Source organism: Pedobacter sp. GR22-10, from assembly GCF_026239715.1.
Classification (GTDB): Bacteria; Bacteroidota; Bacteroidia; order Sphingobacteriales; family Sphingobacteriaceae; genus Pedobacter.
Genome location: NZ_JAPIVR010000009.1, coordinates 1 through 54,177, shown reverse-complemented (window position 1 = coordinate 54,177; position 54,177 = coordinate 1). Strand labels below are relative to the sequence as shown.

Below are 54,177 nucleotides of genomic sequence, written 5' to 3'. Positions count from 1 at the left end.
GAACCCTTGCAGTAACAACTGCAGGGGTTTCTTGATTTATAAAGTTTAAAGACCAAGGAACAAAGACCAAAGAGCAAAGAACAAGGGGCAAAAGCTGAATTGTTTTTGAATATTCCACCCATTCTTTTTGCTGAATATGATTCGGGATCTTTTTAAGGGGACTAATCCATAACGATAGAAGAACAAGGAGATTAGAATCCATCTATAATTGTTTCCCGCAGATTTCAGGGATTTCGCGGATTTAGGGTGATGAAACGTTGTGTTGTTGAAATTCAGGAACTTTTAAGGGTACTAACCCATAACGATAGAAAAACAAGGAGATTAGGAATCCATCTATAATTGTTTCCCGCAGATTTCAGGGATTTCGCGGATTTAGGGATGAAATGTTGTGTAGCAGCATTTGGAGTCTAAAGAAAAGCAAGTTTAAAGTTATTCTCAATCAATGTTCTTCGAAACCCTTGTCTGGTTCTCCTGAATAGGATTCAGGATCTTAGAAAGAGTTGATTTAAAACGCCTCAGCAGGAGCAGGCTTTCAAAAAAAGGCACCAGGCCTGTCTTTAATAAACCTGATGGGAACGAAAATCCTTTTTGTTAACGATAACATACTATTTCCAGAAATATCTCAACAAAAAGATTGCAGTGTACAGCAGGACTGAAAGAGCCAATAGTTGCTGACTTTCGTTTGCTATCTATTATTTCTCTAAGAAATCTCAGGTGTAACGAAAGAGAGAAATCAAATCTCTTACTTATTAATGAATAGTAACTTATAATATGATTATGAAATTTCAAAGCAGAAATCATATTCCTGCTTTGAGATTAATTATAGTAGGAGGTATTCAGATTGCTATTTGCTTTTTCGGCCGTTTCAATGGGTAAGTAATCAGATAAGATGAGAGCCTGACCTTTCTTCACACATACATCATGTTCAAAATGTACTGATGGTTTGCCATCTACGGTTCTGATGGTCCAGCCATCTTCATCTAAAAAAACTTCTTTTTTACCCATATTAATCATCGGTTCAATGGCTAAAACCAGATTTTCACGAAGTAATGATCCTGATCCTTTCCGTCCGTAATTTGGAACCTGAGGATCTTCATGCATATCCCTTCCAAGGCCATGGCCTACCAAATCACGAACTACGCCATATCCCTTCTTTTCATTGTGTGACTGAATAGCATAACCAATATCACCCATTCGCTTTCCGGCAACCGCCTGCTCAATACCCAGGTATAATGAATCTTTTGTGGTTTTGACAAGTGTTAAGATTTCTGTGGAAACTTCGCCTATTATAAATGTATAAGCATGATCACCATGAAAGCCATTTTTTATTGTACCAACGTCAACAGAAATAATATCACCATCTCTTAACTCCTCTTTAGTTGGGAAGCCATGAACCACTACATCATTTACCGAAGTGATAATATGAAAAGGGAAACCGTTATAATTATAAAAAGAAGGAACCGCACCATGATCCAGAATAAAAGTATTTGCCAAATGATTAATTTCCAGTGTAGTCATGCCTGGTTTAAGTACTTTTGCTATTTCCGCCAAAGTATTACTGACCAGTAGCGCACTGATTTTCATTAATTCTACCTCTTCATTGGTTTTGTAAATAATCATGCTGCAAATATAAGCAATCTACATTTAAAGGGCTATTTCAAACCTATCTGTTTATTCATTTGTTGCATGGTTAGAGCTGAATGTATCATTTGAATGTGCTGGTAAGCAGGATACCTGATGAAATTAAATTAATTACATCTTTGCTTTTTTAGATTTTAACACTATTTTTATTTAATCAATTAAAATAACAATCTACAACATGAAAAACGGTACAGTAAAATTTTTTAACACAGAAAAAGGATTTGGATTTATTAAAGAAGAAAATGGTTCAGAGATCTTCGTTCACGTAAGCGGACTGATTGACAAAATAAGTGAAAATGACAATGTGGAGTATGAAGTACAGGAGGGAAAAAAGGGATTAAATGCAGTTAAGGTAAGACTTGTTTAAAACATCACTTTTGCTGATTTAACAGGCCTCCGGCCTGTTTTTTTGTTTATAATGCTCTTGTTTTTTAAATATATTCTAGCTTTTCGATATTTACTGACCTTCATATGTGTTTATTTTCTGGGTGGTATTCACTATAAACTTCTTTATTGGAAAGTTTCAAACTTTAATCCTTTCAGCGTGTTGTTATACCATCTACCAATTATAAGATTATAATTTACTATGGAAAATCAAGAAAAAACAGCAGAGGTATTAAATGACCTTATTGAGATTAACAATGACAGAGCAGATGGTTTTGATAAAGCATCAAGTGATTTAAGTGATGAGAATATCGACCTTAAAGCTACTTTTGATAAACTTTCGTCTGATAGCAGACAAAATTCTATTGAACTTGCCGGATTAGTGGGCAGAAGTGGCGAAGAGCCTGATAGCGGCAATACCGTTTTAGGCACACTTCACCGCGCCTGGATTGATATTAAAGCAAGTTTTGGCGGTAATGATCGTCACAGTATTTTAGCAGAATGTGAACGTGGTGAAGATGCCATCAAAAAAGCATACAGAGATGCACTTCAGGAAAATGAACTGGGCGAAAATGTAAGATCTGTTCTGTTAAAACAACAGGAAGGTGTTAACATTAGTCATGATGCCATAAAAGCATTGAGAGATGCACATAAAGCAGTATAATTAAGCTGCAATAAAATTTAAGAGCCGCTGAAAAATATTCAGCGGCTTTTTTTATTATTAAAATATAAGCTTTCTCTTTAAAACAACTTAAAGGGTAATAGAAGCAAGACTGATCATCTCCAGACAGCCTTCACTAAAATGATATGTATTACATGCACTTTTCTTTTTTATACCTGGTTTTTAATCTGCTAAAGGTTTCTTCTCTCATTAACAGGTAACTGGCTAAAATTCGGGCGGGTAAGCTGTATCTGTCTGGTGTTTTACTGAAGACACTATAGCGATGAATAGCAGAAGGAAGGCGGCACAATCTTGATTCATGAACGATTTTCTGGTATTTCATAGAGAAAATCTTTCTTACCATTTTATCTACCTCCGGGAATTTATTATAAAGTGTTTCTACTAAATCTTTTGGTAGTAAAATAAGCTCTGAATCGCAAATCACTTCCAGGCCTTCATCTTCCAGATAATGTGATATTTCGGTATAACCGATTAATTCATTCTCTCCGTACAGCGATAGTGTGATCTGCTTTCCATCAATAAAAGTATATTTTCTTAATGTTCCGCTGACTATAAACAATGCATTTTCTCCTGCAATTCCATCAGGATACAATCTGATATTCTTGCTAACCGTGAGAGTGGAGGCATATTGCTTAACTTCTTCAATAAGCTCATCGGATACAGGTTCCAGGGCATTAAAAAAGTTAATTATTGAATTAAATTTCATCTCGCACTATAAATAATTTTAAATGAGCGCGCGATTGCAAAGTTAGCCATTTAATTCTTAAAAAATGCGATCAGTTGAAACCTTATCCATTTACTGTATATGCAATTTTTTTATGACGGTAGATTGAAAAGGTATATTCAATATAAAGCAGATTATTATTTTTGAAATCATAATAATGCTGCTCAAAAAATCATCAACCTATTGTAAGAACAACACTGATGGTTAAATTTTACTTAATGGCTTTTAACCATCAGCTCTTATTTTTTCTTTCGCTAATGCAAGGTCATCTGCCGAAACATCGAGCTGTTCATTTTGATTTTCTGCAGAAGGTAAATATTTCAAATCAACACACATAGGAAAATGATCCGAACCACAACTTGGTAATCTTTTAATGGAACTGAGTGCAAAATCTGTTGAACAGAAGATATGGTCTAATGGAAAGCGAAGCAGCCAGTATTTTGCATTGAAGCTGTTAAAAAAGCCTCTTCCGCGCCGCGGATCTAAAAGTCCGCTGACTTTTCCAAAAAGTTCAGTGGTATAACTCCAGGCGACGTCATTCAAATCACCCATTACCACCACCGGAATTTTGCTTTCTTTCGCTTTGTCTCCAACTATTAATATTTCCTTATCTCTCTCTGTGCTTTTTGGATTTTCCTGAGGAACTGGTGGTTCAGGATGTAAACAAAATAATTTTACTTTTTGACCAGATCTTAACTCCACTGTAGCTTCCATAGATGGGATGTCGGGCTTTACCAGGTAGTTTACTTTAGCATCAGTTAAAGAAAGTTTAGAATACAGTAACATGCCATACGTATTTTCTAATGGAGCCTTTAACTGGTAAGTATATCTTTCTTGAATAGAATCCATTTCTTTTTCCCACCACTTATTGGTTTCTACCATCAAAATGACATCAGGATCGCATGATGCAATAAGGTTATGGTAATCGGCTGATTGGCGGTTTTCCTGAAATACATTCGCAATTAAAATTTTAAGATTATCCCTGCCATTGGATCTTAAACTGGTAATGATTTGCTTCTTGCCAAAAACAGTAAAAGGAAATATGAGGTATAAAAGATAAAAAACATTGAGTAATAGGGCACTAAATAGTAACCAGTCTGCTGTTTTTACCGGAAACGAAAAACACAGTATGATCAGAATAAGTACAAGGTTGAGGGATAATTTTTGAAGCCTGGGATATTCAAAAACCCTGAAAATCCAGAAGTCATGACGAATAAAAGGAATAACCGTTGATAGGATAACAAGCAAACTCAGATAAAAAAGGATGTCGTGTGTCAAAGCGTTCTTAATGAATGTAAGTAGCTAAACAAGCAACATGCAAAAATGTTCTGTTCACCAAATTCGGGGATAAAAAAAGAAAATTCTATTAGCCAGCTATTGAAAACTGCCTGGTATCGGTTAATCCAATGGTAAAATCGTATCGCTTTAGCTCATAAGCTATGGCCAGGGCTTGCAATTTTCTCAATTCATCATAATTCAAGGCATTCTCCTGTGTTATGGAAGATAGTAATTTAATTTTGGAGATAATTTCACGGTAATTCTCGTGACTTGTAATTTCGTTCATTTGCATTTGTTTATGATGCGATAAATTCTGCATGATAACAGGCCATAAATAAAAAAGTTTTCAGTACTGGTTAATTTTTAGCAATAATGAAATTACAATCGGAATAAATACAAAAAAGAAGGGATTACATCAGCAATCCCTTCTTTTTAAAATTACGTTGAAGCAGGTAAGCGATCCAGCCAATCCGCCACATGCGCGGCTACCTCTTCCCAGCCTGGTTCACCACAAATATAATGGCTTCGGTTAGGGAATTCTTTGAAGGCTGTCTGGCTTGATTGATCTTTGTAAGCTTCGAAGTTTTTCTTCACCAGCGTATTCGGAATAATTTCATCTTGTTCTGCGGCAACCATCAGCAGGGGCGCATGTGGTAAATCCAAATCCATTTCTCCAGGAGTTCCCATGCAATCGCGCAGTACATTACGGCTATCATGCGTGGCAAATTCCTGGTATGCTATATTTGATTCCTGCTCACTTAGGGTATTGGCAAATGAGCCGTGAAAACTTTTTTCATCCATAAAAAAAGGTTCATTCCCTTTAAATGGATTTGCGATTAAGGCACTGTTTTTAAAAAATCCCCAGTCGAAATCCAGCATCGCATTGGGAGCCACCGGACTAATCGCCACGCCGGCACTTGCCACACCGCGGTTGAGGAGTAACTGAACGATTAAACCACCAACAGAATGACCAATTAAAATTGGTTTTTCCATTTGAAGTGCCAGTGTTTCTATAGGTACTATAATATCATCCAGATGCAAATCGCCAAGGCCGGCAGGCGGGTTTTGACGAAGGCTTAGCGGTTCACCCTCATGTAGTGGCCAATCCGGAACCATGCAATTATAGCCTCTTGCTGTAAAATATTCTTGCCATTTGTCCCAGCTTTTTGAATTCTGGAACATACCGTGTATAAAAATGATGTTTTTCATAATATTCTTTTCCTTTCCTGAACAGTATAAAATTTAAAGTGGTTTTAAAGCCAGACTGATTATTCCGCTAAGGAGAATCTTTAAGGGCGATATTGATTTTTTAAATTTTCATCAAAACTAATTGGGTATCCTATTGGTTTACAATGAGAGAGATATAAAGAGAATATGGAAAAGCGCATCTATGTGTTAGAGGATAATGACGATATAAGAGAGATTGTTTCTATGTTGTTGGAAGAAGAAAAATATGAGGTATTTGCTTATTCGAACATTGCTTCCTTCCGTTCAGGGATTGAAAAAGGTAAACCTGCAGATTTATTTTTGCTGGATGTGATGCTGCCTGATGGAAACGGCATAGATTACTGTTGTGAATTAAAATCATCACCTGGTACTGCCGATAGGCCTGTGGTGATGATGTCGGCTAACTTTTCTAAAGATGGCAAATATAAACGCTGCTTCGCACAAGATTACATTCATAAGCCATTTGAGATAGATGATTTTGTTAAACGGATTTCGGCACAGATTCATTAAAAATGGAATCAGTTATATTGCTTTATAAATTACAATTCCTTTTTATCAATTAGGGTATCATCTGAATAAACACTGAAACAGGTGTTATAATCAGAATAATTGTCGCTAAGTTTGCGGCAGAAACTGATGAAAAGAGAACAGCACAAAAACTTTATAACCCTGTATGCTCAAAAATTAAAGCATTTTGCGATCAGGATACGTTATAGCGAATACCTCAGCGATGCCTTAAGAAACACGCTGGCCATCATCATTCCACTCGTTTTATTTGCTTATTCCGGACAACTTGTAGCGGGGATCAGCATCAGTATTGGCACACTCTTTATGAGCATGTGCGACATTCCGGGCAACAGGAGAGACAAATTAAGTGCTTCAGTAATTGCAATGGTTTCATTGGCCGTTACCTCTTTTGCGATTGCGGCAAGTATGCCAAATCCATTTTATGTTGCGCTCAGTGTGGTAATGATCACCTTTATTTTTGCCATGTTATCAGTATTTGGCAACCGACTGTCGCTCATCGGGTTAATTGGTACCACGTTGATTGCTTTTACCCTCGGGCTGCACCCCAAAGAACCATTTATCTTCAGCTTTTATATTGTCCTAGGTGCCGCCTGGTATGCCATTATCAGTCTGACGCAGATTTATTTGTGGCCATACCGTTCCTTGCATCATGCTATTTTTGAAGCCATTCAGGGAACGGCTGCCCTTATGCGTTTACGGGCAAGTGCCTATAATGAGGGATTTGATCTACGTGATTTTAATGCAAGTAATATATCAATTCATTTGAAGTTAAATGCAAGACAGGAACTCATCAGAAGTTTATTGCTCCGCGATAGAATTGCCATGTCGCCGGATAACCAGTCTGGCAAAAAACTGCTGGCTGCAGCATTAGATATTATTGATCTTTATGAGCAAGTAACGGCGATTCACCATGATTATGGGGAAATCAGGGCTGCGTTAGCACCTACAGGTGCGCTGTGGAAAATTCATGATGTGATTTCACAGCTTACAGTACAACTGGAATATAGCGCTGCACAGTTTTCCATTACCAAAACCATGGATGCTGATCAATCACATCAGGAAGATATTGCAAAAAAGATTGATGAATTACTGCTCCTCTCCACCACCATATCTTCATCAGGAGGAAATCTACTTGCCGGAATCGCAGGGAATTTAAAAGATATTTCTGAAATTGTAGCACGCTTGTCCGCAAGCTATCGGATGCAATTGCCAGCTACTGATCTTATCGAAACAGAAGTTTACAAAGATTTTATTCCTGAAACCAGCGTAAGCCGGAAAAATTTACTGGCTCAGTTTTCACTTCATGCTCCGGTATTCCGTTTTGCACTTCGCCTGAGTTTACTTTGCCTGATTGCCATCACACCCACTTTATTTTTTCCCGGACAGCGTTATAGTTACTGGCTGCTACTTACGGTGGTTATTGTAAACCGGCCTGGTTTTGGTTTAACCAGGAAACGAAATACGGAACGTTTGTGGGGAACCTTGATGGGCTTACTAATTGGGCTTTTACTTGCTTTTGTTCCGGTTTCTGTACAATTAGGACTGGCAGCGCTTGGCCTGCTTGGCTTTTTTCTATTTAACCGAACGCATTACCTGTGGGGCGTTGCTTGTGTAACAGTCATGGTCGTGCTGGCATTGAATGTTTATCATGGGCATGTATCCCAAATTATCAGCGATCGCTTATTATTTACTCTGGCGGGTTGTGCATTATCTTATGTTTCTATATTTATCTTTCCCATTTGGGAGACACCACGCATTAGTGCCCTCATTTTAAATGCGCTCACTGCCAGTCGCCATTATTTGTTTTGCGTTGCTACAGAGCGAAAAGGGTTTATGAATTATTTTTACAGGACTAAACTGGCCAGAAAAGATGCTTACATCAGCTTTTCTTTTTTAAGTGAGGCATTGCAGTCCGTAAGAAAAGAACCCTTATCCAATCATATCGATCTGGCCGGACTGGAAGATGTTCAGGTTTTGATTTATCAATTAAATGGTGCCATTGCAGCACTTGCTCTGGCCAAAAATACAGATGTTGCCATGGGAGATGATGCGTTTGAAAGTTGTTTGAACGATCTGGATTTTTGCATTGCACATGCTCCATTAACTCCGCTAAGTGCCTTAAGTGGTGAGAAGCAAAAGGCTATGCCTGCTCAAAAATTGCTGCCCATGTTTACGCAACAATTAAAAACATATTTCAGTTAAACCATTCACGACTTATTTAACGCTGTTATCATCGGTGGAATAATATTTGCACCATCCCTGATAAAACATCATTATGGATAAGCAACAAATAAAGAATACAGCCAGGATACTATTAGGCGCGGGCCTGATTGTTGCCGGAATAGGTCACTTAACTTTTTCAAGAAAAGAATTTCAGGCACAGGTTCCGGACTGGGTACCATTAAAAAAAGATGATACAGTAGTTTACTCAGGTTTAGTAGAAATAGCATTGGGTACAGCTTTGGTGGTTGCCCCCAAAAAATACAGGTCAACAGTTGGTTTGCTGGCAGCATCACTTTTTGTTGGTGTTTTTCCCGGTAACGTATCGCAATATGTGAACAGGAGAGATGGTTTTGGCTTAGATACCGATCAGAAAAGATTAACGCGATTGTTTTTTCAGCCAGTATTGGTTTTCTGGGCCTGGAAGAGTACCAGGAAATAATTTTTTCCTGCGTTTTTAGAATTTCTAAAATCCAAATAATTTACGCATGGTTTTACAATTCATTATATTTGATAAACAAAACCATGTAACATGAAATCCTTTCAACTATTCAAATGTTTTATGCTGCTTGCCATATTTCCGGTAGCCGGGTGGGCAGCGAGTGTGGATACTATAATTACCTACAGCAAGGTAATGAAGAAAGAAATTAAAGCCGTCATCATAAAACCAAATGCCTATGCTGATTCTAAAAAATTCCCTACTTTATATTTATTGCATGGCGCAGGTGGTAATTATTCGGATTGGGTAAAGCAAACACCTGACCGGGAAACCGTTAAACGTTTAAGTGATCAGTTTGATATGGTGGTGGTTTGCCCTGATGGTGGGATAACCAGCTGGTATTTGAATAGTCCGGTAGATAAGACTTATCAATATGAAACCTACGTGTCATCAGAATTGGTGAATTATGTTGATCAGCATTATGCTACCATAAAAGATCGATCAGGCCGGGCCATAACAGGCTTAAGCATGGGCGGTCATGGTGCTTTATATCTTGCTTTTCGCCATCAGGATGTTTTTGGTGCCTGTGGAAGCATGAGCGGAGGTGTGGATCTTCGCCCTTTTCCTGAAAACTGGAACATTTCGAAAAGATTGGGTACCTATAGTGAAAATCCTGAACGCTGGGAGGCTAACAGTGTGGTAAATTTAACCCATCTTCTGGTTCCAAATAAACTGGCCATGATTATCGATTGTGGTGATGCCGATTTCTTTTATAAGATAAATATCGCACTGCATGATAAGTTGATGGATCGAAATATTCCGCATGATTTTATCATTCGTCCGGGCGTACATAACTGGGTTTACTGGGGAAATGCGATACAATATCAGATGCTCTTTTTCAGCCAGTATTTTGGTCGCCGTCAGCAATAAATAGCTTTTAAAAGAAGAACGGGCCAAAGGTAAAACTACCTCCGGCCCGTATCTAAATTAACGCTCTCGAAACGAAAGTAGAAGTTTTGATGTTACTTTCCAAACGAAATGTTAATTTTTAATATTTCTTCATATTTTCTTCATCTTTCAGAAGGGAAATCCAGATGAACAAATAACTGTGCCAGATAAAATATGATTTATGCTAAAGCCTTTAATTTCAATTGAATACTGTCCGCGTTGTGGCTGGTTACTTAGGTCAGCCTATATGGCCCAGGAACTACTCACAACATTTTCTGAACAACTTAAGGGGGTATCTTTATTGCCGAGTGAAGTGAGCGGAACATTTCAGATTAGGTTAAACAACGCGATCATCTTTGACCGGAGAGAAGCCGGACGTTTCCCCGAAATTAAAGAATTGAAAAAGTTAGTCAGAGATCAGATTGATCCGGAAATGAACCTCGGGCATACCGATCGGTAATTTACTGACCGTAAAATTTCCGTACATCAGCATGGGCTGAAATCTACGGACAGGATTTACCGCTCATTCCTAAAATGATTCGGTTTAGCAAAAACAATGAACTTATTTTAAAGTTATATCTGTGTCAGCTTGCTTCGCTTTGTAAAAGTAAGTTAACCGTTTACGCAAAACAAACAGATATGAAACATTACGATGCCATCATCATTGGTGCAGGACAGGCAGGCGTTCCGCTTGCAAAAAAAATGGCCGAAGCCGGAAAAAAAACAGCAATCATTGAAAAAAGAGAAGTAGGCGGTACCTGTATTAATGATGGTTGTACGCCTACTAAAGCCATGGTCGCTTCTGCCAAGGCAGCCTATCAGGCCAGAAAAGCTTCAGAATTGGGTATTATCATTAATGAAGTTAAAGTTGATTTAAAAAAGGTGAAAAAAAGAGCAGATGGCATTGTCAAAATGTTCAGGGAAGGTGCTGAAGAGGGAATTAAAGAAACGAAAGGCTTAAAATTATACCTTGGTGAGGCAAGTTTCAGTGGTGAGAAGGAAATTGTGGTTAAGGGTAAGGATGGAACTACAGAGACCTTAACAGCTGATTTAATTTTTATCAATACCGGTGCTAAAACCATCATCCCTGAAATTGAGGGAATTGAAGAAATAGACTATCTTACTTCAACTTCCATCCTCGATCTGGAAGAAGTTCCGGAACATCTGGTGATTATTGGCGGTAACTATATTGGATTGGAATTCGGGCAGATGTTCAGCCGTTTTGGTAGTCAGGTCACCATTCTGGAACAATCGCCCGTTATTTTATCCAGGGAGGATGATGATATATCGGCAGCAGTTACCGAGATCCTGAAAGCGGAGAAAATTGATGTATTAACTGACGTTAAGATCGGCCATATTGGATGGAAAGGTGATCAGATCGAAACCACCATCACTTCAGGTAAAAAAGATAAGAAGATTACCTCCAGCCATTTACTGGTTGCCGTTGGCAGGGCACCGCAAACCCGGCATCTAAATCTGGAAAATTGTGGCGTTGAAACAGATGAACACGGTCATATTATGGTGAATAATCAATTGGAAACGAATGTTAAAGGAATTTACGCTTTGGGTGATGTTAAAGGAGGGCCAGCCTTTACACATATTGCCTACAACGATTATACCATCGTTTACCGGAACCTGATTGAAAATGCACATTTATCTACTACAGACCGGCCGGTGCCTTATTGTATGTTTACTGATCCGCAACTGGCCAGAATCGGGCTTTCCGAAAAAGAAGCCAAGGCACAAAAGTTAGATTATCAGGTGGCTGTTCTGCCCATGAAAAATGTAGCCAGGGGCATTGAAACCAATGAAACATCCGGACTCATGAAAGCAGTTGTGGATGCAAAAACAAATCAGATTTTAGGTGCAGCCATCCTTGCTTCAGAAGGTGGAGAAATTATGTCGGTATTGCAGATGGCGATGGAGGGAGGAATCACTTCCGAACAAATCAGGTACGGGGTTTTTGCACATCCCACCTATACCGAATCACTAAATAACCTGTTTATGAAAATGCATGCTTAATGATGATCAGACTGGAAAAGGTAAGTAAATCTTTCAATGATACTATCGCTGTGAAAGCAGTTTCATTTGAAGTAAAAGAAGGTGAAAACCTGATCCTTTTAGGAACCAGTGGCTGTGGTAAAACCACCACACTAAAAATGATCAACAGACTGATCGAACCTGATGAGGGGCAGGTTGTGATTAATGGAAAAAACATTGCAATTGAAAATCCTGAATTACTAAGAAGGGGAATAGGTTATGTCATGCAAAATAATGGCTTATTTCCACATTACACTGTAAGAGAAAATATTGCGATTATTCCGCAATTATTGAAGTGGGATCGAAAGAAAACCTTAGACAGAACAGAAGTGCTTATGGCCAAACTTCATCTCCCGGATGAATATATCAACATGTTTCCACATGAACTTAGCGGCGGGCAGCAACAGCGCGTAGGATTAGCCAGGGCTTTGGCGGCTGATCCGGCCATCTTGCTGATGGACGAGCCTTTTGGTGCATTGGATAATGTAACCCGGGCCAGTATCCAAAAAGAATTTATAGCACTGGAAGAATTGAAACGTAAAACCATCGTAATGGTTACGCACGATATTCAGGAAGCATTTGAACTGGCAGATCGCATTTGTTTAATGGATAAAGGTGAGATCGTCCAGATTGGAACACCAAAAGAATTGCTCTATCAGCCGGCAAGTGATTTTGTGGTTAAATTTATGGAAAGTGAACGGCTTTCCCTTGAATTCAAGATCACAACACTTGGTGATTTATGGCATCATTTATCAGAGAAATTTTCAGCAAAAGCCACCATCGTGCGTTCGGATCTGAGCGTATGGGATGCCTTAAATTATTTTCGTTCAGGTGTTAAGGAAATTGCTTTTTCGACAGGTAAAACCCGGGAACAAAAATCGATGGATATTCATGATTTAACCTCAGCCTTTAATCGTTATCAAACACAGTATCAGCATGAATGAACCTCAGCAAAATTTATGGCAGTTCATGTCGGGAGAGTCTGATAAATTGCTCAATCAAACCTTTCAGCACCTGGGTTTAACTTTCATTTCTCTTTTTCTGGCGGTGGCGGTGGGTTTACCTTTAGGCATATTCATTGCCCGGAAACGAAAGCTTTCCGGTTCTGTTTTGGCTGTGGCTGGTGTTTTACAAACCATTCCCAGTATTGCCTTATTGGGATTCATGATTCCATTATTGGGCATTGGTGCTAAACCAGCTATTGTAGCCTTACTGATTTATGCGCTGTTACCCATCATCAGAAATACTTATACAGGCATCGTAGGGATTAGTGAAGAGGTAAAAGAAGCAGCAATAGCTATGGGAATGAGTAAAATGCAGGTTTTATTTAAAGTCGAGTTACCACTGGCTATGCCTGTTATTCTGGCGGGTATCCGAACGGCTACCGTCATTAATGTAGGCGTAGCCACACTGGCTTCATACATCGCGGCAGGAGGTTTAGGTGAATTTATTTTCGGAGGAATCTCACTTAATAATACCAATATGATTCTGGCAGGCGCTATTCCGGCAGCATTACTGGCCATTATCCTTGATGCTGTTTTAGCTGCGATCCAAAAAATGAATGTTAAAAAGTTCAGAAAGCTGTTGTATATCTTTCCTGTTATTTTTTTGTTGTTGGGTGGCTTTTACCTGCTTCCTAAAGCTTATGGCGGTTCATTAACCGCTGGTTTTACGCCAGAATTTATGGGCAGGCAAGATGGTGATTTAGGGTTAAAGGCCATATATGGTTTAAAAATTCACACCATTGTAATCAGTGATGCGGTCATGTATCAGGCCGCCTATGAAAAGGAGCTGGACGTGATCAGCGGTTACTCTACAGACGGACGTTTGAAAGCATTTAACCTCACCATTTTAAAGGATGATAAAGGGATTTTTCCGCCATATTATGCTGCACCGATTGTCAGGGTTAAGGCTTTGCGCAAATTTCCGGAACTGGAAGGCGTATTGAATCTTTTAGCCGGAAAAATTACCGATTCAATCATGACGGATCTGAATTACCGGACAGATTACCTTCATCAAACGCCTGAACGGGTGGCCAAAGACTTTTTAATGGGATGTGGCTTATATAAAAGTGCAAAAGGTGGCAAGAAAGGGGTAATCAGGATTGGCTCAAAAATTTTTGGAGAGCAATACATCCTGGCAGAAATGTACCGGATGCTGATTCTGGGAAATACAGACTATGAAGTAGCCACTAAAACAGGTTTGGGTGGTACTAAAATCTGTTTTGATGCGCTGATGAACGATCAAATTGACTTTTATCCGGAATATACGGGTACTGGCTTACTAGTTCTGCTAAAACCCGATCCAAAGATGGCAAAAAAAATAGCGCACGATAAGGATGGCACTTATCAATATGTGAGTGAACAGTTTTTACAGCAGTTTAATATCAGATGGCTGAAACCAATTGGCTTTAATAATTCTTATGCATTAATGATGCGGCAAAAACAATCAAAAGATCTTGATGTTAATAGTATAACAACATTACAACAATATCTAGATAAAAATTAATGAGCTTAGTTGATCAATTTCTGACCATCAGGAAGTATACTGAATCGATTTGTGAGCCCCTGCAAACGGAAGATTATGTGGTTCAGCCTGTTGCCGATGTAAGTCCACCTAAATGGCATCTCGGACATACCACATGGTTTTTCGAAACTTTTATCTTAAAACCACATGCAGTAAATTATCAGGAATATAATCCGGATTATAATTTCGTTTTTAACAGTTACTATGAAACGGTGGGTGCCAGGGTGATCCGAACGGATCGAGGCAATTTAAGTCGGCCTAGTGTAAGTGATATTTATCAGTATCGCCATTATATAGATGAGGCCATGACCAGTTTGCTTGGTGAAACCATAACTGATGAGGTAATGGAACTCCTGATTTTAGGATTTAATCATGAGCAGCAGCACCAGGAACTTTTGCTTACCGATATCAAATATATTTTAGGCAATAATCCGCTTTTTCCGGTGTATTCCAGTAAGTGGATTGAGCATGAGGAAGTCCAAACTTCACCTGAACCAATAGTAATAGCTGAAGGAATCTATGAAATTGGTTTTGCCGGAAGTGATTTCTGTTTCGACAATGAATTAAGCCGCCATAAAGTTTATCTGCATGATTTCGAAATCAATGCAGTTTTGGAAACCAACGGAACCTATCTGGATTTTATAAAGGCGGGTGGCTATAGTGATTTTAATTACTGGCATGCAGAAGGTTGGGACTGGGTAAAAACAAATGGCATTAAAGCGCCAATGTACTGGCAAGAAATAGATGGCGACTGGTTTAATTATACTTATGCTGGTTTAGTGCCATTAAACAGGTTACACCCGGTAACGCACATCAGCTATTATGAAGCCTATGCTTATGCCAGTTGGAAAGGCATGCGGTTGCCAACAGAATTTGAATGGGAGGTGGCTGCAAGGCAATTTAACTGGGGCAAACGATGGGAGTGGACAGAAAGTGCCTACTTACCATATCCCGGTTTTAGCAAAGCTCCTGGTGCCATTGGGGAATACAATGGCAAATTTATGGTCAACCAGAAAGTACTTCGCGGCGCATCTGTTGCCACTCCGAAAGACCATGGACGCATTACTTACAGAAATTTCTTTCATCCGCATTTAAGGTGGCAGTTTACAGGGATCAGATTAGCAAAATAAGATTGACATGAGTACGATTATTTCAAAACAAATTATCCCGGTAGGGTCAACATTTTTACATGATGTTTTGGCAGGTTTAACGGCTGAAAAGAAATCATTAAGTTCAAAATATTTCTATGATGAAACCGGAGATTATATTTTTCAGCAGATCATGGAAATGGATGAATATTACCTGACCAATGCGGAAATGGACATTATGCGGCATCAAACGGAACAGATTACTGATGTTATCGCGGCCAACCCAGGTGCTTTTGATCTGATTGAATTAGGTGCCGGAGATGCCACTAAATCCGTTCATCTGTTGCAGTCGTTAATCAATCGCCAGCTTGAGTTTACCTATTTACCCATCGATATTTCCCGGCATGTTATTGAAGACCTGGAAGAAAATCTCCCTAAAAAGCTTCCTGCTTTAAAAGTGCAGGGTTTAAATGGTGATTATTTTGCCATGGTAAAAAAGGCGAAAACACTATCCGCTCGTCGCAAAGTATTGTTGTTCATGGGGGCGAATATCGGAAACATGAATGTAACTGAAGCAAAGGCATTTTGTAAGGCATTGCGAAATGAGTTGTCGGCTGAAGATTTATTGGTTATAGGTTTCGATCTAAAGAAAAACCCGCGACAGATTCTGGCCGCATATAATGATGCAGCAGGCGTAACCAAATCCTTTAACCTGAACTTATTAAGCCGGATAAACCGCGAACTGGATGGTGATTTTGATATCCGCAACTTTGATCATTATGCCAGTTATGATCCGGAATCGGGTTCCTGTAAAAGCTATCTCATCAGCTTGAAGGATCAGCGGGTAAACATCGGTGATGAAACCATTCCTTTTCTGGCGAATGAGCACATTTATATGGAAATATCGCAAAAGTATGCTTTGACAGAAATTGATGACCTGGCCATATCAAGCGGATTTACACCCTTCGCTCATTTTTTTGATCAGCAGCAATATTTTGTAGATGCCATCTGGAAAGCAGGTTAAATTTTTTTACCATCTAAAACATCCAGCAGCTTTTGCAAATCATCTTCAGTGTTGTAAAAATGAAAAGAAATGCGTGTACCGGTACCCCTGGGCGAGCATAAAATTTTAGCTTCAGCCAGCTGATCAACCTGTTGCTGGTTTAGCGGTAAACTCATGATCGTAGATGCATTTTTCTGATCGGCCAGATAATCAGGAATAAATCCACGATGATGAAGTTGGGTTCGGGCTTGCTGACAAAGGGTCTGAGTGGTTTGCGCAATGGTAGAAATGCCAACTTTTCTGATCATGTTCAAACTTTCATTTAAAGATCCAAAATTCAGCGTATCCAGGTGGCCAGGTTCAAAACAGAAGGCCAAAGGTTTTTTGCCTTTAAGAAAGGGGGCTGATGGAAGCTGAGCAAGTTTTCTATCTTCGTACAGGCGATTTTTTAATTGATCTGATAATAAGATGAAGCCATTTCCATAGCCTGCCAATAACCATTTATAGCCACTTGTGCATAATGCGTCTAATCCTGATGCTTCAAAACTAAAAGCGGTTGTGCCGCAAAACTGCGTACCATCTGCAATCAGCAATAAATCCGGATAAGTTTGTTTAAGTTTTTTGATGAATTCCGGATTCATCCGATATCCGCTGATGTATTGCACGATGCTAAAAGCAAAAACCGTGGGCCGGCTTTTTTCAATTGCTTCCATGACATTATCTTCCAGGTTTTCATCTATCGCTACATAACTGTGTTTAAAGCCGCGGCTGGTTACCGGATAGGCCAATGATGGATATTCGTTTTGAAACAAAAGAAAGTGTTCCGATGCCGGCAATCCATCAAGAAGCGTATTGAAACCAAATGAAAAATTGGGCGTTAGAAAAACATTCGATATCCCTGCATCGAAAAAGTCTGCAATGTTGGTTCTTAAGGTTTCTATTAGGTATGATTGACTCAATCTGAATTCACTACCGCCTTCCATTAATTGTTGATCATGTGTGGTTCTCCATTTGGCTAACTCCGTTGATAAGATACCAGAATAAGCGGTGTTGAGGTAAGTATAGTTCGAGAGGATCGGGAAGGAAGAGGATAGGTTCATCCTCAAAAATAGCAGAAATATTTTGTTTGTAAATATGCTTTGCCATTTTTTGGCAAACCTTAGCGTACAGGTATTGTTATTTTGATAAATAATTTAAAATTATGGAAAAGCATACGCAGATTTTACTTGACGAACTTCAAAAACTGCTGAATGGCGGTGGGGCACATGTCGGTTTTAATGAAGCCGTTGAAAATATTCCATTTCACCTGTTAGGCGAAAAGCCGCATGGTTTACCATACAGCATCTGGCAATTAGTCTCGCACATTCGGATTGCCCAATGGGATATGCTCGAATTTAGTAAAGATGGATCGCATCAGTCGCCTAAATGGCCGGAGGGGTATTGGCCTGAGGAAACTGCTCCGTCAAGTAAGGAAGAATGGACACAGGCGCTGAAAGCTATTCATCACGATTTAAATAGTTTTATTGATTTATTGGCATCAGGAAATCTTTATGAAGCCATTCCTCATGGTGATGGTCAATCCATTTTAAGGGAAGCCCTGCAAATTGCAGATCATAATGCTTATCATATCGCAGAGATTGTAGTGGTCAGGCGGTTATTAGGCGTATGGAAAAGCTAAAAACCTCGAATAAAACTAATTTAACCGCCCGGTTTGATGATAAGCGCTGTATCATATTATTGAAACATTATTTAGGAGGATTTTTATAAACCCTCCCACGAGTTCAGGTTGATATTTCAAATCTATGATACAGCACCTTGAGGGGAAAGTGCAGGTAAGGTCTAATTTCTACGTTTGAAGCAGGCGATAACACTGGCTGGCAATTTCATATTCTTCATTGGTGGGGATCACCAGGATTTTAACCTTCGAATCATTTATACTGACATCCTGTATTCCGCCATTGTATTTTCCGTTGGCCTCATTATCCATCTCGATCCCTAAATAAGCTAATTCCTGGCAAACGGCTTCACGCATGTCCCGGTCATTTTCGCCAACGCCTGCCGTAAAAATAATCGCATCTATGCCATTGAGAATAGCGGCATAAGCACCGATAAATTTTTTAATGCGGTAGGCATAAAGTTCAAGGGCAAGAACAGCCTGCTCATCTCCGGATGCTGCCAGCTTTCTGATGTCTCTCATATCGCTGGATCCGCCAACACCCAATAAACCTGATTCTTTATTAAATAAAGTGCTCAACTGATTCAGACTGTACCCGGCATGTTCTATTAAATGAAAAACAACTGAAGGATCAATGTCACCCGATCTGGTACCCATCATTAAACCGCTTAACGGACCAAAACCCATGCTGGTATCTATAGATTGACCATTGCGAATGGCAGTGATGCTACAGCCATTGCCCAGGTGAATACTGATGAGTTTTGATGCTTTCTTGTCTAACCATTTTACAGCCTGTTCGCTCACATATTTGTGACTGGTGCCATGAAAACCATACACCCTGATGCCCTCTTCTTTATAATAACGTTCTGGAATAGCGTATCGAAAAGCCTGCTGTGGAATGCTTTGGTGAAAGGCAGTATCAAAGATGGCCACCTGGCTGGCACTTTTAAAAGTTTCCTCCGCAACTTCAATACATCTTAAATTTACCGGATTATGAAGCGGGGCAAGTGAAAAAAGTTTTTTAATCTGTTCTTTTACTTCCGTCGTAATTAAAGTCGGACCTGAAAAATTTTCTCCGCCATGTACCACGCGGTGGCCAACAGCATTGATGTCATCGGGCGTCGCAATTACGGCCAGCTCTCCTTCACTTAATAAAGCAAGCACCTGCTTTAAGCCTTCGCCATGATCGGCAATATATGCAGTTTTCTCTGTGATAAATTTTTCTGCCTCCTTAAAAACGGTATGCTTAATATAGGAGCCTTCAATGCCGATGCGTTCCACTAATCCACTTGAAATGGGCGATGGAACAGGCATTTTAAAGAGTTGATATTTAAGGGAACTGCTTCCTGAATTGATGACTAAAATGTTCATTTTTTTCTTTTTAAATGTCCTGGCATTGAATAGCGGTGATCACCACGGTGTTAAAAATGTCATCTACGGTACAACCGCGACTCAAATCATTAATGGGTTTATTTAAACCTTGTAGCATAGGGCCAATGGCTAGTGCACCGGTTTCGCGTTGTACGGCTTTATACGTATTGTTGCCTGTATTCAGATCGGGGAAAATCAGTACGCTGGCTCTTCCGGCCACTTCAGAATCCGGCATTTTCTGCTTGCCCACTTTTGGATCTACGGCAGCATCGTATTGGATCGGGCCTTCAATTTTCAATTCCGGATATCGCTCCCTTACAATGGCTGTGGCTTCACGCACACGCTCTACATCTTCACCTTCTCCTGATGTTCCGGATGAGTAAGATAACATGGCAATGCGTGGTTCAATTCCGAATTTGGCACTGCTCTCTGCCGAGGAAATCGCAATTTCTGCCAGTTGCTGTGCCGTTGGATTGGGGTTGACTGCACAATCGCCAAAAATGGCTACCCGTTCAGGTAAACACATGAAAAATATGGAAGATACAACAGAAACACCTGGACGCGTTTTCACAAATTGCAAAGCCGGGCGGATGGTGTGTTGAGTGGTGTGCACTGCGCCTGATACCATGCCATCGGCATCACCTTTATACACCATCATGGTACCAAAATAAGATACGTCTGTCATCATATCCCTGGCCATCTCCTGGTTGACATTCTTGGCCTTTCGCAATTCATGCAGGGTTTCTACATAGCTATCATAGTGCTCAGAATGTGCCGGATTATGGATATGAATGGCATTGGAATCCAGGTTTAATCCCAGGCGTTTGATCGAATTTCCAATGTCCAGCGGATCGCCAAGTAAGGTAATGTCTACAATGTCCTGCGCAATTAATTTCTCTACCGCTTTTAAGATGCGTTCATCATTTCCTTCGGGAAGAACGATGTGTTTTTTTTCTCTTTTTGCCCATTTCACTAACTGGTACTGAAACATGTGCGGCGTAATGCCCTGATAACTAAAAGTAATGATTTTATCATCAAGTGCTTTAAGGTCTACGTGTTTTTCAAAAATATCAATCGCCAGGGCAATTTTCTTTTTATTATCGATGGTAATTTTTGAGTGGATAGAACCAATGGCAGTGGTGGTTTCAAAAGTGCCTTTTTGTACTGAAATGATTGGGATGATGGTTTGTAAACCTTCAATTAACCTGATCATCGGTTCATCTGGCAAACTGCCGGCGGTGAGCACAATCCCTGCAATTTTTGGATAATTGGCCGAAAGGTTGGCCTGGAGCGAACCAATAATAATATCGCCACGGTCACCAGGTGTTACAATAAGGAGGTTATCTTTAATGTGCCTTAAAAAATTGGGCAGCATCATGGCACCAGTAACAAAGTTATCAACCTGGTTATCCATTAAATCTGCGCCAAATAGTACTTCAGCGTTCAGGGCCGTTGTAATTTCTTTCATGGTGGGGCTTTGCAAACCACTCTCCACCGGAATAACGGCAATTAATAATTCAGCAGGCAACTGGTTGGTCAGGGCCTGTTTAATGCGTTCCGCTTCTTCCGGGTTAACCATATTGGCTATCACGCCCAGTACCTGAACATCGCGCAGCAAAAAGTTTTTGTAAATATTAATGGCAGATTTAAATAACTGACTGGCCGATTTGCCCTTGCCTGATACCACGATCAGCACCGGAGCACCCAGGTTTTTAGCCATTAAGGCATTAGATTCAAACTCAAAAGCACTGCCTTCACCCAGGAAATCACTGCCCTCAATCACGGTAAAATCGTAATTGTCTTCCAGTTTTTTATACTTGCTGATGATTGTGTTAATCATGGAGCCATGATCATCAGACTGTTGAAGCATATCCTGACGGGTAAAGGCAAAGGCATCTTCATAGTTTACAGGAAGTGAAAAATAATTTAACATCGCTTCTACATGTTCGTCCTTTTTAGCAGGGTCTTCCTGGGCAATAATCGGCTTGAAATAACCTACTTTTTGCGTTTTGGCCAGCAGCATGTTGATCATGCCGAATGCAATCACTGATTTCCCGGTATAGGGCTCTGCAGATGCGATAAAGATATTTTTAGTCATAGGTAAAAAAAGAAGGATCAGAATAATTAACGAACTCGTGCCAATATAGTTGGAAATTTTTTAAATAAATAAAATACTTATTCAGTTTCTGGAATGGTGAATGCTTTGGAAAATAGATGGTGTTACCATTACCTTTCCTGAGTATTTGTTCCCTGTAATGTAAGCACAAACCAGATCCGGCAGGTTTTGTTATCTGAAAATAATAATATGGCTTTGCCAATCACCAGTAAGTCATTTATGTTTAATGCCATCGTGAGTAGCTGATTTATCGGATATTTTTGTGATCAGATTAAGAAAACCGATACCATGAATCATCATTCCCTTAAAAATATACCTTATTCCGTGCTCGACCTGGCAACGGTACTTGAAGGACATACAGCTGCCGATACTTTCAAAACCAGTTTAGAAATGGCCCAGCAATCAGAAAGTTTAGGTTATCGCCGTTACTGGTTTGCCGAACACCACAATATGGCAGGCGTGGCCAGTTCGGCCACGGCCGTTTTAATTGGTTTCATTGCCAGCGGAACCCAAACCATTCGGGTAGGATCCGGTGGAATTATGCTGCCTAACCATTCCCCTTTAATTGTGGCGGAACAATTTGGAACGCTGGCTTCTTTACATCCAAATAGAATTGATCTGGGATTGGGCAGGGCACCCGGAACTGATCAGGTAACCGCAATGGCTATTCGTGGGGAAAACTTTAACGCTGCACATAACTTCCCGCGTGATATTGAACGCCTCCAGCAGTTTTTTTCGGCCGATAACAGGGGGGCGAAAGTACGCGCCTTTCCGGGTGAGGGATTGGATATTCCCATCTGGGTACTGGGTTCGAGTACCGACAGTGCATACCTGGCCGCTGAAAAAGGATTGCCCTATGCCTTTGCCAGTCATTTTGCGCCTACCTATTTTGAACAGGCTATCGCCATCTATAAAAATAACTTCAAACCATCAGCCCTTTTACATGAACCTTATGTGATGGCTTGTGTAAATGTGGTGGCAGCAGATACAGATGAACAGGCTGAGTTTTTATCCAGCTCAGTGAAAAGAATGTTTCTTGGGGTAATTACAGGGAAGCGTGAATTGCTAAAGCCTGCTTTTGATAATATTAATGGCTATTGGGATCGGATGGAAAAAGAAGCGGTAGAACAAATGCTCTACTATTCTTTCATTGGGAGCAAAGAAACGATCAAGAGAAATTTAGAAGCTTTTGTAGAAAAATATGGTGTAAATGAAGTGATGAGTACCTCACATATTTACGATCAGCAAGCCAAACTCCATTCCAACAAATTGTTTGCAGAAATTTTTGGTTAAGGTGTTTTTTATGAACAGTTTAAATGGTTGTGAACTGAAATCAAACTAACCAAAACCTTATCTCTTTTTTTGTTGTTGGTTTTTAAAAGAATTTATGATGAAAAAAAATACAACTGATCAATTTAAAAAGGAGATGGTGCTGGACGGGATGAAAGCTGTTGGACATGGTTTGGGGATTCACGCAACCAAGCCGGCTATTCAGCATACAGTTGCCAAAAATATGAACCTGGTGGATAACTTATTGCGGATTGCCTTTTCAAAAAGAAATGGTTCAGCAACTGAAAGTAAAAGGGTCATTGAACTGGCAGGAATGGGGGGGATTGCCCTGTATACTTTCTTCAGGGGCCTTGAACGCAAAAATAAGTCGCTGTTGATTCAGGGTGTTTTTCTAGCTACAGCATTGTTAACGGTAAGTTTAGCTACCGCGAAGAATGCCAGTAAGTTGCCGAACAGAAAAAGGCCAATCCGTTAGGCATTGGCTTCTACCAGCAGTTTGAGCATTTTTAAGCGATGAAGCAATGGCTGGTTAACTTTAGAGTCAAGGTTTAATTTCAAAGGCAGGAAATGGCTTTCGAGAAAAAAATCATAATCGGTAATTACAGTGGCTTCATTCAGATAGATGGGTACAGGTTGCTTGCCTGCATGGGTAAAAAAATCTTCCAGCTCCTGTAATTCTTGTGATGTCATGCTACAAATTTACAACTCAAAGCTGATGTAATGATCGGAAAACTGGATCTATTTTTTATTTTACTCACGCTCAGCCTGTAAGGTATCATTTAACCCGGCAATCATTTATCGCTTTTACCCATTCCTCGTTTTGGCACCGCGGGCACTTGTGTTTGCCCTTCAGCTTAATTTCTGCTACCGCACCACAAAATGAGCAGGCATATTGACCTTCATCGTCAATCAACTTAATTTTCTGATCAAAAAGATCAGGTAAAATGGGGAGACCTGGTTTAACGTTTTCATCAGCATAAAAATAAACACTCAATGTACCTGATGTTTCCAGAATGGTCGTTTCTACCTGGCCCAGGTGTGAAATACTTTGCTGGCGTAATTCAGAGAAAAATTCGTCTTTTGCCAGGGTTTCTTTTTTAAAGTCTTCAATGTTAAATACACCTTCCCGAATCAGGTAAACGCTTTTCCCTTCAATTAAATCATCTATTTTCTCACTTTTAGCAGTTAAAAAGGTAGTAAAACGATATGCACCTACAATAATTAGAAAGATCACAACAGGCGTAAGTAAACCGATTTCCTTGTAAAACATAGGGTCGCCGGCGGCAGAACCTAAGCTGATGATCACCACCAGTTCAAATACGGATAACTGGCGAACGCCACGCTTACCCAGTAAACGCAAACCAAATAAAATAATGAAATACATGATGAAGGTGCGCAGGGCGATTTCCATCAGAAATTCAAAATTTTCCTCACCAATGAGAAATTGTTTCCAGTCTATAGCCAACAATTGTTTCTTTTTTAAAGTTTCGGGAATATGAAAACTGGCAAAGGCTTAAAGAACGTGTGTTCCTTTAAATCTTTGCCAGTGATGTGTATCTAATTGATGATCGTGTTAAATGCCTACAGAAATAAGTATCGGTCTGACGGTCGGTCACGATTACTGCAAGCTGCTATTCATCTGGTCAAATCGTTCTCTACGTTTTGAAATTTCGTTTCAAATTCACGTTGATAATCCTTTGCTTTTTCTTTCCACTCCGGTGCTTTATCTTTAAGATCATCTACTACAGATCTTCCGGTAATCGGATCTTTCTTGGTGATGTATTTAAAGCCTGCATACACTGCAGCGCCGATGATTGCTGTTTTTAAAAGTCCCATATTTCTTATCTTTTTTATTTTAAAAACAGCGCTATAGGGTAAAGGTTTTAGAAAAAAAATACATTTATCAAACCCTATAAGTTTTAAAACCATAAGGTTTAATTCTGATAAAAAGTGACTTACATCATTTTATAAGATAATGTAAATCTGGTCCTGCTTCATGCACATTAAATAAGTTTGTGCTTTAAAGCAATTGATTATGCCACATACCTTTCATATCCCTGTTTTAGGACTGGGGTATTCTATAGACACACCATTAAAAGTTGCCCGCTATGGCATTTCTTCTGTATTATCCATTGTAGATGATGAACTGATTGAACGGATGCGCGAGTACCACTCACAACAGCTCCATTTGGTGTTTTTACCAATACTAAAATCTGCCGGAGACAGCCGGGCATCCAGAATCACTGCCTATTTAAATTTCCTGGCTGATGCCGTCTCCCGTCAGGTGGCACAACTTAAAAAGCAGGCATTTGATGCCGGGAGCGATATCTGCAGGTATTTTGAGCTCCTGCCAGAAGGTTCCGGTTTAAAAAACGGATATGAATTAATGATGGATTATCCCGAAGGAACACAGAAAGAAAGGTTTCAGCAGGTGCTGCGGAATGAAATTAAAGCTGGAGCAATTGATGTAAATATTATGGCGAAGGTGGATAAGATGAATGTGGACGCTGAATTGACCAGCGATGAAAGTTCAGATGCGCTCGCAGCCTTACGTGGATTTGCCTTAAGTAAATTATCTTCATCTGTTATTCTTTCTGCCGGGATGAATCCAAGGTTATACAGTTATCTCGCACAGTTTGAAGATTTTTTCCCAGATAAAAATGGCCATGTTCGTAAAAAGATCATTTTGAAAGTAAGTGATTTCAGGTCAGCTTTAATTCAGGCAAAATTCCTGGCCAAAAAAGGCTTATGGGTAGCCGAGTTCCGGGTTGAGTCCGGATTAAACTGCGGTGGGCATGCATTTGCAACGGAAGGCTATCTGCTTGGACCCATTCTGGAAGAATTTAAAACCAGAAGAAGTGACATGCATGCAGTGCTATTTGCGCTTTATGAGCCGGTTATTCGTCAGAGAAATATAAATATGACCACACCACCTTCACAACGGATCAGTGTGCAGGGCGGAATTGGTACTGCTGAAGAAAACCGGTTTTTAATGCGTCATTATAGCTTAGATGCCACAGGTTGGGGGAGTCCTTTTCTTTTGGTTCCTGAAGCCACGAACGTGGATGACGAAACCCTGAATGTTTTGGCGCATTCCAGGGAAGATGACTATTACCTGAGCCATTCCTCACCATTGGGCATTCAGTTTAATAATTTCAAAAACAGCAGCATTAATGCGCAACGCTTAGGGAGGATAGGGAAAAATCGTCCGGGCAGTGCCTGTACCAAAAAATATTTATGCAACAATACCGAGTTTACCGAACAGCCCATTTGTACGGCATCCAGAGCGTATCAGCATTTAAAAATCAAACAACTGAAATCTCAGGTACTGTCGGTACAGGAATTTCAGCAACAATTTGATGCCGTGACGGAAAAAATCTGCCTGTGCGAAGGTTTATGTGCCTCTACCTATCTGAAATATGATATCCTTAAACCTAAAGAAAGTAAAGCCGTAGCCATTTGTCCGGGTCCAAATCTGGCTTATTTTTCAGGTATTTACGCTTTAGATGAAATGGTGGGGCACATTTATGGCCGCTTAAACTTGCTTGAGAAAATTGAACGTCCGCATATTTTTATAAAGGAGCTTGGTTTATATATCGATTATTTCCAAGGGGAGTTACAACAGTTGTATCACAGCTTTACTGATAAAAAGAAGAAACAGCTTCAGCATTTTAAATTGCAGTTATCGGAAGGAATCTCCTATTATACACAATTGTTTAATGAAATCGCCGATGAGGGAGATGATCACTTAAATTCATTACAGATGCAGTTAAATATTTTACAGCACCGATTGGATCAGCTGCAAATTGATTAATATTGAAAGTGGCCTCAATTAAATTTATCTTTACGGCTTCAGCAAAGCAGATAACATGGACAGATCGAAATTCCTGGATGCAATTATAGAAAATGCGATTGATGGTATCATTACTATTGATGATAAAGGCTTTATTGAGCATTTAAATCCAGCGGCACTGAAGCTTTTTGGCTATGAGCGGACTGAATTGGTAGGCAAAAACGTTTCTGTTCTGATGCCGGAACCCGATAAAATCAGGCATGACGGCTATATTCAAAACTATAATGAAACCGGTAAAAAGCATATCATCGGCATTGGCAGAGAGGTGCGCGGACAAAAGAAAGATGGTTCCACTTTTCCATTCCGGTTAGGCGTAAGTGAAGTTAAATTCAGCGATCGTAAAATTTACACCGGCTTTATTCATGATTTGTCAAAAGAAAAGGCAAATGAGGAACAGATTAAATCGTATACGGAGAAGTTAGAAAGCAAAATTAAAGAACGTACACGCGATCTGATTAAATTGGTTTCAGAGCTGGAAACGGCAAAGGAAAATATGAGTGCCCTTTTTCAAAAAGAGAAAGAGCTTAATCAGCTTAAAACGCGGTTTGTTTCCATGGCTTCACATGAGTTTAGGACGCCATTGAGCTCGATGCAGTTATCAGCTTCATTGATAGATAAATATACGGTAAAACAAGATGTGGTAAATGTAGAAAAACATACGGCCAAAATCAAGAACTCCATTAATAACCTCACTACCATTTTAAATGATTTTTTATCATTGGAAAAACTGGAAGCCGGAAAGGTACAGGCCGCCGCACAGGTTTTCAATATCATCAGCTTTGCAGAAGAAATTACGGAAGAAATGCAGTTAATGACCAAACAAAACCAGCATATTATTTATGAACACACCGGAACCAAGGCTAATGTGTTACTTGATCCAAATCTACTTAAAAACTGCATTATCAATTTAATATCCAATGCCATAAAATATTCAGGTGAAGATACGCTGATTCAATTCAACAGTATCTTAAAAGACAATGAACTAATCCTGGAGGTGAAAGATAATGGAATAGGTATTCCTGAAGCCGATCAGCACAACCTGTTTGAGCCATTTTTCAGGGCACACAATACCGGCGATATTCCGGGAACTGGTTTGGGACTGAATATTGTCAGTCGTTATGTAGGCTTAATGAATGGCGCGGTATCCTGTAAAAGTGAGCAGCATTCCGGAACCTTATTTACGTTGAGTTTTCCGGTTAAATAAATTAAAAATTCTTTTTAAATTTTCAGATGGGTAAAAAAGTATTAATCATAGAAGATAACGATGATATCCGCGAAGGGACTGCAGAGGTACTGGATCTGGCCGGCTACAAAACCTTTACCGCTAAACACGGTAAAATTGGGGTGGATATGGCCTTGAAGCACCTGCCGGATGTAATTCTTTGTGATATTATGATGCCTGAACTGGACGGATACGGTGTATTGTATCTGATGAATAAAAACCCGCAAACCGCTAATATTCCTTTCATCTTCATCACTGCTAAAACAGAACGGGCAGATATGAGAAAAGGAATGGAAATGGGCGCAGATGATTATCTAACAAAGCCTTTTGATGATTTAGAATTGTTCAGGGCAATTGAAAGCCGGTTTAAAAAGAAACAGCTATCAAAAGCCATTGGTGCATCTGCCGGGAGTATTGACGCGGTTTTCGAAGAACTTAAGGCCAAGGGTAAAGCCAGATCAGTTTCAAATAAACAGATTATTTATGTGGAAGATGATGAGCCCTTGCATCTTTATTATATTGTGAAAGGACAGGTTAAAACCTATAAACGTTTTAAAGATGGTCGGGAACTTTCTTCCGGCTTATTTCATGATGGTGATTTCTTCGGTTATGAAAGCCTTTGTAACGGTGTGCCTTATGCTGAAAATGCGGCAACACTTGCGTCATCTGAAATTATCCAGATTCCAAAAACAGATTTTATGGAATACCTGCTCAATCATCAGTCTGTATCTAAAAAGTTCATCAGCCTGTTGTCTGAAAATGTTCAGGATAAAGGGAAGCAGATGCTGCAACTGGCTTATTCGTCTGTAAGAAAAAGGGTAGCTGAAGCATTGGTGCAGGTAGCAGAAAAGTTTAGCAAGCATGAAACCGACAGTTGTACCATCAAAATCTCAAGAGATGACCTGGCCGCGCTGGTGGGGACGGCCAGTGAAACCATCAGCCGGATGTTAGCCGATTTTAAAGAGGAAAAGCTGATTGATAAAACGGGTAACGCCATTAATATTTTATCCTTACAAAAGCTTAAAAATGTAAAGCAGTAGCTGATTTGCAATATATCTTGATAAAAGTAACGAATGTCACTTTTTAGCCTAAGCAGCCTCATCCTCTCCAAATGATGGCTGCTTTATTTTTGTGTACTCTAAAAAAAGTACATGAAAGCAATAGCCTATAATATTAAGCCTGTCGAAAAAGAATGGCTGGTTCTCGCGAATTATAAAAAACATGATATTACGATCATAGCCAATAGTTTAACTGTTGATACTTTGTCTTTTTCTGCAGGTAAGGAGGTGCTATTGGTTTTTAATCATGACGACTTAGATGCGGAAATGATTGATGGGTTAAAGTCATTGGGGATTCGGTATATCGCCACCTCATCTGTTGAAACAGGGCACCTGGATTTACTGGCTGCAGGTCGGGCCGGAATGAAAGTAGCGAATGTACCATTGCTGGATGAAAACCAGGATCCCAGATTGCGAATGGAGCAGGTGATTAAAAATCTGGATCAATGGGCGGCCGGTAAATGTGTAGGCAAAGCCTGCTGTTGTCAGAATAATTGTGGTGTGACTAAAGCCTTGAAATAATGGAAACCGCCGCATTACTTCAGAAATATAATGTTGCTGCGCCACGTTATACCAGTTATCCCACAGTTCCATATTGGGATCAGAATACATTTAGTCAGGATAAATGGATCAACGCTGTTCAGACCATTTATGCCGATCAGGGAGCTGAAGGAATCAGTCTTTACATTCACCTGCCTTTTTGCGAAAGTTTATGTACCTATTGTGGTTGCAACACCCGAATCACTAAAAACCATGCGGTAGAAGTACCATACATTGAGGCCGTTTTAGCTGAATGGAAAATGTATCAGCATCTGTTAGGGAGCAGGCTTAAAATAAAAGAATTACACCTGGGCGGTGGCACACCTACTTTTTTTCAAGCCGAAAACCTGAAAGTATTAATGGATGGCATTCTTACGGAAGTGGAAGTTTCAGCTGATGCTACGTTTTCATTTGAAGCGCATCCGGCAAATACCACTGAAGCACATCTGCAAACCTTGTATCAGTTTGGCTTTAAACGATTGAGTCTGGGGATTCAGGATTTTGATCCAAAAGTGCAGTTGATGATCAATAGATTTCAGACGCCACAACAGGTAACCGCGATCATGCGTCAAGCCAGAACAATTGGTTTTGATTCTATTAATTTTGATCTGATATATGGATTACCTGCGCAGCATATCAGTGGTTTATCGCAAACAATTAAAGAAGTGATTGATATGCGGCCAGATCGGATTGCTTTTTATAGTTATGCCCATGTGCCTTGGATCAAGCCTGGCCAAAGGCACTATACTGTTGAGGATCTTCCTGCTGGAAAGGAAAAATTTGCGCTTTATCAAATGGGAAAAAACATGCTGATGGAAGCTGGGTATATGGATGTGGGTATGGATCACTTTGCCCTAACAACTGATAAACTATTTACAGCCAGTACAAAGAAAAAACTGCACCGCAATTTTATGGGCTACACCGATCAGCATACGCATTTGCTCATTGGCTTAGGTGTTTCGTCAATTAGTGACAGCTGGATTGCTTTCGCACAAAATCCTAAAACCGTAGAAGCTTATCTCGATCAGATAAATGCGGGTTTGTTACCCGTAGAAAAAGGCCATCTGCTGTCTGCTGAAGACCTGGAAATCCGTCAGCACATTTTAAACATGATGTGCAGGGAAAATACGAGTTATCCGGAAGGTATTCCTGAGGCTATAGTTCAAAGGCTTGCTCCGCTCATTCAAGATCAGTTGATCCGGGTTTCCGGAAATAAAATCAATATTACCCAAACTGGTAAGTCATTTTTGAGAAATGTGTGTATGGCTTTCGATGAGAAGTTATGGATCAGGCAGCCTGGAACCAGGTTATTCAGTGATGCCATTTAAATTTTATGCCATGAAAAACCAACAACAAACTACTGTTAACACCACCTGTTACCATTGTGGAGAAGAGGTTACCGATCATGTTCATCAATTGGATGACAAAAACTTTTGTTGTGCCGGTTGCAAGGGCGTTTATCAAATCCTTTCTGAAAATAAACTGTGTAATTACTATGTATATAATCATAATCCTGGTCAGCGATTGCGTCATGATACCCGCTTAGAATATTTGGATGAACGGCAAATTATGAATCAGCTTATTGATTACGCTGGTGAAGATTCAAGTATCATCACTTTTTATATTCCAGCAATTCACTGCAGTTCATGTATCTGGTTACTTGAGCATCTTTATAAAATCAACCCGGCCATTTTCAGTTCACGCATTGATTTTATCAGGAAGCAGGTAACCATCACTTTTAATCATCAGGAAATCTCATTAAGGAACCTGGTAGAAACCCTGATTCAGATTGGATATGAGCCTTTAATCAGCCTTCAGGATGTGGTGAAGGAACATCAAAAGGCCCTGGATAAGGGTTTGATTCTAAAAATAGCCGTAGCCGGATTTTTAATGGGTAATGTGATGCTCTTCAGCTTTCCTGAGTATTTTGGTTTATCGGGCCTTGACAAACAATTTCAAGTGTTATTTGGCTGGCTTAATCTGGCTTTTTCCATTCCGGCAGCCTTTTATTGCGGTAAGGATTATTTCATTTCCGCCTTAACCAGTTTAAAACATCAGCATGTGAACCTGGATACGCCTTTGGCTTTAATCATTGCCGTTCTGTTTTTACGGACAGCATTTGAAGTCATATTGAACACCGGACCGGGTTTCGCTGATACCCTGACGGGGTTGGTTTTTTTGCTGTTAATGGGCAAATGGCTGAAACAACGCACTTATAACCACATCTCGTTCGACCGTGATTATCGTTCTTATTTCCCGATTGCAGTAACCACATTGATTAACGGTCTGGAAAAGCCAGTTTCCATCAATGATGTGAAAATTGGTGACCGCTTATGGATTAGAAACGGCGAATTACTTCCTGCCGATTCAATTTTAATGAAAGGTGATGCCTGGATGGATATGAGTTTCGTCACCGGCGAATCTGAACCTGTGCATAAGGTTTTAGGCGAAATTATCTATGCCGGAGGTCGACAAACAGGAGAGGCTATAGAATTAGAAGTGATTAAGCCTGTATCTCAAAGTTATTTAACAGGTTTATGGAACCATGATCATTATAAAAATAATGTTCAAAAGCAGAACTTTAATGATAGCATTGCCAAGTATTTTAGCCTGGCTGTATTTACCATCGCTTTTTCAGCCACTGCTTACTGGCTTTTACAACACGATAGCCATAAGGCCTGGTCGGCATTTACGGCCGTCATTATCGTGGCATGCCCATGCGTACTGGCTTTAAGCACACCATTTACACTTTCAGCCATTTTATCTGTATTTGATAAAAAAGGTTTTTATGTAAAAAATACGGATGCTGTAGAACAGCTGGCTAAATGTGATGCCATTGTTTTTGATAAAACAGGAACACTAACCACCACCCGGAATGCGCAGGTTTATTTCAATGGTAAAATGGATGATCACGAGAAAAAAATAGTGGCTTCACTGTTCAGAAATTCTGCGCATCCATTGAGCAGGCACATTTTAAAGGAACTAAAAACAGGCGATTTTTTTCAGGTGAAGAATTATCAGGAAATGCCGGGTAAGGGTTTATCTTCAACCATTAACGGCTCAAGTGTTTATGCCGGAAGTTTGTCCTCAAATTTAAAAGCGGTGGGTCATCAGCCTTCCAGCGGCGTGCATGTGGTCATCGATGATGTTTACATGGGGAATTTTGTCATTGAGCAGGAGTGGCGGCCGCAACTCAATTTTCTGATTAAACAGTTAAATTGCTCATTTGATGTACAATTGCTTTCTGGCGATACCAACAAGGATGAACGCCATCTGAGAACTATCTTTCCTGAAAAGAATACCATCAGATTCAGGCAAAGTCCGCATGAAAAGCTTAATGCCATCTCAGCATTGCAGAATAGTGGAAAGAAAGTCATGATGCTCGGTGATGGACTGAATGATGCAGGTGCCTTGAAACAGAGTGATTTCGGCATAGCCATTACGGATGATATTAACAATTTTACTCCCGGATGCGATGCCATATTAAAGGGCGATTCATTAAATATGCTACCTGATTTTATCGGACTGAGTAAGGATGGGATAAAGATTATAAAAGCAAGCTTTGCCATTGCTACCGCATACAATTTTATCGGAATCTTTTATGCCGTTCAGGGTACGCTTTATCCCTTGGTTGCTGCGGTGCTTATGCCCGTCAGTACCATTACCATCATCTGTTTTACCACTTTCGCTACACGGATTCTGGCCCGTAAAAATAAATTATTATGAATATTCTCTATTTTCTGGTGGGCTGCAGTGTTTTAATGGCACTCATTTTTCTGGGTGCATTTATCTGGGCTGCCAAAACAGGGCAAAATGATGATGTTTACACGCCGGGCATCCGCATTCTCTTTGATGATGAGCTGGAAGAAGAAGCAAAAAGTGAAGAAGATCACTTTTCCAGCTAAGCCACATCATCCTTTACGTCCTCCATGCAGGATACCTTTGACCTATCAATACAAACAAAACATTTCTGTTTATGCAATTAGAGCGATTTACTTACGATAACAAAATTGTCAGAAACTTCGGCATTGCCACCCTCGTTTGGGGGATTATTGGGATGACGGTAGGTTTGCTGGCAGCGATGCAGCTTTTCAAACCTGCCATGAATTTAGGCAACCAGTATACCACTTTTGGCAGGATCAGGCCCTTACACACCAATGCGGTTATTTTTGCCTTTGTGGGCAATGCCATTTTTATGGGGGTGTATTATTCTTTACAACGCCTGCTTAAGGCCAGAATGTTTAGTGATGTTTTAAGTAAAATTCATTTCTGGGGCTGGCAGCTGATTATCGTTTCAGCGGTGATTACGCTTCCATTGGGCTTTACCACCTCGCATGAATACGCCGAACTGGAATGGCCGATAGATATTGCCATCACCATCATTTGGGTGGTATTCGGAATTAACATGTTCGGTACCATTTTTAAAAGAAGGGAACGGCATTTATACGTAGCCATTTGGTTCTATATCGCCACCTTTGTCACCATAGCGGTGCTGCATATTGTGAATTCATTTGAGCTGCCTATTTCATTCTTAAAGAGTTATTATGTGTATGCGGGCGTTCAGGATGCACTGGTACAATGGTGGTATGGACACAATGCAGTAGCTTTTTTCTTAACCACGCCTTATTTAGGCATGATGTATTACTTTCTGCCCAAAATGGCCGGAAGACCGGTATACTCCTATAAACTGAGTATTTTACATTTTTGGTCACTGATTTTTATTTACATCTGGGCTGGTCCGCACCATTTACTCTATACCTCTTTACCCGGCTGGGCACAATCTTTAGGTGTTGCTTTTTCCATTATGCTGATTGCACCAAGCTGGGGCGGAATGATTAATGGTTTACTGACCCTTCGTGGTGCTTGGGATAAAGTTCGGGAAGATGTTACACTGAAATTTATGGTGGTGGCTTTAACAGCTTATGGCATGGCCACTTTCGAAGGGCCAATGTTATCCTTAAAGCAAATTAATGGTGTGGCCCACTTTACCGATTGGATTGTGGCCCACGTACACGTTGGTGCCTTAGGATGGAATGGCTTTTTAACTTTTGGCGTACTGTACTGGTTAATTCCAAGAATTTATAAAACGGAATTATATTCTAAAAAACTGGCCGGCTTTCACTTCTGGATAGGCACGCTCGGCATCCTTTTTTATGCTATCCCGATGTACTGGGCAGGTTTTACACAAGGTTTAATGTGGAAGGAGTTTACCAGCGAAGGTTTGTTAAAATATCCAAACTTCCTGGCCACTACGCTACAGATTATTCCCATGCATATATTGCGATCAATAGGTGGTGCAATGTATCTGGCAGGTGTAATCGTCATGACTTATAACCTGGCCAAAACCATGAGAAGTGCTAAACTGGTGGCCAATGAACCTGAAGAAGCGATGCCCCTGGCAAAAGAAATTGTAGATCATTCTGCTGCGGATAAAGCCTGGCACAGGGTTTTGGAGCGTAAGCCAATGAAGTTTATGGTTTTATCATTGATTATCATTCTCATTGGTGGAATGGTGGAGATGATGCCGACGTTCACCATTCAGTCTAACGTACCCACTATTACCAGTGTGAAACCTTATTCTGCCTTAGAATTACAAGGAAGAGATCTTTATATCCGCGAAGGTTGTGTAAACTGTCACTCACAAACGGTGAGGCCTTTCCGTTCAGAAACAGAGCGTTATGGCGAATACAGTAAGGCTGGTGAATTTGTTTACGATCATCCTTTTTTATGGGGAAGTAAAAGAACCGGACCAGATTTGCATCGCATTGGCGGAAAGTATTCTGATGCATGGCATTACAATCACCTGGTAGATCCCACTTCAATGTCGCCGGGAAGTATCATGCCGCCTTATCCATGGTTGGTGAATCAACAACTTGATATTACCACTACGGCAAGTAAGATCAAGGCGATGCAAACACTCGGTGTGCCTTATGCAGCTGGATATGACCAAAAGGCTAATGAAGATCTTAAGATTCAGGCTAATCAGATTGCCGCTGAATTAAAACAAAACAATATTAAGGTAAAAAGTGATCGGGAGATTGTGGCTATTATAGCCTATCTGCAACGCTTAGGTACTGATATTAAAGCCAATAAAACAGAAATTCCAAGCAACTAAAATTATGTTCAATCAAATAAAAGACCTGGCCGGAGGTGAACTTTACCTCATCAGCTCGCTGATCATGTTTATGGTATTTTTCATTATCGTAGGCATTTACCTCCTTAAATTAAATAAAAAGCATATCGAAGTCATGAGCGAACTGCCAATCCAGGAAAATCAATCTATAGGGTATGAAGAAAATTAGTTTATTTATTTTGTTGCTGTTTGGTCAGGTGTTGGCGTTTGCAGCAGATGAGAAAACAGTGTCCGAAAATGTAAAGCCTTCAGCGTCATCACTTGGCCTTACGCAATCAGAATTATTGATCATTATTTTATTACTATTTGCTGTAGTACTGGTGTTTGTGTCGCTTACCTTACTCAACGCTTTCAAGGTAATGTATAAGGAGCAGCTTCATCCTACACCTTATTTATCACCAGAGAAAGCTGAACAATTAAACTACGACGAATGGTTAAAGCGACGAAAAAAAGGCTACTCCATCTGGGAAAAATTGCTGAGTTTAAAACCGATTGAGCAGGAAAAAGAGCTGGAAATTGATCACGCCTATGATGGTATTAAAGAACTGAATAATCCGGTTCCGGCCTGGTTTAACTTCTTGTTTTTTGGTACCATGATTATTGCGGCGGGTTACCTGTTCTATTACCACATTGGTGGCTATGGCGATCTCCAGGATCAGGAGTATAAGAATGAAATGGCACAGGCACAGGTTGAAAAAGCAGCATACCTGCAGAAATCAGCAAATGCAATTGATGAAAATACGGTAAAAGTTGATATCACAGAAACGGTATTGGCTGAAGGGAAGAATATTTTCGAAGGAAACTGTAAAGTATGCCATGGTGATAAGGGGCAGGGAATTATCGGTGCGAATTTAACTGATGATTACTGGTTACATGGTGGAGGTATTAACAATGTCTTCAAAACCATCAAATACGGTGTGCCTGAGAAAGGGATGATCAGCTGGGAGAAAAACCTGAGCCCTAAACAAATCAGTGCCGTAGCCAACTACATTTTATCACTGGCCGGTACCCATCCGGCAGGGGCTAAGGCTGCACAGGGAGAAAAGTACGAAGAAAAAGATCCACAGGACAATGCCATGAAAGCACCCGCCGATAGTTTGAAAACAACGAATGCTACAAAATAATCAGCAAAAGGAAAGTAAGGGCAGGGATTTTCTATATCCTAAAAAGCCAGCGGGAAGACTATATACTTACCGGAAATGGGTAAGCTATGGGCTGCTTTTGCTTTTATTCTCTTGTCCTTTTTTAAAATTGAATGGTGAGCAGTGGGTGCTATTAAATTTCATCGAACGAAAATTTGTATTCTTCGGACTGATTTTTACTCCGCAGGATTTCTATCTTTTCGCATTGGCCATGCTCATATTCATCATTTTTATTGTCTGTTTTACAGTGGTTTTGGGCAGGCTTTGGTGTGGTTGGGCCTGCCCGCAAACCATTTTTATGGAAATGGTGTTCCGGAGAATAGAATTCTGGATAGAGGGTGATAAGCAAAAACAAATCAAACTAAATGCTCAGCCCTGGAATATGGACAAGATTTTAAAAAAATCGGCTAAACATTTTCTCTTTTTAGTGATTTCATTTGCCATTGCCAATACCTTTTTAGCCTATCTTATTGGTTCCGAAAAACTATCTAGCATCATTACAGAACCTGTTCGTCAGCATGTATCAGGCTTTATTTCCATCTGGCTTTTTACCTTTCTGTTTTATGCTGTTTTCGCCTATGTGCGTGAGGTGGTTTGTACGGTAATTTGTCCTTATGGCAGGTTACAGGGTGTTTTATTGGATAACCAAAGTCTGATTGTCGCCTATGATGTTAATCGTGGTGAACCCAGAGGGAAAATTCAGAGACAAAATGTAGCTGAAGCTAAAGGCGATTGCATAGATTGTGGATTATGCGTACAGGTTTGTCCGACAGGCATAGACATCAGAAAGGGAACACAGCTGGAATGTGTAAATTGTACGGCCTGTATTGATGCCTGTGATGAAGTGATGCTAAAAATCAATCGACCAGAACGCCTAATTGGATTTTATAATCAGGATTACATCAGCCAGCAGAAGCCATTTAAAATAGGGGCCAAAGCCTATGGCTATGCAGCTGTCCTAGTTATGGTATGCATGGTTTTTTCTGCCCTCATCTATAAAAGATCATCTATAGAAACCACTGTATTAAGGGCAAGTGGTACGCTTTATCAAAACAGGGGAAGCAATCAAACCAGCAATCTGTATAATGCAGAGCTGATCAATAAAACCAATAAAACGGTAATGTTTGAATTCAGGGCGAAAGATCAACATGATCAGATCGAATTTATACAGGCGGCAAATGTGCTTCCGAAGGATGGATCTGCACAAATCACTTTCTTTCTCATCCGGAATAACCGCCAGATTAAGGAATATAAATCAGATGCTGCATTTGAAGTGGTGGTGGATGGAAAAGTTTTAAGCCAGGCCAGCACCAGTTTTTTTGCACCGCCTGATAACGAATAAAAATAAAAAAAGATGACGATGAACTGGGGTACTAAAATTTTATTGGGAATGGGCTGTTTCATGCTTTTCATCATAGCAATGGTAGGTTATATGTTTGCCAAACATGATGGCGATGCTTTAGTGGAAGAGGATTATTATGAAAAAGGGATTAACTACAATACCACCTATAATGCAGCACAAAACATGCTGAATGATGATGCGCAGCCGAAAATTACAGTTGATCAAAAGCAATTGGTTATCCGTTTAAAAGACAGTGCCAGCTACCAGCTCGTATTGATGCGGCCATCAAACAAAGCCGAAGATTTAAAGTTTGATGGTAAAACCATCGGACCTGATCACCTGATTCTGGTAAGTCGCGCTCATTTACCAAAGGGGATGTGGTTTCTCCATATGCAGTGGCGCAGTCATGGGAAGGACTATTTGTATCAAAGCAACCTCACGCTATGACGGATTTCCTGCCATTAGCTTTTTTAATGGGCCTGTTTGGCAGTTTGCACTGTGCTGTCATGTGTGGACCCATTATGCTGGGCATGCCTTTTCAGAAACAACATTTTTTAGGTGCTGCCTTCCAATTGCTTATGTATCAGTTCGGAAGAATTTTTGTTTATGTGGTTTTAGGCTTATGCGCAGGCGCACTTGGCGGCAGTATCGCTGTTTTTAGCAATCAGCAAATACTCAGCACCATTATTGGTATACTACTGATTTTTTTTACCTTATTGCAACTTGTTCCGCAGTATGTAAGGCATTTTGCTACGTTACAAAATCATTTATTGCGTCCTATCAGTAAGCTAATGGCTTACGTATTCCAGTTGCCGCTCCGGGGATTTTTTGCCGGCGCTATAAATGGAATTATTCCCTGTGGAATGGTTTACCTGGCGCTGGCTACCGCCCTCAATACCGGAAGTTTTAAAGCTGGTGGGGTTTTCATGTTTTTATTCGGGATTGGAACCACACCGCTGATGCTGATGGTTTCACTGGGCGGAATTTTCATCAAAAGATATATTCCTTTCAACACACAAAGGCTTATTCCCTGGTTGATGTTTACCATGGGGATGCTGCTAATTATCCGGTCTGCAAATCTTGGTATTCCTTATTTATCTCCCGCACCGATGGGGATGTATGGCAGGGCGGTAGATTGTAAATAATTTTTTTACTCATCGTTCAAAAATTTCAGTTCATTTACGAAACCATCTTTGATCGTCATCAAAAAAGTTAATCCTTAGGATTAATGATTTGTCGATCAACCTGCCATTGTTATTCTTCTGCTTAAATTAAATAATATGTAAGCTTATGGATACGGTTCTACCAGGAATATTTCAAATGAAATGGCGTATGGTTAGGCGTTGAATGTTCTGCTTTTCTTTGTTTTTTACCATACTAAACGGTTTAAGGACTAAAATATGTCCGCATCTTATTTGGACTTGATCTAAATAAGATTTATATTTGCGGCATAAAAAAAATGCCACACGGTTCAGACCCGTGTGGCTACCGGAAAACCGGCTCACCTTTAATCTCCATTAAAAGTTATGCAAATTAAGAAAATTTTGCTATTAGGCATGCTATGTGCCTTTGTAATTTTTGCCTCCGCCCAAAACCGCATTTCCGGTATCTCGGGGCAAATCAAAAGTGCTTCTGGTCAGCCCGTTTCAGGCGCTACCGTCAAGATCCAGAAAACCAATTATGTAACGGTATCTGATGAGAAGGGAAGTTTCAAAATTTCTCAGGTTAAAGCCGGGAATTATCAGATTCAGATTTCTGCCGTTGGTTTCAAAACAATTAAAAAGGAAATAAGCGTATCCGAAAATGAGGATCAAAAGTTAAGTTTCAGTCTTGCCGAATCTTCAGAAGACATGGAAACGGTAAATGTGATTGGCAGAACGGCAAATCAACAGGTAAACCGCCAGGCTTTTAACGTGACTTCTATCGATGCCAAAAAATTACATAACAGTACTTTAGATATCTCTCATGCACTCGATCGTGTATCTGGTGTCCGCGTGAGAGAGGCTGGAGGATTGGGATCTAGAATGGATTTCTCGTTAAACGGATTTACCGGTCGGCAGGTGAAATTTTTTATCGATGGTATACCTATGGATAATTTTGGCTCATCCTTCCAGATCAACAATATTCCGATCAACCTGGCACAACGTGTAGAAGTGTATAAAGGGGTGGTTCCGGTTTGGTTGGGCTCAGACGCTTTGGGTGGCGCCATCAACATTGTAACTGACAATACCACAAAAAGTTACATTGATGCTTCTTATTCTTATGGTTCATTTAATACCCATAAAACAGCTATCAATGCCGGTTATACTTCGCCGTCAGGTTTTAAGGTACAACTGAATGCCTTCCAGAATTATTCTGATAACGATTATAAAGTAACTACAGATGTGGCTTCTTTTGATGGTCGTTACTTCAGAAATCAGGTAGTGAAACGCTTTAACGATACTTACCATAATGAAACAATAATTGTAGGTGCAGGAGTGGTTAATAAATCATTCGCAGATCAGCTGATGTTTGGTTTAACCGCTGGAAAAAACTATGCAGAAGTACAAACAGGTGCCCGGATGGTCAGTGTTTTCGGCGATTGGCACAGAAGAGGAAGCATTTTAATGCCAACTGTGAAGTATCAGAAAAAAGATTTATTTACCAAAGGACTTGATCTTCGTATCAATGGTAACTTCAATTTTGGTACCGAACAAAATATCGATACCGTGTATCGCCGTTACAACTGGTTCCAGGAGTATAAGCAATACCCGGGTGCTGGTAGCGAAAGGGAACGTTCCATGTATAAATTCCGTAACAATAATGGATTGGCCACTGCCAACTTAACGTATACCCTTAATGAGCGTCATTCCTTTTCATTAAATAATGTTTACAATTCGTTTAACAGAAAAGGTTCTGATGAACTCTTCCCGCAAAACCAAAATTACGAGCAACCCCGTAAAAACAATAAAAATGTGTTAGGATTAGGGTATAAATTCAGCCCTTCAGAAAAATGGAACACCTCTGTTTTCGCCAAACAGTTTTATCAATCGAATAAATATGCACAGAGTTACAATCCAAGTGGAAACTGGGGTGATGTAGCCTATCTTCAGCAGGAAAACAGCTACAGCAAAACAGGTTATGGTATTGCATCAACTTATTTTATTGTCCCTAACTTTCAGTTGAAAGCCTCTTTCGAAAAAAGCTACCGACTGCCGGAAACGGATGAACTTTTTGGTGATTTATTAAACCTGGAAGGAAATATCAACCTGAAACCTGAGCAAAGCAATAACTACAACCTGGGCTTCAGCTATCAGGCACAGCTAAATCAGATTCACCGTTTTAGCTTTGATGGTAATGTAATGTACCGCGATGCGAAAGACTTTATCAGGCCGCAATTAAATAATAATCAAACCAAACAGGTAAATGGCAACCTGGCTGATGTAACCAATTTAGGTTTCGAATCTGAAGTGCGTTATTCTTACAAGCAGTTATTTACCGCAGGGGTAAATCTTACTTACCAGAACTTAAGAAACAATACCCGTTTTGAACAGGGGCAAACCATGGAAAGTCCATTGTACAGGGATCGTATCCCTAACATGCCTTATCTTTTTGGTAACGCTGATGCTTCGCTATTCTTCAATAACGTAGGTAAGAAAGGCAATACGTTAACCCTTGGCTACAATGTATTGTATGTTCATGCTTATTACCTATCGTGGCCAAGTCAGGGTACTGCTGATACGAAATATGATATCCCGAGACAATGGATGCAGGATGTTAATGCAGTTTATACATTAGGCGGTGGTAAGTACAACATTGGTTTAGAATGTAAAAACCTGGTGAACAACCGCATCTACGATAACTTTTCATTACAAAAACCAGGCAGAGCATTTTATGCTAAAGTGAGGTATTTTTTCAGTACTAACAGATCATAAATTTTTATACATACGAATATGAAAACTAAATATTTACTTCCATTTTTAAGTTTATTGTTGGTTACCTTGTTTGCGGCCTGCGATAAAGAACTGGATTCTTCAGAAGTTGTAGACGTGGATAACGAGCTTACCGGAGCAACTAAATTTATCATTTCCGCAACACCTGTGGGTACCACAGGCATCGCCGATTATTTATTGACTGCCAATAGCTTAGATGCAGGAACGGTGACTACACAAGGAAACGGCATTGAGCAAGACGGTTCTTACCGTTATTATTTAACCCATAGAAACCGGTTTTTTAGCTTGTTGTACGGACAAGGGAACCCGGGTGCAGTAACCACTTATCGATTAGACGGTACCGGAAAGTTAAATAAACTCACCAATTTTCAAACTGAAACAGTTCAGCTTTTTGCACCAGCGAAGGATGATATATTTATTGCGAAAATACCGAGATCAGGAAATGAATTTTCAAGTTTCTTTAGGATTGATGCCCGTAAATACCAAATTGTTGGGGAGCAGCAGGTGAACATTGTAAAATTAGCGGGAAACAGGGAACGCGCACATTTTACATGGGCAACTCAAGTGGGTGAAAAACTTTTTATCCCTTATATGAGCATCAAAGGTGCAGCACCGGATGTTTTTGGTACTGCTTATCCTGATAGTTCGTGGGTGGCCGTTTACAGTTACCCGGAATTAAAACTGGAGAAAGTGATAAAAGACAACCGTACGAGTTATATCGGTGCTTACTTTGTAAATGGTTTAGTGGAAATCGAAAATGGCGATGCTTATGCTTTCTCCTATGCTTCTGCAACCAATTCCGGAACGCCAAGCTCTAAAAATCCCTCTGCAGTAATCCGGATTAATAAAGGGACGACTGAGTTTGATAAAAGCTATTTTTTAAATGTTCAGGAATTGTCTGGCGGTTACCACATGGCTGGTCAGAGCTATGTAGGCATGGGTAAATTTGTAGTGCAGATGTACCCGCAAGCCAATTCGATTGCAGGCGCAGCCAGAAAGTTTGCCATTGTAGATGTAATTAACAAAACGTTTAAATGGGTAACAGGCATACCAGCTGATATAACCAGGACAACCACAATTAATAACTATTCCCCGAGAGATGGAAGAACAGGTTATATTGGAATCACCACAGCCAGCGAAGGAAGTTATGTTTATGTTTTTGATGCCGACATCGCCGCTGCAAAAAAAGGTTTAAAGGTTGAAGGTGGAACAATTACCGCAATCAATGCGCTTCAATATTAATTAAGCATTTCTCATTTCAATTAACAAGATAATGGCAACAGCAAACAACTCTAATCCGGCGAAGAAAAAAGTGAAAGATTCGCAATTTACCAGAATTAACAAATGGCTTCATCTCTGGCTCGGTCTTGTATCTGGTGTCATTGTTTTAATGGTTTGTATAACAGGCTGCATCTGGGTTTTTAATGAAGAGATCACCGGATTACTGGAGCCTGAAAGCAAGATAGAAAAGCAAGATAAGCCAGTGATCACGCCATCTCAGCTCACCTCGATTGCTGCCCGCTTATTTCCGGACAAATCGCCGGTTTATGCGAATTACCAGCAGGGAAGGGCAATTAACTTAAATTTGAAAGGCGCAAAAGAGGAAGGCCGCAGGGGTGGTGGAACAACTTTAACCATTAATCCTTACACTGGCCGGGTGATCAGCAAAGTGGTACACAAAAAAGGTGAGGTAGATTTCTTCCGCTTTATCCTGAACGGACACCGTTTCCTTTGGCTGCCCTATGCCATTGGCCGGCCAATTGTGAATTATGGAACACTCATCTTCGTTATCCTATTGATTACAGGTTTGATCTGGTGGTATCCTAAAAAATGGAACAAATCTACCCGTGATAAAAGTTTCAAAATCAAATGGGGTGCATCATTCAAACGTGTTAATTTGGATTTGCATAATGTATTGGGGTTTTATTCGCTCATCTTTTTATTGTTCATCGCATTAACCGGAATGGTTTATGGCATCAGGTGGTATAGCGAAGGCTTATACTGGGTAACCAGTGGTGGCGAAAAGTTGGGTGAATTTGATCGCCTGGCATCTGATTCACTACAGGCAGGGAAATTCTACACACCAGAAAAGGCAATGGATTTAGCCTGGAATACCGTAATTAAAAAACATCCAAAATCAGAAGGTTTTTATTATAATTTCCCGGATACTTCCAAAGCAAAGGCAACCATTAATATTACGGTTTATCCTGATAAGGGGCAATTTTACAATAACCAAAGTTATACTTTTGATCAGCATACGCTACAAGAATTAAAAGGAAAAGGTGTCTATTCAGTGCCTTACGAAGCTTCTGGTTTTGGTGGCAAGTTAAGGAAAATGAATTATGATATCCATGTGGGCAGTATCCTGGGTTTCCCGGGCAAAGTACTGGCCTTTCTGGCATCCCTGATTGGCGCGAGTTTACCAATCACAGGTTTTCTGATTTGGTATGGACGTAAGTTTAAGAAAAAAGGAAAGGCTAAGGAACCTTTAAAAACGGAGGGATCAAATCCGCTGCAGCATGGTAAGCCAAGAGCTAGGATACCTGTTAGAAAAATGGAGAATGTTATAAATTAAGTATACTCAATCATCCTTCCGAACCTCATTCGTGATCTGTTATCATGTCACAAATAACATTATAAACAAGACTGCAAAATCAATTAAATTTGATTTTGCAGTCTTGTTCTAAACAGCTGTTAAGCTTGTTTTACTTTTTTTGCCCGTCCGCCTTCGGCTTTTTCGGGTTGTTGTATGGATAAGATCAAATCGATGCTTTCAGAATTGACTTCATATTCAGCTGCAATTTTTTCCCATTTTACTAATTCCGACTGCAGATTTTCAATCTCCTTACTTAAAGATTCTATCTTGGTTTGTATCGATTTTCTTACGTTTAAATTTGCCATAACACAAAATTATCATTTGAATATGAAATGAATCATGCTTTTATTCACATCCGTAAAATAAATTTGACTACTGGTTGTTATTCAGTGTTTTAGGTAGCCGGAGATTTTTCAACATTTTTTATTTGTTGTTGTTGATATGTTTTTAAGTGCTGCTATCCAGCTGGAAAGCCTTTTTAACCGCTAAAATCCAACTGATGGTTTTTGATGAATAGCGGCAAAATGCTAAATTTACGCTTCGCTTTTGTACGAAGTAAGAAAGCAACAAGGAAACCGAACAACATTAATTTGCAACTGTCTATTTTATCTTTTCAGCAAGGGCAACAAGCTCCGGTGCTCGATTTTCGGTATGTGATCACCGAGGCCGCGCATTATATCATGGCGCTCAATTTTCAGCAGGAATTTGACTTGTTATACATCGATCTTCGTCCCAAAGGGGAAGGTAAGGAAGGTATTGCCGGATTCAAATTCAGCAGGGATGCGAAGAAAACCATGCACCCGGAGATTTATGATCACCTGGCGCTGATTGATATTTCGTCCGTTTGCGCGGCCAGTATCCATCAATATGGAAAAGAAATCATCAGGGTTGAAAAAGCTAATTTTCCCTCAGATGCAGCCATGATGGTTACTGCAGGCTGTGGTGATGATTATGTACGCTTCAGCAAACATTTACTCCCGGTGTCCCGGCATTTTCTGCTTCGCCCCATGCACACGCAATGGAATACCATTTTAAAGGCTTTTGATTTTTTTCTGATGGAAGGTGTATGGGAGGCGGTAATGTATGTTTCAGAATGGATAGCTGAACATTTGGGGGCAGGAACCATCAGCCATGCCATTTTGCTGGAGGGTTTAAGCAGCCATGCATGTTATCCCATGCTTTGTACGGCAATGGAAAATTTCCTGACGCAGCGGTATCCGCTTACTAAAAAAAGACTGGAACTGAACATCAGTCACTAAAAATACTGGTCAATACTCAGTCCGTAAGTAAGGTTCAGGTTTTCTCTTCCGGTAATATTCAATTTATTGTAATTCAGGGCCGTAGTCAGGCTGATCCATTTTCGCAGTTTCAAGCCAACAGAAGTCACCGATCTGATGATATGGTCGCCTTTCCGGCTAAAGGAGTTTTGAAGAAAGTGGCTGCCATCAATCACAATGATTTCCTTAATGGCAAAATGATATTGTAAACGCAGGGAATTGCGATAGGTATTATAGCTTTCGCCAACGATCAGGCTACTCTGGTCAAATAATACCCCGTCACTTAAATTGACATAAGCATTTGGTTTATCCAGAAAGCTATAGGCAATACCGCCACCCGCAAGCAACTGGTTTTTCAGTTTTAATGAATAGCTGGTATTGTAATTCAGCAATCCCCAGTAATAAAAATGTGGAAAGGTTTTATAAAGATTAAAGTTTAGGGTAGAGGAAAAGTCATTGTTACTGAGGTTGTTGTTTTGTTTGCCATAAAGCCAGCTGGAAGAAGAATTTAAAACGAAATGTTCCCTTTTCATTCCTAGATTCAGGGCATTGTTTAACAAATAAGCTTTGTCTTCATTGGTACGGTTAACTGATCCGGTAGAAGAAAGCGCGATATGGTACCTGGTGGAATCGCTGTATTGTGCTTTCAGTTCAAGATGAAGAATTGTGCCTAAGATTAGGAGTAAAGTTAGCCGCATCTAAGGTTAACAGCAATGCGCTTGCTATGTTTGGCTTTTTTACAAAATGATGATTGGCAGGCCGGATTAAAACCATGCCTTCCCTTTTCATGTTATTTTAAATCATCATAACATAAAAACCGACAATATGAAAAAGCAGAAAACCCCGGCAAAACAGGAGCAGCAACCCGGAATCGAAGCTGTAATGCATCCTGCTCCCGAAGTAATTAAAGCCAGCTATAAAGGTTCAGGAAAGCTGAAAGATAAGGTTGCATTAATTACCGGTGGTGATAGTGGCATCGGACGTGCTGTTGCCGTTCACTTTGCCCGTGAAGGTGCTCATGTGGCCATTGTATACCTGAATGAGGATACTGATGCCGACGAAACAAAAAAAATGATTGAAAATGAAAGCCGTAAGTGCATACTGATTAAGGGCGACGTAAAGAAATCTGATTTCTGCAAAAAAGCGGTGCAGAAAACCGTTAAAACATTTGGCCAGCTTAACATTCTGGTCAATAATGCAGGTATGCAGGTTCCACAAAAAGATCCTAAAAAAATAGATGAGCAACAACTTGAAGATACTTTCCGGACCAATATTTTTGGTTATTTCTATTTTGCAAATGAAGTATTGGAACATTTTAAGGCAGGCGATTGCATCATCAATACCACCTCCGTAACGGCTTACCGCTCTTCTCCAAACCTCATTGATTATTCTGCTACAAAGGGTGCTATCACATCCTTTACCCGGTCGCTGGCTACTAATCTGGCTAAAACAGGCATTCGTGTAAATGCAGTGGCTCCCGGCCCGGTGTGGACACCACTGATCGTTTCAACCTTTGATGAGGAAAAAATTAAATCATTCGGTTCAGAAACAGCGATGGAAAGGGCAGGTCAACCCTCAGAAGTGGGACCGGCTTATGTATTTCTGGCGAGTGAAGATGCCTCATTCATTACCGGTCAGGTGATTCATGTCAATGGCGGCGAAGTGGTAAATGGTTAGGTTTATCCATAAAAAATCACTAACATTATATGCATAGGGGAAATTGATCCGCTTTAACATTCATGTCTGCCGAACAATTGAAACATAAGGATATTAAACCCGCAGGTAAAACAGATTGGCGTTTTAAGCTGCATGAGGTTATATATGAATCAAACACACCTGCGGGGAAAGCTTTCGATATCGGTTTGCTCCTGGCGATATTTACCAGCATTATGGTGGTGATGCTGGACAGTGTCATTAGTATTCACCATCAGTACGGTAAGCTGTTTAACAGGCTGGAATGGATTTTTGCTGCCTTATTTACGGTAGAATATATTTTAAGGTTGGTGAGCGTTAGAAAACCCTTACTTTTTGTACTGAGTCCGCTGGGTATTATTGATCTGATTGCGCTGCTTCCTTCTTATTTAAGCATCTTTTTTATTGGCGCACAATCATTGCTGGTGTTCAGGGCTTTGCGGTTGCTTCGGGTATTCAGGATATTTAAACTCGGGCAATTTTTATCAGAGATTAACTTTTTAACCCAGGCACTTAAGGGCAGCTTAAGGAAAATAAGCATTTTTCTGCTTACTGTTTTAACCATTACGGTCATTCTGGGTTCGATCATGTACCTGGTTGAAAAGCGGGAGAATGGTTTCTCCAATATTCCGGAGAGTATTTATTGGGCCATTGTGACCATTACTACAGTAGGCTATGGCGATATTTCGCCCATTACACCAATGGGAAAATTTGTGGCTTCTGTAGTGATGCTGATTGGTTACGCCATTATTGCAGTACCCACCGGTATCATTACCCATGATATCGCAATTGCGGCCAGGCAGAAAAAAGAGTTACCAGAATCCTGTCCCAACTGTAGCCGGGAAGGCCATGACAGTGATGCGCTGTTCTGCAAGTTTTGCGGCTCATCACTGTATCGATAGGTACTAATTGCTGACATAATGCGCTACCCGGATAGCGAAATCATTTAAATCAAACGGCTTATTAATAAAATCTTCCGCCATGCATTTCGCTTTCACCGCACTTAAATGATTGTTGGCCGACATCATCATCACCGGGATATGATGTGTTTTCGCATTTTGTTTAAGCTGGTTACAAATGTCTATTCCATTGGCATCAGGTAGCCTGATATCCAGAATAACCATATCAGGGATACTATCCTGCATCCTTTTCCAGAAATCTGCCGAGTTGGGAAAAGCCTTTACTTCATATAATTCTTCCGTGAGTAGAAATTCGATTATTTCTCTGATGGCCGGATGATCTTCAACAACATAAATGGACTTTTTCATCGCTTGATGTTTTTGTATACAAGCTTAACATCTTTCATTAACAGGTGTTTACGGAAGTTGTTCACAAACCCGGGGTTATTCACCTTTGCCATCAGACCTGTTCCGTTTAGCTGAATTCAATGGCATATAAATGAAACTTTTTTAAAGTCAACAGGGTTGTATTAATGATAAATAAATGAACCATGAAAAATATCTTTTCTACCCTCGCCAAAACAGCTGTTGTTTTACTGTCTGTTTCCGGTTTAAATCAATTGGCATCTGCCCATTATCATCAACCATTAGTCGTGCAAAGCAACATGATGGATATGCCTGTAGAAGTATTCATCAGGCAGGCGATGCTGTCTGGCATGAAAGAAATACAGCTAAGCGGAGTAGCCAGCGAACAATCTGCTGATCCCAAAGTAAAAGCCTTTGCCAAAATGATGATCGATGACCATAGTAAAGTGAATGAGGAATTAAAATCATTGGCGAAGGCTAAAAGCGTGAGTTTACCGATGAGTAAACTTCCGGGTGGAATGCGACCTGATGGGCGGGTAGATTCTCAATTGGAAAACATGAAAGATACCACCAGAAACCAGAATGTGGCTGAAGCAGCCGGAAATATGAAGTCTGCTATCTTACCTCATCCGGATGGTGATACCGAAGCCGAAATATTAAAATCTGTTGAAGACTTAAAGCAAATGAAAGGCACTGCGCTGGATCAGGCATATGTAAAGCTCATGATAAGCGATCACCAGAAGGCCATTGCTTTGTTTGAAGAAGGGGCTAAATCAAAAGATAGCGTAATCAGAAAATTCGCATCCAAACATTTGCCTCATTTGAAAGCGCATTTAAAACAAGTTTCTGCGCTGAATCAATAAAATCGGGTAAATGCCTGGTAAATATTCTTTATTTCAATAAACATAAAAGAGCGATCATGACTGATCGCTCTTTTATGTTTATGCTGTTTCTTCTTCTTCCGCTGCAATGATCATTAAATCTATAGCGTCAATATAAATTGGTTATTAAAAGGGTTGAAAACCCTTTGTGTCAGTTGCAGTTCATACGATCGGACCGATGATTTTATTATCATCGTATCGGTCAAAACTGAAGTCTACATTAAAATCCGAAAAATATTTCGTCACCTGATTCCTTGCGTTCGTCACCTCATTTTGAACGTTCGTCAAATAGATCCTTTAATTTATTAAAGCATAAATAGATTTATAGGAAAATCGTAATGATGAAGTCAATTTCCTTTTTTTACTACCCTTTTTTTGGTAAAGGCTTTTAATTATAGTGTGAAGTATAGTTTAAGTCCTTCTTATGATAATTTATTGGTTGCGTCACTTGATGAATGAACAAATTTTTATTAAAAAAGGTGGAGGAGTTGACGCTGCATTTGATAGATCAAAATAAGCAGTTGCGAGATCAAATTATAACACTTTATAACCAAACTGAAAAAATAAAGGTTGTAGAAAAATATCTAAAAAAATAAGATGATAAATAAATATCTGAGTCTGATAATGAATTGTTACGAGATAATATTAACGAGTATAAATACTAATTAAATACATAATCAATTTAATAAATGAGAGCTAAATTCACATTTTTAATAATAGTGTTTTTGGGAATAAAGTCATATTCTCAACCCATACCAACAGTAGTAAACATCAAAAGCCCAGAAGTTAACGCTTTCAATCGCTTTATCGAAACACCAGTTTCTCAATATTCTGGAGTGCCGAGTATTAGTATTCCTTTGTATGAAATACAAATTAAAGGTATTAGTATACCTATAACACTCGATTATCATGCTGGAGGAATAAGAGTAGACCAGGATGCAACCTGGGTCGGATTGGGATGGAATATTAATTATGGGGGGCAGGTGACAAGAAAATCAAGGGGTGTAGCAGATGAATTTTATTATCTAAAGGGGGATGACCAAAATTCTCAGGGTACTAGTTATTTTATGAATTTACCAAATTTATCGAATTTACCTGATCCCAATAGTATGAGTGCTAGATATGGTAGGATAAGTGATTGTAAGTATGGGAATAACGATTATATGCCTGATGAGTTTTATTATTCATTAATAGGTTATTCAGGGAGATTTATGTTTAGTCAGTCTAAAAAGAAATTCATATTATATCCAAAAGAAGATATTGATGTATTTGCTAACTTAAATGGCAATGAAATAAATTCATTATTTATTAAACTTCCAAGTGGTGTAACTGCATTGTTAGGCGAAGATGGCTATTCAAAACAAGCGCAAAGAGTTAGAAATACTGATACATACATTAAAAATAGTTGGATGGTAAAAAGAATAAGTAATAACTATAATGAGACTATTACATATAATTATGAAAATTTTCAATATAAGCTTGAAAAAATTATTGGACAACAATATAAAATGCATAGTTTATCTAGTCAGAATTTAATTACAAGCGTTTCAAACGATATTACCTATGATAGTAGAATAAAGACAATAACATTCTCTGGCGGTAGAATAGAATTTTTGACAGATTCACGGGAGGATATGCCAAGTCTTGCTTTGAAGGAGATAAAAGTTTTTGATGAAACAAATAAAATCATTAAGCATATCAAATTTAACTATAGTTATTTTTATGGTGACCAATACGAAGGGACTACACAAAACTTTTTCGTTTCATCGGTTCCTACTGATTATAGATTCAAAAGACTTAAGTTAGATCAGGTGTCAATATTGGCAGATAACGAGAAAACTTTAAATTATAATTTAGATTATAACACATCTGAGAAAATGCCATCTAAATATGCCTTCTCTCAAGATCATTGGGGATATTACAATGGAATACCCAATTTATCACAGTTTGGGTTGATACCTAATTTAGCAACCCAATTTATAGGCGGAGATAGGCGAGTTAATCCCGAACTTAGCAAGTTGTTCGCATTAAAATCGATTGTTTATCCAGAAGGAGGAAAAACGGAATTTATTTATGAGAACAATACAGCAGGAGTTAGGGATGTGCCAATTGATTTATTAGCAACATATCAAGATGACAATTTTATTGAAAAATCAGAGTCAATAAATATATCTGGTTGGAGCCGTGCATCAAACTATCCTGCTCCTGATCAAATTATTAACAAAGTAAGATATTTTAAGAAGAGATTTAGTGTTAATGGTATTTCCTTTCCATCAATCAGACAAAATTGGAAGATTAATACAAATTTCGGTATTTCTAATCTCGAAAATAATATTGATTATTATTCTGATAATGTTGAGTTCACACTAAATCGTATAAATAATGATGGCTCTAAAACTTTAGTTAAAAGATTTAATACAACTGATACGCAATTCCCATATGGAAGTGTCAAAACAAGAATTGGTATTGATTCTGCGCAAGTACCTTTATCAATAGGTGAATATGAGATGACAGTTGCAATCACTTACGCAAATTCTCCAAATACTCCAGCCGACTTGCAACCATATAATCTAGGCTTTTCTATTTATTTTAGACAACTTGATGAAACCAAAAGTATGGTAAATGTTGGCGGGCTAAGAGTTAAAAATATCAATAACTATGATAATAATAATTTATTAATCAAGAGAAAAAGATATGAATATCTTAGTCCAGATAACCCAAACTTTACATCTGGGAAGATTATTTCTTTCCCTCAATATCTGCAATATAGAATTAAAGAATTTAATGATAGCCAAGGACGACTGCAAAGGGACTGGATAATTAATTATACTTCTTCTTCAGTTGTTCCGCTTGAAACTACATCAGGTTCTTACGCTGGATATGAATATGTAAATGAATATGATGATGATTTGAACAATAGTCAAAATAGTTTAAAGACTGCCTATCACTTTTCTTTTGAAAGGCCATACTATAGTCAATACTATCCATTTTCTTATATGAGTGAATATGAACCAAAGGAATATATGAGAGGAAAATTACTAGACAAAATCTCTTATATAGGAAATAGGCCGCTTAAAAAAGAAGAATTTGATTATAATTATAAATCTCCTCATCTATCAAATGCAGAAGATGAAGATTTCGTAACAGAAATAAATACAGACTTAATAAGCTGGCAAGGGCTTAAAGGATATGCTCAAACGACTGAATTTTCAAATTTTCCAGATGATTTTTATGACGTAGCAGGTGGTCTTGATTATTGTGTATATTTTAGGTATTCGCCATTTGATAATAGAATAGATGCGCACTATAATCGGCCTATACCAGGGCATCCTGGCGCATTTAGTAATTCAAATTGCCAATATATTCAGTCTGTGCCATATTTTAAACGCACTACAGGGTTCGACAAGATAAGTAAGCGAAAAGTGATTTTATATAACAATCCATATAATCCAATAGTTACTGAAGAAATTTACAATTATGATAAGACACCTATTCACCATCAGATTTCATCAATAATAAATAGTACAAGTAAAGCAAATAATGAATCTGTTTCAAATTTATATGCTTTGGATGAAATGCTTAGTGGTAATGATGAGGTTGCTAGGCAAGCACTTATAAGTAATCATGATTATCTTTCAAAATTAAGCGTAAAAAAATCAAGTAATGATGATGAAGAGATTACAAAAACATTTTATCAGGTTGATCAATCTACTAATCTAGTTTTACCAAAGGCTACACTTAGTAACACAGGAGTTTCAAATACCTTCGAAGAAAGAGAACTTTATAATAAATTTGATAAGAAAGCAAATGTCCTTGAAATTCAAAAGAAATTCGGATTAAAGATTTCTTATTTATATAGCTACAATTTCCAATATCCCATAGCCGAGATCAGGAATGCAGATTATGCTACTGTTGAAGCCATTTTAGGATCAACAACGGTAGCAGACATTGCAGCAGCAAACCCTACTGATTCAGAGATTACGTCCTGGATAAATCAACTGAGGAATTCGACGTCCCTTAAAGATGCCCACATCACTTCTTACACCTACAAACCTTTGGTGGGA

The 54,177-nt window shown here is 39.5% G+C and carries 52 protein-coding genes; 36 read left to right on the top strand and 16 right to left on the bottom strand.

Going from position 1 to position 54,177, the window contains the following annotated elements; genetic code table 11:
- Together OQX64_RS22220 and map are read right to left on the bottom strand one after the other, a co-directional pair.
- Positions 1 to 202 (bottom strand): hypothetical protein (locus OQX64_RS22220; RefSeq protein ID WP_265820408.1); only part of this gene is annotated, 202 nt, incomplete at its 3' end.
- A gap of 614 nt (positions 203 to 816) precedes the next feature.
- Entirely contained in the window at positions 817 to 1,620 is an 804-nt protein-coding gene (map, locus tag OQX64_RS22215) for a type I methionyl aminopeptidase (protein WP_265820407.1), read from the bottom strand.
- 199 nt (positions 1,621 to 1,819) lie between these two features.
- Here map and OQX64_RS22210 point away from each other — a divergent pair, with 199 nt between their 5' ends.
- Both OQX64_RS22210 and OQX64_RS22205 read left to right on the top strand, forming a co-directional pair.
- The gene (locus OQX64_RS22210) at positions 1,820 to 2,008 is read left to right on the top strand and encodes a cold-shock protein (RefSeq protein ID WP_029285704.1); all 189 of its coding nucleotides are present in this window, start codon (positions 1,820 to 1,822) and stop codon (positions 2,006 to 2,008) included.
- Positions 2,009 to 2,227: 219 nt separating this feature from the next.
- The gene (locus OQX64_RS22205) at positions 2,228 to 2,689 is read left to right on the top strand and encodes a PA2169 family four-helix-bundle protein (protein WP_265820406.1); all 462 of its coding nucleotides are present in this window, start codon (positions 2,228 to 2,230) and stop codon (positions 2,687 to 2,689) included.
- A gap of 148 nt (positions 2,690 to 2,837) precedes the next feature.
- Here the strand turns inward: OQX64_RS22205 and OQX64_RS22200 are convergent, their stop codons facing one another.
- The 4 genes from OQX64_RS22200 to OQX64_RS22185 form a co-directional block, all read right to left on the bottom strand.
- Positions 2,838 to 3,413, bottom strand: a complete 576-nt coding sequence (locus tag OQX64_RS22200) for a Crp/Fnr family transcriptional regulator (protein ID WP_265820405.1) — start codon at positions 3,411 to 3,413, stop codon at positions 2,838 to 2,840.
- Between the two features lie 243 nt (positions 3,414 to 3,656).
- The gene (locus tag OQX64_RS22195; RefSeq protein WP_265820404.1) at positions 3,657 to 4,709 is read right to left on the bottom strand and encodes an endonuclease/exonuclease/phosphatase family protein; all 1,053 of its coding nucleotides are present in this window, start codon (positions 4,707 to 4,709) and stop codon (positions 3,657 to 3,659) included.
- Between the two features lie 88 nt (positions 4,710 to 4,797).
- Complete coding sequence (locus OQX64_RS22190; RefSeq protein ID WP_265820403.1) at positions 4,798 to 4,995, bottom strand: hypothetical protein; 198 nt, start codon at positions 4,993 to 4,995, stop codon at positions 4,798 to 4,800.
- Between the two features lie 152 nt (positions 4,996 to 5,147).
- Positions 5,148 to 5,918 carry an alpha/beta hydrolase gene (locus OQX64_RS22185; RefSeq protein WP_088303157.1) on the bottom strand — a complete coding sequence of 257 codons (771 nt, stop codon included), beginning with the start codon at positions 5,916 to 5,918 and terminating at the stop codon, positions 5,148 to 5,150.
- 165 nt (positions 5,919 to 6,083) lie between these two features.
- On the opposite strand from OQX64_RS22185, the gene OQX64_RS22180 reads away from it, so the two are divergent.
- The 10 genes from OQX64_RS22180 to OQX64_RS22135 all read left to right on the top strand — a co-directional run bounded on the left by OQX64_RS22180 (position 6,084) and on the right by OQX64_RS22135 (position 16,749).
- Positions 6,084 to 6,446 (top strand): response regulator transcription factor, encoded by a 363-nt coding sequence (locus OQX64_RS22180; protein WP_265820402.1) that lies wholly within the window; start codon positions 6,084 to 6,086, stop codon positions 6,444 to 6,446.
- A gap of 126 nt (positions 6,447 to 6,572) precedes the next feature.
- Positions 6,573 to 8,666, top strand: a complete 2,094-nt coding sequence (locus OQX64_RS22175) for an FUSC family protein (RefSeq protein WP_265820401.1) — start codon at positions 6,573 to 6,575, stop codon at positions 8,664 to 8,666.
- A 73-nt stretch (positions 8,667 to 8,739) separates the two neighbouring features.
- Complete coding sequence (locus OQX64_RS22170) at positions 8,740 to 9,126, top strand: hypothetical protein (protein WP_088303154.1); 387 nt, start codon at positions 8,740 to 8,742, stop codon at positions 9,124 to 9,126.
- Between the two features lie 90 nt (positions 9,127 to 9,216).
- Positions 9,217 to 10,053, top strand: coding sequence for an alpha/beta hydrolase (locus OQX64_RS22165; RefSeq protein ID WP_265820400.1), 837 nt, complete (start codon positions 9,217 to 9,219; stop codon positions 10,051 to 10,053).
- Positions 10,054 to 10,252: 199 nt separating this feature from the next.
- On the top strand, positions 10,253 to 10,531 hold the full coding sequence (locus OQX64_RS22160) for a SelT/SelW/SelH family protein (RefSeq protein ID WP_088303152.1): 279 nt from the start codon (positions 10,253 to 10,255) through the stop codon (positions 10,529 to 10,531).
- A gap of 179 nt (positions 10,532 to 10,710) precedes the next feature.
- A complete protein-coding gene (locus tag OQX64_RS22155) occupies positions 10,711 to 12,093 on the top strand; it encodes a mercuric reductase (RefSeq protein ID WP_265820399.1) in 1,383 nt (460 codons plus the stop codon).
- Positions 12,093 to 13,055: an ABC transporter ATP-binding protein gene (locus OQX64_RS22150; protein ID WP_265820398.1), complete on the top strand. Its 963-nt coding sequence runs from the start codon at positions 12,093 to 12,095 to the stop codon at positions 13,053 to 13,055. The genes OQX64_RS22155 and OQX64_RS22150 overlap by 1 nt, the downstream gene beginning before the upstream one ends.
- Positions 13,048 to 14,619 carry an ABC transporter permease/substrate-binding protein gene (locus OQX64_RS22145; protein WP_265820397.1) on the top strand — a complete coding sequence of 524 codons (1,572 nt, stop codon included), beginning with the start codon at positions 13,048 to 13,050 and terminating at the stop codon, positions 14,617 to 14,619. The genes OQX64_RS22150 and OQX64_RS22145 overlap by 8 nt, the downstream gene beginning before the upstream one ends.
- On the top strand, positions 14,619 to 15,767 hold the full coding sequence (egtB, locus tag OQX64_RS22140) for an ergothioneine biosynthesis protein EgtB (protein WP_265820396.1): 1,149 nt from the start codon (positions 14,619 to 14,621) through the stop codon (positions 15,765 to 15,767). The genes OQX64_RS22145 and egtB overlap by 1 nt, the downstream gene beginning before the upstream one ends.
- Positions 15,768 to 15,774: 7 nt before the next feature.
- On the top strand, positions 15,775 to 16,749 hold the full coding sequence (locus OQX64_RS22135) for an L-histidine N(alpha)-methyltransferase (RefSeq protein WP_265820395.1): 975 nt from the start codon (positions 15,775 to 15,777) through the stop codon (positions 16,747 to 16,749).
- Here the strand turns inward: OQX64_RS22135 and OQX64_RS22130 are convergent.
- Positions 16,746 to 17,828 (bottom strand): aminotransferase class V-fold PLP-dependent enzyme, encoded by a 1,083-nt coding sequence (locus OQX64_RS22130; protein ID WP_265820394.1) that lies wholly within the window; start codon positions 17,826 to 17,828, stop codon positions 16,746 to 16,748. The two genes, OQX64_RS22135 and OQX64_RS22130, sit on opposite strands and share 4 nt — an antisense overlap.
- 101 nt (positions 17,829 to 17,929) lie before the next feature.
- Here OQX64_RS22130 and OQX64_RS22125 point away from each other — a divergent pair, with 101 nt between their 5' ends.
- Complete coding sequence (locus OQX64_RS22125; RefSeq protein WP_265820393.1) at positions 17,930 to 18,406, top strand: DinB family protein; 477 nt, start codon at positions 17,930 to 17,932, stop codon at positions 18,404 to 18,406.
- A gap of 168 nt (positions 18,407 to 18,574) precedes the next feature.
- Here the strand turns inward: OQX64_RS22125 and OQX64_RS22120 are convergent, their stop codons facing one another.
- The 3 genes from OQX64_RS22120 to OQX64_RS22110 all read right to left on the bottom strand — a co-directional run bounded on the left by OQX64_RS22120 (position 18,575) and on the right by OQX64_RS22110 (position 22,123).
- The gene (locus OQX64_RS22120; RefSeq protein ID WP_265820392.1) at positions 18,575 to 19,774 is read right to left on the bottom strand and encodes an acetate/propionate family kinase; all 1,200 of its coding nucleotides are present in this window, start codon (positions 19,772 to 19,774) and stop codon (positions 18,575 to 18,577) included.
- A gap of 10 nt (positions 19,775 to 19,784) precedes the next feature.
- Positions 19,785 to 21,872 carry a phosphate acetyltransferase gene (pta, locus tag OQX64_RS22115; protein ID WP_265820391.1) on the bottom strand — a complete coding sequence of 696 codons (2,088 nt, stop codon included), beginning with the start codon at positions 21,870 to 21,872 and terminating at the stop codon, positions 19,785 to 19,787.
- 128 nt (positions 21,873 to 22,000) lie between these two features.
- Positions 22,001 to 22,123: a hypothetical protein gene (locus OQX64_RS22110; RefSeq protein ID WP_265820390.1), complete on the bottom strand. Its 123-nt coding sequence runs from the start codon at positions 22,121 to 22,123 to the stop codon at positions 22,001 to 22,003.
- Positions 22,124 to 22,178: 55 nt separating this feature from the next.
- Here OQX64_RS22110 and OQX64_RS22105 point away from each other — a divergent pair, with 55 nt between their 5' ends.
- Positions 22,179 to 23,183 carry an LLM class flavin-dependent oxidoreductase gene (locus OQX64_RS22105; RefSeq protein ID WP_265820389.1) on the top strand — a complete coding sequence of 335 codons (1,005 nt, stop codon included), beginning with the start codon at positions 22,179 to 22,181 and terminating at the stop codon, positions 23,181 to 23,183.
- 94 nt (positions 23,184 to 23,277) lie between these two features.
- Entirely contained in the window at positions 23,278 to 23,655 is a 378-nt protein-coding gene (locus tag OQX64_RS22100) for a hypothetical protein (RefSeq protein WP_265820388.1), read from the top strand.
- Here OQX64_RS22100 and OQX64_RS22095 read toward each other — a convergent pair.
- The 3 genes from OQX64_RS22095 to OQX64_RS22085 form a co-directional block, all read right to left on the bottom strand.
- Positions 23,652 to 23,870, bottom strand: a complete 219-nt coding sequence (locus OQX64_RS22095; RefSeq protein ID WP_088303142.1) for a DUF6965 family protein — start codon at positions 23,868 to 23,870, stop codon at positions 23,652 to 23,654. The genes OQX64_RS22100 and OQX64_RS22095 overlap by 4 nt on opposite strands.
- Positions 23,871 to 23,955: 85 nt before the next feature.
- A complete protein-coding gene (locus OQX64_RS22090) occupies positions 23,956 to 24,648 on the bottom strand; it encodes a DUF421 domain-containing protein (RefSeq protein ID WP_265820387.1) in 693 nt (230 codons plus the stop codon).
- Between the two features lie 167 nt (positions 24,649 to 24,815).
- Positions 24,816 to 25,016: a hypothetical protein gene (locus tag OQX64_RS22085; protein WP_036677046.1), complete on the bottom strand. Its 201-nt coding sequence runs from the start codon at positions 25,014 to 25,016 to the stop codon at positions 24,816 to 24,818.
- A 199-nt stretch (positions 25,017 to 25,215) separates the two neighbouring features.
- On the opposite strand from OQX64_RS22085, the gene OQX64_RS22080 reads away from it, so the two are divergent.
- From OQX64_RS22080 to OQX64_RS22005, 16 genes are all read left to right on the top strand, one after another.
- Positions 25,216 to 26,994: a hypothetical protein gene (locus OQX64_RS22080; RefSeq protein ID WP_265820386.1), complete on the top strand. Its 1,779-nt coding sequence runs from the start codon at positions 25,216 to 25,218 to the stop codon at positions 26,992 to 26,994.
- Between the two features lie 55 nt (positions 26,995 to 27,049).
- The gene (locus OQX64_RS22075; RefSeq protein WP_088303140.1) at positions 27,050 to 28,237 is read left to right on the top strand and encodes a PAS domain-containing sensor histidine kinase; all 1,188 of its coding nucleotides are present in this window, start codon (positions 27,050 to 27,052) and stop codon (positions 28,235 to 28,237) included.
- A 26-nt stretch (positions 28,238 to 28,263) separates the two neighbouring features.
- The gene (locus OQX64_RS22070) at positions 28,264 to 29,295 is read left to right on the top strand and encodes a response regulator (RefSeq protein ID WP_265820385.1); all 1,032 of its coding nucleotides are present in this window, start codon (positions 28,264 to 28,266) and stop codon (positions 29,293 to 29,295) included.
- A gap of 111 nt (positions 29,296 to 29,406) precedes the next feature.
- Complete coding sequence (locus OQX64_RS22065) at positions 29,407 to 29,835, top strand: lactate dehydrogenase (protein WP_265820383.1); 429 nt, start codon at positions 29,407 to 29,409, stop codon at positions 29,833 to 29,835.
- A complete protein-coding gene (hemN, locus tag OQX64_RS22060) occupies positions 29,835 to 31,181 on the top strand; it encodes an oxygen-independent coproporphyrinogen III oxidase (RefSeq protein WP_265820382.1) in 1,347 nt (448 codons plus the stop codon). Before OQX64_RS22065 ends, hemN begins: the two co-directional genes overlap by 1 nt.
- 10 nt (positions 31,182 to 31,191) lie before the next feature.
- Entirely contained in the window at positions 31,192 to 33,579 is a 2,388-nt protein-coding gene (locus tag OQX64_RS22055; RefSeq protein WP_265820381.1) for a heavy metal translocating P-type ATPase, read from the top strand.
- A complete protein-coding gene (gene ccoS, locus OQX64_RS22050; RefSeq protein ID WP_265820380.1) occupies positions 33,576 to 33,758 on the top strand; it encodes a cbb3-type cytochrome oxidase assembly protein CcoS in 183 nt (60 codons plus the stop codon). Before OQX64_RS22055 ends, ccoS begins: the two co-directional genes overlap by 4 nt.
- Before the next feature lie 71 nt (positions 33,759 to 33,829).
- A complete protein-coding gene (ccoN, locus tag OQX64_RS22045; protein WP_265820379.1) occupies positions 33,830 to 35,968 on the top strand; it encodes a cytochrome-c oxidase, cbb3-type subunit I in 2,139 nt (712 codons plus the stop codon).
- Between the two features lie 4 nt (positions 35,969 to 35,972).
- Positions 35,973 to 36,155 (top strand): hypothetical protein, encoded by a 183-nt coding sequence (locus OQX64_RS22040; protein ID WP_265820378.1) that lies wholly within the window; start codon positions 35,973 to 35,975, stop codon positions 36,153 to 36,155.
- Positions 36,142 to 37,110, top strand: a complete 969-nt coding sequence (locus tag OQX64_RS22035; protein WP_265820377.1) for a cbb3-type cytochrome c oxidase N-terminal domain-containing protein — start codon at positions 36,142 to 36,144, stop codon at positions 37,108 to 37,110. Before OQX64_RS22040 ends, OQX64_RS22035 begins: the two co-directional genes overlap by 14 nt.
- Positions 37,097 to 38,470, top strand: a complete 1,374-nt coding sequence (gene ccoG / locus OQX64_RS22030) for a cytochrome c oxidase accessory protein CcoG (RefSeq protein ID WP_265820376.1) — start codon at positions 37,097 to 37,099, stop codon at positions 38,468 to 38,470. The genes OQX64_RS22035 and ccoG overlap by 14 nt, the downstream gene beginning before the upstream one ends.
- Positions 38,471 to 38,482: 12 nt before the next feature.
- On the top strand, positions 38,483 to 38,917 hold the full coding sequence (locus OQX64_RS22025) for a FixH family protein (protein ID WP_265820375.1): 435 nt from the start codon (positions 38,483 to 38,485) through the stop codon (positions 38,915 to 38,917).
- A complete protein-coding gene (locus OQX64_RS22020; RefSeq protein ID WP_265820374.1) occupies positions 38,914 to 39,615 on the top strand; it encodes a sulfite exporter TauE/SafE family protein in 702 nt (233 codons plus the stop codon). Before OQX64_RS22025 ends, OQX64_RS22020 begins: the two co-directional genes overlap by 4 nt.
- A 381-nt stretch (positions 39,616 to 39,996) precedes the next feature.
- Entirely contained in the window at positions 39,997 to 42,384 is a 2,388-nt protein-coding gene (locus OQX64_RS22015; protein ID WP_265820373.1) for a TonB-dependent receptor, read from the top strand.
- A gap of 18 nt (positions 42,385 to 42,402) precedes the next feature.
- On the top strand, positions 42,403 to 43,644 hold the full coding sequence (locus OQX64_RS22010) for a DUF4374 domain-containing protein (RefSeq protein WP_265820372.1): 1,242 nt from the start codon (positions 42,403 to 42,405) through the stop codon (positions 43,642 to 43,644).
- Between the two features lie 31 nt (positions 43,645 to 43,675).
- Positions 43,676 to 44,977, top strand: coding sequence for a PepSY-associated TM helix domain-containing protein (locus tag OQX64_RS22005; protein ID WP_265820371.1), 1,302 nt, complete (start codon positions 43,676 to 43,678; stop codon positions 44,975 to 44,977).
- 119 nt (positions 44,978 to 45,096) lie between these two features.
- On the opposite strand, the gene OQX64_RS22000 is transcribed toward OQX64_RS22005, so the two are convergent.
- Positions 45,097 to 45,303: a hypothetical protein gene (locus OQX64_RS22000; protein ID WP_088303127.1), complete on the bottom strand. Its 207-nt coding sequence runs from the start codon at positions 45,301 to 45,303 to the stop codon at positions 45,097 to 45,099.
- Positions 45,304 to 45,522: 219 nt separating this feature from the next.
- On the opposite strand from OQX64_RS22000, the gene OQX64_RS21995 reads away from it, so the two are divergent.
- Entirely contained in the window at positions 45,523 to 46,257 is a 735-nt protein-coding gene (locus OQX64_RS21995) for a hypothetical protein (protein ID WP_265820370.1), read from the top strand.
- Here OQX64_RS21995 and OQX64_RS21990 read toward each other — a convergent pair.
- The gene (locus OQX64_RS21990; protein WP_265820369.1) at positions 46,254 to 46,973 is read right to left on the bottom strand and encodes a DUF481 domain-containing protein; all 720 of its coding nucleotides are present in this window, start codon (positions 46,971 to 46,973) and stop codon (positions 46,254 to 46,256) included. The genes OQX64_RS21995 and OQX64_RS21990 overlap by 4 nt on opposite strands.
- Before the next feature lie 127 nt (positions 46,974 to 47,100).
- On the opposite strand from OQX64_RS21990, the gene OQX64_RS21985 reads away from it, so the two are divergent.
- Positions 47,101 to 47,952, top strand: a complete 852-nt coding sequence (locus tag OQX64_RS21985) for an SDR family oxidoreductase (RefSeq protein WP_265820368.1) — start codon at positions 47,101 to 47,103, stop codon at positions 47,950 to 47,952.
- 62 nt (positions 47,953 to 48,014) lie between these two features.
- A complete protein-coding gene (locus OQX64_RS21980) occupies positions 48,015 to 48,869 on the top strand; it encodes an ion transporter (protein WP_265820367.1) in 855 nt (284 codons plus the stop codon).
- Between the two features lie 3 nt (positions 48,870 to 48,872).
- Here OQX64_RS21980 and OQX64_RS21975 read toward each other — a convergent pair whose 3' ends face one another.
- Entirely contained in the window at positions 48,873 to 49,235 is a 363-nt protein-coding gene (locus OQX64_RS21975) for a response regulator (protein ID WP_265820366.1), read from the bottom strand.
- A gap of 182 nt (positions 49,236 to 49,417) precedes the next feature.
- Between OQX64_RS21975 and OQX64_RS21970 the strand changes: the two genes are divergently transcribed.
- Both OQX64_RS21970 and OQX64_RS21965 read left to right on the top strand, forming a co-directional pair.
- Positions 49,418 to 50,095: a DUF4142 domain-containing protein gene (locus OQX64_RS21970; RefSeq protein ID WP_265820365.1), complete on the top strand. Its 678-nt coding sequence runs from the start codon at positions 49,418 to 49,420 to the stop codon at positions 50,093 to 50,095.
- A gap of 707 nt (positions 50,096 to 50,802) precedes the next feature.
- The coding region (locus tag OQX64_RS21965; RefSeq protein WP_265820364.1) for a hypothetical protein at positions 50,803 to 54,177 on the top strand (3,375 nt) is incomplete at its 3' end.

What these genes read in the sequence shown, in the direction of transcription:
- map (WP_265820407.1), bottom strand. Translation starts at nt 1,620, where the DNA reads ATGATTATTTACAAAACCAATGAAGAGGTAGAATTAATGAAAATCAGT.
- OQX64_RS22210 (WP_029285704.1), top strand. Translation starts at nt 1,820, where the DNA reads ATGAAAAACGGTACAGTAAAATTTTTTAACACAGAAAAAGGATTTGGA.
- OQX64_RS22205 (WP_265820406.1), top strand. Translation starts at nt 2,228, where the DNA reads ATGGAAAATCAAGAAAAAACAGCAGAGGTATTAAATGACCTTATTGAG.
- OQX64_RS22200 (WP_265820405.1), bottom strand. Translation starts at nt 3,413, where the DNA reads ATGAAATTTAATTCAATAATTAACTTTTTTAATGCCCTGGAACCTGTA.
- OQX64_RS22190 (WP_265820403.1), bottom strand. Translation starts at nt 4,995, where the DNA reads ATGAACGAAATTACAAGTCACGAGAATTACCGTGAAATTATCTCCAAA.
- OQX64_RS22185 (WP_088303157.1), bottom strand. Translation starts at nt 5,918, where the DNA reads ATGAAAAACATCATTTTTATACACGGTATGTTCCAGAATTCAAAAAGC.
- OQX64_RS22180 (WP_265820402.1), top strand. Translation starts at nt 6,084, where the DNA reads ATGGAAAAGCGCATCTATGTGTTAGAGGATAATGACGATATAAGAGAG.
- OQX64_RS22175 (WP_265820401.1), top strand. Translation starts at nt 6,573, where the DNA reads ATGAAAAGAGAACAGCACAAAAACTTTATAACCCTGTATGCTCAAAAA.
- OQX64_RS22170 (WP_088303154.1), top strand. Translation starts at nt 8,740, where the DNA reads ATGGATAAGCAACAAATAAAGAATACAGCCAGGATACTATTAGGCGCG.
- OQX64_RS22165 (WP_265820400.1), top strand. Translation starts at nt 9,217, where the DNA reads ATGAAATCCTTTCAACTATTCAAATGTTTTATGCTGCTTGCCATATTT.
- OQX64_RS22160 (WP_088303152.1), top strand. Translation starts at nt 10,253, where the DNA reads ATGCTAAAGCCTTTAATTTCAATTGAATACTGTCCGCGTTGTGGCTGG.
- OQX64_RS22155 (WP_265820399.1), top strand. Translation starts at nt 10,711, where the DNA reads ATGAAACATTACGATGCCATCATCATTGGTGCAGGACAGGCAGGCGTT.
- OQX64_RS22150 (WP_265820398.1), top strand. Translation starts at nt 12,093, where the DNA reads ATGATGATCAGACTGGAAAAGGTAAGTAAATCTTTCAATGATACTATC.
- OQX64_RS22145 (WP_265820397.1), top strand. Translation starts at nt 13,048, where the DNA reads ATGAATGAACCTCAGCAAAATTTATGGCAGTTCATGTCGGGAGAGTCT.
- egtB (WP_265820396.1), top strand. Translation starts at nt 14,619, where the DNA reads ATGAGCTTAGTTGATCAATTTCTGACCATCAGGAAGTATACTGAATCG.
- OQX64_RS22135 (WP_265820395.1), top strand. Translation starts at nt 15,775, where the DNA reads ATGAGTACGATTATTTCAAAACAAATTATCCCGGTAGGGTCAACATTT.
- OQX64_RS22130 (WP_265820394.1), bottom strand. Translation starts at nt 17,828, where the DNA reads ATGAACCTATCCTCTTCCTTCCCGATCCTCTCGAACTATACTTACCTC.
- OQX64_RS22125 (WP_265820393.1), top strand. Translation starts at nt 17,930, where the DNA reads ATGGAAAAGCATACGCAGATTTTACTTGACGAACTTCAAAAACTGCTG.
- OQX64_RS22120 (WP_265820392.1), bottom strand. Translation starts at nt 19,774, where the DNA reads ATGAACATTTTAGTCATCAATTCAGGAAGCAGTTCCCTTAAATATCAA.
- pta (WP_265820391.1), bottom strand. Translation starts at nt 21,872, where the DNA reads ATGACTAAAAATATCTTTATCGCATCTGCAGAGCCCTATACCGGGAAA.
- OQX64_RS22110 (WP_265820390.1), bottom strand. Translation starts at nt 22,123, where the DNA reads ATGGCATTAAACATAAATGACTTACTGGTGATTGGCAAAGCCATATTA.
- OQX64_RS22105 (WP_265820389.1), top strand. Translation starts at nt 22,179, where the DNA reads ATGAATCATCATTCCCTTAAAAATATACCTTATTCCGTGCTCGACCTG.
- OQX64_RS22100 (WP_265820388.1), top strand. Translation starts at nt 23,278, where the DNA reads ATGATGAAAAAAAATACAACTGATCAATTTAAAAAGGAGATGGTGCTG.
- OQX64_RS22095 (WP_088303142.1), bottom strand. Translation starts at nt 23,870, where the DNA reads ATGACATCACAAGAATTACAGGAGCTGGAAGATTTTTTTACCCATGCA.
- OQX64_RS22085 (WP_036677046.1), bottom strand. Translation starts at nt 25,016, where the DNA reads ATGGGACTTTTAAAAACAGCAATCATCGGCGCTGCAGTGTATGCAGGC.
- OQX64_RS22080 (WP_265820386.1), top strand. Translation starts at nt 25,216, where the DNA reads ATGCCACATACCTTTCATATCCCTGTTTTAGGACTGGGGTATTCTATA.
- OQX64_RS22075 (WP_088303140.1), top strand. Translation starts at nt 27,050, where the DNA reads ATGGACAGATCGAAATTCCTGGATGCAATTATAGAAAATGCGATTGAT.
- OQX64_RS22070 (WP_265820385.1), top strand. Translation starts at nt 28,264, where the DNA reads ATGGGTAAAAAAGTATTAATCATAGAAGATAACGATGATATCCGCGAA.
- OQX64_RS22065 (WP_265820383.1), top strand. Translation starts at nt 29,407, where the DNA reads ATGAAAGCAATAGCCTATAATATTAAGCCTGTCGAAAAAGAATGGCTG.
- hemN (WP_265820382.1), top strand. Translation starts at nt 29,835, where the DNA reads ATGGAAACCGCCGCATTACTTCAGAAATATAATGTTGCTGCGCCACGT.
- OQX64_RS22055 (WP_265820381.1), top strand. Translation starts at nt 31,192, where the DNA reads ATGAAAAACCAACAACAAACTACTGTTAACACCACCTGTTACCATTGT.
- ccoS (WP_265820380.1), top strand. Translation starts at nt 33,576, where the DNA reads ATGAATATTCTCTATTTTCTGGTGGGCTGCAGTGTTTTAATGGCACTC.
- ccoN (WP_265820379.1), top strand. Translation starts at nt 33,830, where the DNA reads ATGCAATTAGAGCGATTTACTTACGATAACAAAATTGTCAGAAACTTC.
- OQX64_RS22040 (WP_265820378.1), top strand. Translation starts at nt 35,973, where the DNA reads ATGTTCAATCAAATAAAAGACCTGGCCGGAGGTGAACTTTACCTCATC.
- OQX64_RS22035 (WP_265820377.1), top strand. Translation starts at nt 36,142, where the DNA reads ATGAAGAAAATTAGTTTATTTATTTTGTTGCTGTTTGGTCAGGTGTTG.
- ccoG (WP_265820376.1), top strand. Translation starts at nt 37,097, where the DNA reads ATGCTACAAAATAATCAGCAAAAGGAAAGTAAGGGCAGGGATTTTCTA.
- OQX64_RS22025 (WP_265820375.1), top strand. Translation starts at nt 38,483, where the DNA reads ATGACGATGAACTGGGGTACTAAAATTTTATTGGGAATGGGCTGTTTC.
- OQX64_RS22020 (WP_265820374.1), top strand. Translation starts at nt 38,914, where the DNA reads ATGACGGATTTCCTGCCATTAGCTTTTTTAATGGGCCTGTTTGGCAGT.
- OQX64_RS22015 (WP_265820373.1), top strand. Translation starts at nt 39,997, where the DNA reads ATGCAAATTAAGAAAATTTTGCTATTAGGCATGCTATGTGCCTTTGTA.
- OQX64_RS22010 (WP_265820372.1), top strand. Translation starts at nt 42,403, where the DNA reads ATGAAAACTAAATATTTACTTCCATTTTTAAGTTTATTGTTGGTTACC.
- OQX64_RS22005 (WP_265820371.1), top strand. Translation starts at nt 43,676, where the DNA reads ATGGCAACAGCAAACAACTCTAATCCGGCGAAGAAAAAAGTGAAAGAT.
- OQX64_RS22000 (WP_088303127.1), bottom strand. Translation starts at nt 45,303, where the DNA reads ATGGCAAATTTAAACGTAAGAAAATCGATACAAACCAAGATAGAATCT.
- OQX64_RS21995 (WP_265820370.1), top strand. Translation starts at nt 45,523, where the DNA reads ATGCTAAATTTACGCTTCGCTTTTGTACGAAGTAAGAAAGCAACAAGG.
- OQX64_RS21990 (WP_265820369.1), bottom strand. Translation starts at nt 46,973, where the DNA reads ATGCGGCTAACTTTACTCCTAATCTTAGGCACAATTCTTCATCTTGAA.
- OQX64_RS21985 (WP_265820368.1), top strand. Translation starts at nt 47,101, where the DNA reads ATGAAAAAGCAGAAAACCCCGGCAAAACAGGAGCAGCAACCCGGAATC.
- OQX64_RS21980 (WP_265820367.1), top strand. Translation starts at nt 48,015, where the DNA reads ATGTCTGCCGAACAATTGAAACATAAGGATATTAAACCCGCAGGTAAA.
- OQX64_RS21975 (WP_265820366.1), bottom strand. Translation starts at nt 49,235, where the DNA reads ATGAAAAAGTCCATTTATGTTGTTGAAGATCATCCGGCCATCAGAGAA.
- OQX64_RS21970 (WP_265820365.1), top strand. Translation starts at nt 49,418, where the DNA reads ATGAAAAATATCTTTTCTACCCTCGCCAAAACAGCTGTTGTTTTACTG.